Origin of the sequence: Janthinobacterium sp. SUN100, assembly GCF_030397705.1 — a bacterium.
Lineage (GTDB): Bacteria > Pseudomonadota > Gammaproteobacteria > Burkholderiales > Burkholderiaceae_D > Janthinobacterium > Janthinobacterium kumbetense.
Map to the genome: position 1 here is coordinate 1,949,324 of NZ_JAPUBU010000001.1, position 57,416 is coordinate 2,006,739.

Here is a 57,416-nt window from a genome sequence, read left to right on the forward strand (position 1 = left end):
CCGACCTCGCTACCTTTGACCAGGCATTTCAACGGGGCGCGGCCGATCCGGCCAGCGTCACTGCCGTGGGCGACGTGGGCGACAGCGCCCCCGAGCACTGGCTCGGCAACCTGGGGCCGGCTACCCAGCATGGCCAGGTGCATGCGCTGCTGAGCCTGTGGGTCAGCGAATCGACGGAAGTGCTGCAGGCGACCTCGGCCACACTACGCCGCGCCTTTGCCGCCGGCTGGCGCGAACTGTATGCGCACGACGGCGTGGCCCTGCCAGACAACCGCGTGCATTTCGGCTACCGCGACAGCATCGCCCAGCCGGACGTCGATGGCGCCCCGCAGCGCAAGCGCGAGCACGACCCTGATCCGCTCAACAGCGTGAAGACGGGGGAATTCCTGCTCGGCTATCCGAATGAAAACGGCGGCACCTACCAGGTGCAGCCGCCGCAACTGTCCACCAATGGCAGCTATGCCGCCTTCCGCATCCTGGAGCAGGACGTGCCGCTGTTCGACAGCATCCTGAGCCAGGGCGCGGCCAGTTCCGGGCTCACGACCGAAATGGTGGCCGCCAAGATGTGCGGGCGCTGGCGCAACGGCAATCCGCTCGTGCTCAGGCCGGACGAGGCCGGCCCCGTGCTGCCGGACGCCAGCCTGAACCGCTTTCACTATGTCGATGCGCAGCCGGACCTCGATGACACGCTGGGCCTGAAATGCCCGATCGGCGCGCATATCCGGCGCAACAATCCGCGCGACGAAGCCGTCGTGGGCGCTCCCTCCCGCCACCACCGCATCGTGCGGCGCGCCATGCCCTATGGCAGCGAATATGATCCGGCAGCCCCCATCGCGGAGCAGCGCGGCCTGGTCGGCTATTTCATCAATGCCAGCCTGCGCAATCAGTTCGAATTCCTGATGAAGCAATGGAACAATGACGATGTCTTCGTCAAATCGGCCGTCGGCCCGGCCGGCCCCGAGGCGGGCGATGCCACGTTCAACATCAGCGGCCAGGACGTGTTCCTGGGCATCAACGACCCGGCCGTCAGTTCCTTCACCTTGCCCGGCGTGGGCGCGAAGGGAAGCGGCAATACCGAACTGCAGCATTTCTCGCGCAGCGTCATCACGCGTGGCGGCGTGTATTGCTTCTTCCCCAGCATCACGGGATTGCGCTACCTGGCGAACCTCGGCTAGGCGGGCGCGCCACGGCGGCAAGCGGGAACGGCGCGTACCGCTTGCATTGATCCTGTCATTGCACTATCGTTGGCACACGCGCGTGTTGCCAACCTTTCACAATGACAGGAGTTCCCACCGTGTCGCTGATCCTCTACGGCCATCCCTTTTCCTCGTACACGCAGAAGGTACTCATCGCGCTGTACGAGAACGCCATCCCGTTCGCCTTCCGCTGCCTGGCGCCGGACATGCCCCAGCACCTTCAGGAGTGGCTGGAACGCTGGCCACTGCGCAAGTTTCCGCTGCTGGTGGACGGCGAGCGCAACGTCGCCGAGACCAGCATCATCATCGAATACCTGCAACTGGCCCATCCGGGTCCGCTGCGCCTGCTGCCGGACGACCCGATGCAGGCGCTGGACGTGCGTTTTCTCGACCGCTACTTCGACCTGCACGTCATGACACCCGTACAGCATGCCGTCGGCGCCGCCCTGACTGGCGACCCGGCAAAGACCCATGAAGGCCGCGCGTTTGCCGGCGAAAAGCTGGACCTGGCCTACGCCTGGCTGGAACAGCACCTGGCCGGCAAGACGTGGGTCGCCGGCGACCGCTTCAGCCTGGCCGACTGCGCCGCCGCCCCCGCGCTGTTCTATGCGGACTGGACGCAGCCGATTCCCGCAACGCTGCCCCTGCTGCGCGCCTACCGCGCGCGCCTGCTGGCACGTCCATCGTTCGCCCGCGCGGTGGAGGAGGCACGCCCGTACCGCCACCTCTTCCCCCTGGGCGCGCCGCAGCGCGATTGACCCCGTTCAGGCAAACACGGGACGGAAAAAACTGCGCTCGTAGCTGACGATGCAGCGCGTCTCTTCCGCATAGCGGAAGGCGGCCTGGCATTCGGCGTCCTGCATGGAGTCGCTACGGTATTGCTCGTACAGGGCCAGGCTGGGGAACGAAAACATGGCCAGCGCCACGTTGCTGGCGCCTTCGGATGGCAAAAAGTAGCCGTGGTGCTGGCCGCCGAAGCGTTCGACGAGCGGTATCCACAGCTTGCCGTAGGCTTCGAATTCCCGCAATTTATACGGGTCGATGATGTAACGCAGGTAACAGGTAATCATGCGGTTTCCTTGTGAAGATTCAGATCCGTCAGCATGCCGGACTCCCAGGAGCCGATGGCGCCCAGTGGCGTGCCAGGCAAGAAGTCCAGCGCGCAGGGATAGGCAATGGCGTGTTCGGCAAGCACGCCGAGACCCGGCCAGGCGTAGAACAGCAGCTTGCCCTTGCCGATGCGGCCCAGCGCACCGCCGTCGGGCAGCCAGCGCAAGGCATCGCCCGTGCCGCCGCCCGCCTCCACGGGCACCGTGGCCAGCCGGCGGCTATCGTTCAGCGCATGCACGGACAGAAATTCTTGGCCGTCAGCGTAATGCAGCACGGCCAGGAGCGTGCCATCGGGCGACGGCGCGCACGACGCCAGCTTCGGCAGCGACAGCACCACGCAGCCGGGGTCCGCCTGCAGCGGCCAGTCCCACACGCTGCAATAGTCGGGCGGCTGCACTTGCCCCTCTTCCACCGATTTGACGCCATGCAGGAGCAGCAAACGCCGGCCGCCATCGATAGCCCACATGCCGCGCAGCATCTCGCCCGGGTGCGCCTGCGTGAAGAGCCCCTCGCCCGTTTGCGCGTCGCGCACCCGCAGGCGGCCATCCCAGCCGCCGTCGGCAAGATACTGCCCGCAAGGCGACCACGCGGGACCGCAGCCTTCGCCCTCCTTCTTGTTCTGTAAGTTCAGCAGCAACTGGCCGGCGAGGGCATCCACCACAACCATCTGGCCCGCCGTGCTCTTGATGGCCAGCCGGCTGCCGTCGGGCGAAAAGGCCATGTCCGACATGTGCGCGATGAATTTGCCGCGCCACAGCTTCTGGCGCGCCTCCACGTCCCACAGGACCAGGTCGCGTCCCAGCACGGCCAGTCGCGTGCCATCCGGCGAAAAGCGCACGCCGTAGCTGCAGCCCAGCTTCAAGGGCTTAGGCCTTGCCGTCATGGGCGCACCAGCCGGTACACGACGCTATCGAGGTCGTAATGGCGCTCCATGCCCACGTACTGCATGCCCAGGCGCGTCATGACCTTGATCGAGGCGGCATTGTCCGGGTGGGCCACGGCCACCACTTCGGGCGCGCCGACGACGTCGAAGGCATGCGCGACGATGGCATTGGCCGCCTCGCTGGCGTAGCCCTTGCCCCAGCCGGCCCGCGCCAGGCGCCAGCCGATTTCGTGCGGCTGCGCCTTGTCGCCGCCGATATGCTGCAGGCAGGCCAGCCCTACCAGCACCTCGTCTTCGGTGCGGATCAAGGCCCACCACGAATAGCCCCACTCGACCCAGCGCCCCATGATGCGGGCAACGGCGGCACGTGTATGTTCCTCCGTCTCCGGCTGGCCCGCATTGAGGTACGTCATCACTTCGGTATCCGAGTTCATGGCGTGCATGGCGTCGTAATGCTTCTCGGTGACGGGTTCGAGGCGCAGGCGCGCCGTGTGCAAGATGGTCATGGCATTTCCTTGGACGAAAAAAAAGACGATACACGATCGTCTTTTTTTAGCAAGAGTGCACGCAAAATTACTTGCCTGCTTCGCCCTTCTTGATCCACGCCGCCAGCTGGTGCGGGCGCAGGCCGTCGTAGTCTTCGAACGGCTGGTGGATCCACGGATTGTGCGGCAATTCGTCCAGGAAGTAGTCGGGACGCACGACGGAGCAGCCTTTCAGCCAGATCACGGCCGATTTGACTTCGGTCACGTCAGGGAAGTTTTCCTTCAGGTGACGCGTGACTTTGTCCAGGGTGACGCCGGAATCGGCCAGGTCGTCGACCAGCAGGATGCGGCCGGCCAGCGGGCCCTTGGTCATGGTCATGTACTTGGCGATATCGAGGTCGCCGCGCACCGTGCCAGCGTCTTCGCGGTAGGAGCTGGTCGACAGGATGGCCAGCGGCAAATCAAAAATGCGCGAGAACACGTCGCCGGGACGCACGCCGCCGCGCGCCAGGCACAGTACCTGGTCAAATTTCCAGCCCGATTCGTAGACCTTGAGCGCCAGGCGCTCGATCAGACGGTGGTATTCTTCCCAGTTGACCCAGAGATGTTGATCGTTCGATTGTGGGGTAGTCATGATAGTGGAATCTTATTATTAGCGTGATTAAAAAAATCCGCCTTGCGGCGGATTGTGTCCAGCAGCTTACTCGAATGGGTGGCGCAGCACGATCGTTTCTTCACGATCCGGACCGGTCGAAACCATGTCCACCGGCACGCCGACCAGTTCTTCGATGCGCTTGATGTAAGCGCGGGCCGTTGCCGGCAGGGCCGCCAGCGATTTCGCGCCGACCGTGCTTTCCGTCCAGCCTGGCATCTCTTCGTACACCGGTACGCAACGGGCGGCTTCTTCGGCGCCCGATGGGAAGATGTCCGTGGCCACGCCGTCAATGGTGTAGCCGGTGCACAGTTTCAAGGTTTCGATACCGTCCAGCACGTCCAGCTTGGTCAAGCACATGCCCGTCACGCCGTTGATCTGCACGGAGCGGCGCAGCAAGGCGGCGTCGAACCAGCCGCAGCGGCGGGCGCGGCCCGTCACGGTGCCGAATTCATGGCCGACTTGCGCCAGGTGATGGCCGACGCCTGCATCCGTTGGCAGTTCCGAAGGGAACGGGCCGGAACCGACGCGCGTCGTGTAAGCCTTGGTGATGCCCATGATGTAGTGCAGCATGCCAGGACCGACGCCCGAACCGGCGGCGGCATTGCCGGCCACGCAGTTCGACGAGGTGACGAACGGATAGGTGCCGTGGTCGACGTCGAGCAGGGAACCTTGCGCGCCTTCGAACAGCAGGTTCGCGCCGGCCTTGTGCGCCTTGTACAGCGCGCTCGACACGTCGGTGACCATCGGACGCAGACGCGGCACATAGGCCAGCGCGTCGTCGAGAGTCTTCTGATAATCGATGCGCGGAGCCTTCAGGTAGTGCTCCAGCACGAAGTTGTGATAATCGAGGTTTTCCGCCAGTTTTTCGGCGAAACGGGCTTCGTTCAGCAAGTCGGCGACGCGGATGGCGCGGCGCGCCACCTTGTCTTCGTAGGCCGGGCCGATGCCCTTGCCCGTGGTGCCGATCTTGGCCGCGCCGCGCGCCGCTTCACGGGCCAGGTCGAGTGCCGAGTGGTAAGGCAGGATCACCGGTGCGGCGTCCGACACTTTCAGGCGCGAGGCGACTTCGACGCCGACGGCTTCGAGCTTGTCGATTTCGCGCAGCACGTCCGGCACGGAAACGACCACGCCGTTACCGATGTAGCAGGCGACGCCTGGGCGCATGATGCCCGACGGGATCAGCTGCAGCGCGGTTTTCACGCCGCCGATGACCAGCGTGTGGCCTGCATTGTGGCCGCCCTGGAAGCGCACCACACCCTGGGCGTGATCGGTCAACCAATCGACGATCTTGCCTTTACCTTCATCGCCCCATTGGGTGCCGATGACAACAACGTTCTTTGCCATAATTTTCTTTGACATCACTCAACCTAAGTTTTTAAGAATCCAGCTACTACCATTATCGGCAAGTACCAGCACGCGATCGCACTCGAACTCGTCTTGTTCATTACTGTGACCCGGCATACTCTGGATCACGACCTCGCCCGCCTTGCGCAACTCGGCGATTTTTTCCTTCAATTCTGGCGCGCTGCCCCACGGCGCGCGGATCGAATGCTTCCGTTCCGCGGTCGGCAACAGGCGCGCCAGTTCGCGCAAATCGAGCGAGAAGCCGGTCGCGGGACGAGCCCGGCCGAACGCTTCGCCGACGTGGTCATAACGGCCGCCGCGCGCAACCGCGTTCGGCAAGCCAGGTACATACAGCGCAAACATCGCGCCGCTTTCATATTGGTAGCCGCGCAGGTCGGCCAGGTCGATCGCCACTTCGGCGCGGCCCAGCGCAGAGCCTGCCAGCGCGGCCAGTTCGGCCAGCGCCTTGAGCACGCCCGGCAGCGGCGGCAGCACTTCGCGCGCACGCGCCAGCACGTCGATATCGCCATACAGGTTCGGCAAGGCCAGCAGCGCATCGCGCGTCACGGCGTCGTAGCCGGCCGTCAGGGCGCGCAAACCCGGCGCATCTTTCGCGCGCAGCAGGGTGTACAGCGCAGCCTCGTCGCGCACGGCAGCGGCGTCTTGCGCAATGATAGCGCGCAACAGGCCGACGTGCGACAAATCCAGGCGGACCGCGTCGAAACCGGCCAGTGCCAGCGAAGCGAGCGCCAGTTCCTGGATCTCGGCATCCGCTTCCAGGCCGGCGTGGCCATAGATCTCGGCGCCGATCTGCAGCGGTTCGCGGGTGGCGTGCAGGCCCGACGGACGGGTATGCAGCACGCTGCCGGCGTAGCACAGGCGGGTGACGGTGGCACGGTTGAGCAGGTGGGCGTCGATGCGCGCCACCTGCGTCGTCATGTCGGCGCGCAGGCCGAGCATGCGGCCCGACAACTGGTCGACCAGTTTGAACGTGCGCAGGTCGGTATCCTTGCCAGCGCCAGTCATCAGCGATTCCAGATACTCGAGCAGCGGCGGCATGACCAGTTCATATCCGTACAGACGGAAATTATCCAGCATGAGGCGGCGCAGCTCTTCGATCTTGCGCGCTTCCGACGGCAGAACATCGGCAATATTTTCGGGCAAAAGCCAATTCGGCATGAGGGAGCGAGATACGGAAGAAAGTTGAAAAAATGCATCATGCGAGGCAGCGGCGGGCGCGCCAGGCAAGAGGCCGAACCTGATATTTTACGCGAAAACACGGGCCTTTAGGGATAAGTTGTCCGAAACGCTGCCGCACAGCCCTAAAAACACCGCATTTTACGCCTTCCCGCAACAGCGTGGCGGGCACAAAAAAACGGGGCCGGCATTCACGCCGGCCCCGCTGCTGCCGCACCCGACCTTGCGGCCGGGAGCAGTCTGGATGCTGCCTTACTTCTTGGCCGGACCCGCTGCACCGCCACCCTTGAAGTACTTGAAGAATTCCGAACTCGGATCGACCACCATCACGTCGCCCTTGTCCTTGAACGTGGCGCGGTAGGCTTCCAGGCTACGGTAGAACTTGTAGAACTCCGGATTCTTGCCAAACGCTTCCGCATAGATCTGCGATGCCTTGGCATCGCCCTCGCCGCGGATCTTCTCGGCTTCGCGATACGCTTCGGCCAGGATCACCGTGCGCTGCTTGTCGGCGTCGGCGCGGATTTTCTCGGAGTCGGCCGAACCGGTCGAACGCAGCTCATTGGCCACGCGCACGCGCTCGGACTTCATGCGCTCGTACACGGAGTTGTTGATCTGCTCGACGTAGTCGACGCGTTTCAGGCGCACGTCGACGATTTCCACGCCGATGGCCTTCGCTTCCGCCGAAACCTTCGCCAGGATCGCTTCCATCACCTTGCCGCGCTGGCCCGAGATCACTTCGCGCACGGTGCGCTTGGTGATTTCATCATTCAGCGCCGCCTTGACGATTTGCGACATGCGGTTGCGGGCCGGCTTTTCATCGCCGCCAAAGCTGCGGAAATACAGGCGTGGATCGGCGATGCGCCATTTCACATACGCGTCGACGAGGATGTTCTTCTTCTCGGCCGTGATGAAGCGTTCCGGCTCCGGCGTATCCAGGGTCAGGATGCGCTTGTCCAGGTACAGCACGTTCTGGAACGGCGGCGGCAGCTTGAAATACAGGCCCGGCGTGCTGATGACTTCCTTGACTTCGCCGAGGGCGAAGACGACCGCATACTTACGCTGGTCGACCACGAACACGGTCGAGGACAAGAGCATGATCGCGATAAAGCCCGCGATCAGGGCGGCTACGATACGGTTCATTAGCGGCTCTCCCGTTCACGCGAAGAGCGGCTGTCGCGGCGCGTATTGACTTCTACTGTCGGCATGGCTTCCTGTGGCAAAACGGTGTTGGCTGCGGGTGTCGCGGCAGCACGGGCGGCGGCAGCGGCAGCGTCGGTGGCAGCCGTCTGGGCGATCAGCTTGTCGAGCGGCAGGTACAGCAGATTGCTGCCCGTCTTCGCGTCGACCATGACCTTGCTGGCACTGCTGAACACTTGCTGCATCGTCTCGAGGTACATGCGGTCGCGCGTGACGACCGGCGCCTTCTGGTACTCGACCAGCACCTGCTTGAAGCGCGAAGCATTACCGGCGGCGTTCTCGGTCACCATCGCGCTGTACGCGGCGGCTTCCTCCATCAGGCGGAATGCGGCGCCGCGCGCTTTTGGAATGACGTCGTTGGCGTAAGCCTGGCCTTCATTCTTCTGGCGTTCGCGGTCCTGGCCTGCCTTGACGGCATCGTCGAAGGCGGCTTGCACCTGCTCCGGCGGCTGCACGGCCTGCATCGTCACATTGGTGATGACGGCGCCGACCTTGTAGCGGTCGAGGATCTGCTGCATCAACTGCTGCGTATCGTACGCCACTTTTTCGCGGCCTTCATACAGCACGAAGTCCATCTTGCTGCGGCCGACCACTTCGCGGATCGCCGTTTCGGCGACCTGGCGCAAGGTGTCTTCCTGGTCGCGCGTGTTGAACAGCCACGCGACGGGGTCTTTCAAGGTGTATTGCACCGCGAACTGGATGTCGATGATGTTTTCATCGTCCGTCAGCATCAGCGATTCGCTGGCCTGCTTGTTGCGCAGCGACTGGCGATAACCCACTTCCACCGTGCGCACCTGCGACACGTTGACGGTTTCATCGGTCTGGAACGGGTACGGCCAGCGCCAGTTGAAACCGGCCGGCGTGGTGTGGCTGTACTTGCCGAACGTGAGCACGACACCGTTCTGGCCCTCTTGCACGATGAAGGCGCCGCTGGCGAGCCAGATGAAGACGGCGATCACGCCGACCACGCCGGCGGTGATGCCGGCACCCTTCATGTCGGGACGCGGACCACCGCCGCCACCGTTGTTATTGCCGCCGTTGTCGGGACGGTTCTTCTGTCCGAAAAAGGCGTTCAGGCGCTGATTGAAATCGCGCCACAACTGATCGAGGTCCGGCGGACCTTCGCCGGGCTTTTTGCCTTCTTGGGCTTTCTTGCCGTCGTCCTTGCGATTGCCCCAGCGGGGATCGTTCAGGGACAACTTCAAGCCTGTTTTTTTGAGTAGGGAGACAAGCATAACTATCGTGTTCCGACTTGGGAGTGGGTGGAAATCCTATCGTCCTCGCCAGGCTCTTCGTCCTGGTCCGGGGCGGCGCCATCGTGCTGGTCGTACTGACCGTCAAACTGATCTTCCTGCAGTGCTTCATCGTTCTGATACAGGTGGGCCGAACCGGGCGCCTTCCTGGCCATCTCGACAATCGCATCGCGCAGCAGGTCGAGCCCGCTGCCCTTCTGCGCACTGACGAACACGCGACTGATCGTAGCATATTCATCGCGCTCCACCGAAGGCTCGAGCCCGGCCGCATCGATCTTGTTCCACACGAGGATTTGCGGAATGTGATCGGCGCCGATCTCTTTCAAGACCAGGTTGACCTGCTCGATCTGCTCCATGCGCACCGGCGACGCGGCGTCGACGACGTGCAGCAGCAAATCGGCATGGATGGTTTCTTCGAGCGTGGCGCGGAAGGCCGCCACCAGCTGATGCGGCAATTCGCGCACGAAGCCGACCGTGTCGGAGATCACCACATTGCCCACTTCCTGGCCCAGGTAAACCCGGCGCGAGGTGGTGTCGAGGGTGGCGAACAACTGGTCGGCGACGTACACGCCGGCCTTGGTCACGGCATTGAACAGCGTCGACTTGCCGGCATTGGTATAGCCGACCAGGGACACGGAAAATGTGTGATTGCGGCCGCGCGCGCGGCGCTGCGTTTCGCGCTGCTTGTGCAGCTTTTCCAGGCGCGCGCGCAAGGCCTTGACGCGGTCGCCGATCAGCCGGCGGTCAGTCTCGAGCTGCGTCTCGCCGGGACCGCGCAAGCCGATACCGCCCTTTTGCCGCTCAAGGTGGGTCCAGCCGCGGATCAGGCGCGTGGCCAGATGCTGCAACTGGGCCAGTTCGACTTGCAGCTTGCCCTCGTGGCTCTTGGCGCGCTGCGCGAAGATGTCGAGGATCAGGCTGGTACGGTCGAGCACGCGCACATTCAGGCGCTTTTCCAGATTGCGCTGCTGTGCTGGCGAGAGGGCGTGGTTGAAGATGACGATTTCCAGGCCATCATTGACGACGACGTCGCCAATTTCATCGGCCTTGCCGCTGCCGACGAAATACGCGGAATCCGGACTGGAACGCTTGGCCGTGATGGTGGAAATCGGGTCGGCGCCAGCCGAACGCGACAACAGCATGAGTTCCTCCATGCTGGCGGCGAAGTCGCTGTGACCGAAGTCAACCCCGACTAGTGCCGCGCGCATGATGGCAACTGATGAGTTGTGGCGGACGCCGACGCCGATGCAAACGCATCAGCGCCGCTGGCGCGGACGGGGGCGATGGAGGGTGAAAGGCGCTGGGCCGTCAAGCTCAACGCTTTACTCCGCTTCAGATTCAATATTGAGATTGACGGCACGGGCCGGCACCACTGTCGAGATGGCATGCTTGTACACCATCTGTGTCACCGTATTGCGCAGCAATACGACATATTGATCGAACGATTCGATATGGCCCTGCAATTTAATGCCATTGACCAGGTAGATCGAGACAGGAACATGCTCTTTGCGTAATGCATTGAGGAATGGGTCTTGTAACAGTTGCCCTTTGTTGCTCATAACAGCTCCGTTGTTTATGTTGTTGTGTAAGAATTGGAGGCGACTCGCTTGATTTCAAGTGCTCTCACACCTTTCAAAGAAAGAAAGATGCGTCATAGCTACTGTAACCTGTTTTCGCGATCGCTGTCGCGCATGGCGCATTAACACTTTATTATTTCCGTGCAAAAGCCATTGAATTGGCTGTCGGCGCCGCATTATCTCTGCGGCGCCTTAATATGCACTTAATTTTACTTGCTTGGCGTGCGTGCGAACGGGTTTTTACCCGTGCGCAATTCGATACGCAGCGGCGTGCCGACCAGCGCAAACGTATCGCGGAAATGTTTTTCCAGATAGCGTTTGTATGGGTCGCCGACGGCGTCGAGCGCATTGCCGTGAATGACGATCACAGGCGGGTTCATGCCGCCCTGGTGGGCATAACGCAGCTTCGGACGAATCGAGCCCTTGCGGCGCGGTTCCTGCTTCTCCACGGCCTCGATCAGGGCGCGCGTCAGCTTCGGCGTCGACAGGTCGCACATGGCGGCTGCATACGCGGCGTTAAGCGATTTCATCAGCGGACCGATGTTGGTGCCCTTCAGCGCGGAAATGAAATGCATTTGCGCGAACGACAGGAAATCGAGCTTGCGGTCGATATCGATCTTGATTTCGTCGCGCTGGTGCGATTGCAAGCCATCCCATTTATTCACGGCCACGACCAGCGCGCGGCCCGATTCCAGGATAAAGCCGGCGATATGCGCATCCTGTTCGGAAATATCTTGCTGCGCGTCAAGCATCAGCACGACCACGTTGGCTTCGGAAATCGACTGCAGGGTTTTCACCACCGAGAATTTCTCGATCGCTTCAAACACCTTGCCGCGGCGGCGGATACCGGCCGTGTCGATCAAGGTGTATTGCTGGCCGTCGCGCTCGAACGGAATTTCGATCGAGTCGCGCGTCGTGCCCGGCATGTCGAAGGCGATCACGCGCTCTTCGCCCAGCAGGGTGTTGATCAAGGTCGACTTGCCCACGTTCGGACGGCCGACGAGGGCGATCTTGATGCCGCGGTCGGTCTTTTCCAGCTCTTCAGGCTCATCCGGACGCTGCGCGAACGCCAGGTCCAGCATCACTTCGACGAGGTCGTTGACGCCGTCGCCGTGCGCCGACGAGATCGCATACGGATCGCCCATGCCCAATTCATAGAATTCGGACACGACGGCCGTGTAGCGCATGCCTTCGCTTTTGTTGACCACCAGCAAGACCGGGCGGCCGCTCTTGCGCAGGAAGTCGACGATGGTCTTGTCATGCGGGGTCAGGCCTTGACGGCCGTCCACGATGAATACCACCACGTCGGCCTCGGCCACGGCCTGCTTGGTCTGCAGTGCCATCTGGTGCATGATGCCTTCCTTGGCGACGGGTTCGAAACCACCCGTATCGATGACCAGGAAGGGACGTTCGCCGACACGGCCTTCGCCATAGTGACGATCGCGCGTCAACCCAGGCAAATCCGCCACCAGCGCATCGCGCGAGCGGGTCAGACGATTGAATAAAGTCGATTTCCCAACATTGGGTCGACCTACTAGTGCAATTACCGGCTTCATTGTATTACTCGACCGCGAGAGCGGTCACTGTCCCTGATTGGGTTTGAAAAATCAAATTCGAACCGGCAACAACGGGAGCCGAAACAATCGGGCTACCGTCGGTGCTGACACGACCTATTAATGCGCCATCTTCCCGTGACAGGAAGTGGATATAACCTTGATAGTCGCCGACGGCAACGCTGCGGCCGTAGGAGGCCGGCGTCGACAGGCGGCGGCGCGCCAGCGCCTCATTCTTCCAGGCGCTCTGGCCGCCTTCGCGGCTGAACGCCACCACGGCACCCTGGTCATCGGCAACAAACACGAAACGCTGGTCGACGGCCACGCCCACATCGGACGAGATCGGCTTGGTCCAGCGCGGCACGCCCGTGGCGGCATCGAAGCAGCCTGCCTTGCCCTGGTACGTGACGACGCACACTTCGCCTTCGAACGCCACCGGCGTGCCGGCGATGTCGGAGACGCGCTCCAGTTCGGTAGCGCCGCGCGGTTCGCTGACGACGATCTCCCAGCGTACCACACCGGTAGCCGCCGTCAGTGCCAGCAGCTTGCCGCCCGGCTGGGCCACGTAGATATTCGCGCCGCCCAGCACCATGCCCGGCGCATTGCGCAAGGTCAAGGCCGGCGTGGCGCGCTGTACCGTCCACTTGCGCTCGCCCGTCTTGGCGTCGAAGCCGACGATGCGGTTGTCCACGCTGCGCACCACGACCACGCCCTGCCCCACGACGGGCGCCGTCAATACTTCGCTGGACGCCTGTGCCTTCCACAGTTGCTTGCCATCAGCGTCGAACGCCAGTACGGCGCCCTTGGCGGCGCCCACGGCCACCAGCGCGCCATCGCTGCCGGCGCTGGAGGTAATGTCGCTGCCAGCCTTGATGCGCCACGTTTCACGGCCGCTGGCCGCATCCAGGCGCGCCAGCGCGCCATCGGCATTGACCACGTACAGGCTGTTGCCGGCCAGCGCAGGCGTAAACGCGTACACGCCGGCCTTGCCAATCGAATACTTCCAGGCGTCGCGCACGGCGATGCTCGATTTTAACTCGACCAGCTTGGCCGGTTCGACTTTCGGATCTTTCGAGGCGAACGGGTTCCAGGACGAGCAACCGGCCATCAGGGCCAACAGACTTGCAGCTACCAGCTTTTCAGTGACACGCATAAGTGTTATCCAACCTTTTTCTTGTACTTGTAAGGGCAAGGCCGGCGACGCACAACGCCGCGCGGCCACGCCATCAGTGTTCCTGTCAGGCGGCAGCCTTGTCAGCCTTGGCCTTGTCTTCCGGTACCGTACCGCCGATCGCTTCCAGTTTGACCTGGATCAATTGACGGCCTGGATTGTTCTTGTCCGTCGCTGCCAGCGCGGCCAGGTAAGCCGTGCGTGCCTCAGCCAGCTTGTTTTGCGCCACCAGGACGTCGCCCTTGCGGTCGGCCACGGCGCCGGCAAATTGCGCCACGGAAGCCGTCGCCAGCACTTTCAGCGCTTCATCGTAGGCTTTTTCATCCAGCAAGACGCCGGCCAGGCGCAGCTTGGCAATGGATTTGTACTCTTCCGTGCCATGCTCGGCCACCCATTGCAGCTGGGTCTTGGCCGTTTTCAGGTCATTCGCATCGAACGCCACCTTGGCAGCGGACAGGGCGCTCATCTGTGCATACGCCGTGCCGCTGAAACGCGATTGCATGTCGCCGGCCGCGCGCATCACCTTGGCCGTGTCCTTGGCGGCGATGGCGTTTTGCAGTTCGTCGTACAGCTGGCCCGCTTGCGCAGCCTGCGTGCGCTGGTAGTACTGCCAGCCGGCCCAGCCGCTGTAGCCTGCCAGCGCCACGATCAGGACCCAGGAGGTCAGATTGCCATTGCGCTGCCACCAGGCCTTGAGGGTTGCCAGTTGTTCTTGTTCTTCGTGATCGTATGCCATGGGTCGTCAGTTTTAATGAGTAGTTGATCGAGGGTAGAACGGTATTGCGTCAAATCAATGGTGGTGATGCACGTGGCCGCCAGGACCGTGGTCATGGCCGCAATCGTGGTCGCCGATGATCTGGTCCACCACGTAGTCGACGACATCGTCGAACGGCACCGTGTTCTGCTGCGCGCCGGCATCGGCTTCGCGCATAGCTTTCACCGTCGCGACGTTATTGGCGATTTCATCGTCGCCCATGATCACGGCAAACGCCGCGCCGCTGGCATCGGCCTTTTTCATTTGCGTCTTGAAGCTGCCGCCGCCGTTGCTCGCTGCGCAATGTAGCACAACGTCCAGGCCCGCATCGCGAATCCGCTCGGCCAGCACGAAGGCTTGCAAGCCTGCCTGCTCGCCCTGGTGCACCAGGTAGACGTCGCACTGGGCCGGGGCTTCCGGCTCGGCTGCATCCTTCATCAGCAGCACCAGGCGTTCCACGCCCATGCCGAAACCGACGGCGGGCGTCGATTTGCCGCCGAACATTTCCACCATGCCATCATAGCGGCCACCGGCGCAGACCGTGCCTTGCGCGCCCAGCTTGTCGCTGACCCACTCGAACACGGTGCGGTTGTAGTAGTCGAGGCCGCGCACCAGGCGTGGATTGATGGTGAACGGAATGTTGTTGTGGTTCAAGATCTTCTGCACGCCGTGGAAGTGGGCCAGCGATTCCTCGCCCAGGTAGTCCAGCAGCTTCGGCGCACCGTTGACCAGGTCCTGCATGGCAGGGTTCTTGGTGTCGAGGATGCGCAACGGATTGCTGTGCAGGCGGCGCTTGGCTTCTTCGTCGAGCAGCTCGCTGTGGCTTTCCAGGTAGGCGATCAGGTCGGCGCGGTGGCGCAGGCGCTCGGCCGCGTCGCCGATCGAATTCAGTTCCAGGCGGATGCCTTCCAGGCCCAGGTCATCCCACAGGCGGCGCGACAGCATGATGATTTCCGCGTCGATATCCGGGCCCGTAAAACCGATGGCTTCCACGCCGAACTGGTGGAACTGGCGGTAGCGGCCTTTTTGCGGGCGCTCGTGGCGGAACATCTGGCCCTTGTACCACAGGCGTTTCGGGCCTTCGTAGACCAGGTTGTGCTCGACCACGGCGCGCACCACGCCGGCCGTGCCTTCAGGGCGCAGGGTCAGGTTGTCGCCGTTCATCGAATCGGTGAACGAATACATTTCCTTTTCAACAATATCGGTCACGGCGCCGATGGCGCGCGCGAACAATTTCGTTTCTTCCACGATCGGCGTGCGAATTTGCTGGAAGCCATAACTTTGCAGCACGGATTGCGCCGTGTTTTCAAACAATTCCCACAGCGGGGCGTCGGCGGGCAGGATATCGTTCATGCCTTTGACTGCGGTGATCTTATCGGCTTTTTTATTTTCTGACATGGTATCTACTTTATTAGCTACGATTGCTGTTCAATTTTGGGCTTATTGAGGAGTATAGGCTTGCAAGCCTATACCGCTACGCTGGCGAGCGACATGTCGCTCGAAACCCCAGCTACGCCATAGTGACTCTTTACATAATTCAAGACGATGTCCTGGAATTCCTCGACGATGCGTTCGCCGCGCAGGGTGACGACTTTTTCGCCGTCGACAAACACGGGCGCGGCCGGCGACTCGCCCGTGCCGGGCAGGCTGATGCCGATGTTCGCATGCTTCGATTCGCCGGGACCGTTGACGATGCAGCCCATGACGGCCACGTTCATCGCTTCCACGCCCGGATACGACTTTTTCCACTCCGGCATCTGCTCGCGCAGATACGTCTGGATGTTGTCGGCCAGCTCCTGGAAGGTGGTCGACGTCGTGCGACCGCAACCGGGACAGGCGATCACCATGGGCGCGAACTTGCGCAAGCCCATGGTTTGCAGGATTTCTTGGCCGACGATGACTTCACGCGTGCGGTCGCCGCCCGGTTCCGGGGTGAGCGAAATGCGGATGGTGTCGCCGATGCCCTCTTGCAACAGCACGGCCAGGGCCGCCGTCGAGGCGACGATGCCCTTGCTGCCCATGCCCGCTTCCGTCAAGCCCAGGTGCAGCGGATAGTCGCAGCGCTGCGCCAGCTCGCGGTACACGGCGATCAGATCCTGCACGCCAGAAACCTTGCACGACAGGATGATCTTGTCGCGCGCCAGGCCCAGCTCTTCGGCGCGCACGGCGTTTTCAATGGCCGACGTCACCAGCGCTTCATACATGACGGCTTGCGCCGGCCACGGTTCGGCGCGGCCCGCGTTTTCATCCATGATGCGCGCCAGCAAGGCCTGGTCCAGGCTGCCCCAGTTCACGCCGATGCGCACCGGCTTGTCATAACGGCAAGCCGCTTCGATCATTTGCGCGAATTGCGTGTCGCGCTTGGCGCCCTTGCCCACGTTGCCCGGATTGATGCGGTACTTCGACAGCGCGCGCGCGCAATCGGGGTAATCGTTGAGCAGGGTATGGCCGTTATAGTGAAAATCCCCCACCAGCGGCACGTCGATATCCATCTTGTCGAGCTGCTCGCGGATGTAGGGCACGGCCGCGGCCGCTTCCGGACGGTCCACCGTCAGGCGCACCAGTTCCGAACCGGCACGCGCCAGTTCCTTGATCTGGATCGCCGTGCCGATGGCGTCGGCCGTATCCGTGTTCGTCATCGACTGCACCACCACGGGGGCGTCGCCGCCCACCCAGATCTGGCGCTGGCCGTGCGCGATCAGCACCTTGCGGCTGTCGCGCCGGCCGGATGGACCGGAGCCGATCGCTGTTTTCGAGGTAGCCATAATATTATCTTCTGAGTTTGCGTGAACGATTACTGCAATTATTTGATGCTGACACGGGAAATCGTGCCGCCGGCAACGGTCGGCAAGTCCAGCTTGGCGCCTCGCAAAGTTGCCTGCACGACACCCGGCTTGCCCACCACCAGGGTGGCCGGACCGGTGATATCGAACGTTTCCGTACTGCCCGCCTTGACCATGCGCGAAATCAGCGGCGAGGTGCCGGGACGGCGAATTTCCACCCAGGAATCTTGCTCCACCTTCAGCACCAGCGCATTCGCGCCCACGGCGGCGGTACCGGCAGCCGCCGGCGGCGTGACAGCGGCCGTGGCCGCTGGCGTCACGGCTGGCGTCGTTGCCGGCGCAGCTGCTGGCGGCACGGCGGCGGCCGGCGCCGAAGCGATGGCGGAGGCGGGAGCGCCCGTCTGCGTATCGTTGCCTGGCGGCGGCGGCACGGAAATCAGGGGCACGGACGGCGACTGCACGGGCGTCAAATCCTGGCCCGGCTTGATCAGGGTCGTTTCGACGGGGCCCACTTCCGCATGCGCCGCTTCTTTCTCGACATGCGCGGACAGCAGACTGGCCGGCACATAGCCGAGCTTATAGGCGCCAAAGGCGGCCGCCACGACGACAGCCACGGCGCCGGCGATCCAGAGGGGAGTCTGGTTCGACGAGCGCTGCGTCATCGACGGGAAGCGCGATTCGGAAAACGTGGCGGAAATCTCGCGCCGCACGGGCGCGGCCGGATCTTGCGCCGGCGCCGGATGGACTTCGATCATGGCCACCAGCGGCGCCGCGTCGATGCGCACCACCTTGGCGTAGGCGCGCACGAAACCGCGCACCACGGCCACGTTCGGCAAAGCCGCCATGTCGCCCTCTTCCAGCGCGATCACCTGGCGCGGCGCCAGCTTGAGCTGGTCGGCCACCTGTTCCACCGGCCAGCCCAGCGCTTCGCGCTGCGCCTTCAACTGTGCGCCTGCCAACGCAAGATTGCCCTGGGGCTGCTGCTGAGGCGTTTCTGCCCACTCTGAATTCATTGGTATCCCTGTCTCACTCATCAAACGCCCCATTTTGATAAGCAGCATATTCGGGGGAGCCGGAATGGTGGTTGCGCAAATGCGCCCCCAGGCCAGCTTCCGCACCCGCATCCCCGAGCTTATGCTGCACCTTGATCCCGAGCCACAGCACATCGGCCGTCTGGCTCTCCATTGTTGCTATCCTGCCGAGCCGCTGCAAATAATAAGCCGCTTGCCGGTAGTCTTGCTGTTGGTAATACACGCGCACCAGGCCGGCGTTCGTCACTGCCACGTCTGGTGCGATGCGCACGGCGCGCATCAAATATGCGCCCGCACGCGGGTAATCGTTCAGGGCCAGGCTGCAAGCGCCCCCATTGTTGAGCGCTTTTTCCGGCGACACATACGCCGCATCGGCCAAGGCCGCATCGAAATACGCCAGCGATTGCGCGGCGCGTCCCGTCTGGCACAAAAACAGGCCGTAATTATTGCTCAACTCAGGATTGTGGGGCGCAAGGCGCAAAGCGTAAAGGAAATCTTTCTCGGCAGGCACAGTTTGCCGCTGGGCCGCGAGGATCAGGGCGCGCACGCCATAGGCTTGCGCATCGTCCGGCGCCAGTTGCACGGCTTGCGTCGCTTCCGCCAGGGCCACGTCGAGCTGGCCTTGCGCATAATACGCGCTGGCCAGCTGCAAGCGCAGCGCGGCACGCTCCTGCGTACTCGCCAGCGCCTCCTGACGCAAGGCGGCGCCCGCATCGACGGGAGCGGAAGCACAGCCGACCAGCAGCACGGCCAGGCAAACAGCGGCCACAGCGAGCGAGCGTTGGTAAGCCATGCCTTCCCTCATCAGGAGCGGATTTCCACGATCTTGCCGAAATTGGCGCCAAATTTCTGTTGATACTCAGTCATCTTTTCCATGCGCTCCTGCACCCGCGTGCGGTCCTTGACTTCGCCGGCCAGCTGGCCGCAGGCCGCATCGATATCGTCGCCGCGCGTCTTGCGCACGGTGGTGATGATGCCGCCATCCATCAGCACCTGGGCAAAGGACTTGATGCGCGGGTTTTTCGAGCGGAACAGGCCCGACTCAGGGAAGGGATTGAACGGGATCAGGTTGAACTTGCAGTTCACGCCGAACTCGCGGTCTTGCACCAGCGCCAGCAGTTCGCGCGCGTGCTCGTCGCTGTCGTTGACGCCGTCCAGCATACAGTATTCGAAGGTGATGAAATCGCGCGGGGCGAATTCCAGGTAGCGCTTGCAGGCCGCCATCAATTCCTTCAGCGGGTATTTCTTGTTCAGTGGAATCAAACCGTCGCGCAAGGCATCGTTCGAGGCGTGCAGCGAGACGGCCAGGGCCACCGGCACTTCCTGCGACAGCTTGTCCATCATCGGCACCACGCCCGACGTCGACAGGGTCACGCGGCGGCGCGACAGGCCGTAGGCGTTGTCGTCGAGCATCAATTTCAGGGCCGTGACGGTCGGTTCAAAGTTCAGCAGGGGCTCGCCCATGCCCATCATCACCACGTTGGTGATCTGGCGCTCGCCTTTCGGGCCCGGTTCGATGCCCTTGGTGCGGCGCAATTCGAATTCGGCCATCCACAGCTGGCCGATGATCTCGCCCACGGACAGGTTGCGGTTGAAGCCTTGCTTGCCCGTCGAGCAGAAACGGCAATTCACGGCGCAGCCGGCCTGGGTCGAGATGCACAGGGTGCCGCGGTTTTCTTCCGGAATGAACACGGTTTCCACGGCATTGCCATTGCCTACGTCAACCAGCCACTTGCGCGTACCGTCCGTCGACGTATGGTCGCTGATGATGGCCGGGGCGCGCACTTCGGCGCGCGTGGCCAGCTTGTCGCGCAGCGACTTGGCCAGGTCCGTCATGGCGTCGAAATCGGAAGCGCCGAACTGGTGTATCCAACGTTGCAATTGTTTCGCACGAAACGGTTTCTCTCCCAACTCGGCGCAGTAGGCGATGAGTTGCGCGGGATCAAGGTCCAGCAAGTTGGTGAGGTTCGTCGTATTCATGATCATGCCTATTCTAAAAATCCGTCCCCGCGCGCATCCGGAGCGAAAACTCCACAGCGCAGCGGGAACAGGGGGTGATAAGTTATTTCACAGATAACGCCAGGAAATAACGTTATCTAAGGCAATTAAGCCTTCAGTTCTGGGAAGAAGTAAGCGATTTCCACTTTAGCAGCTTCGACAGCGTCGGAACCGTGTACGGCGTTAGCGTCGATCGAATCGGCGAAATCGGCGCGGATCGTGCCTTTTTCTGCTTTCTTCGGATCGGTCGCGCCCATCAGGTCACGGTGGGCCAGAACGGCGTTTTCGCCTTCCAGGGCTTGGATCATGACTGGACCGGAAACCATGAAGTCGACCAGATCCTTGAAGAAGCCGCGTTCTTTGTGCGCTGCGTAGAAGCCTTCAGCTTGTTCGCGCGACAGTTGGGTCATGCGTGCTGCAACGATTTTCAGGCCAGCGTTTTCAAAACGGGAGTAGATTTGACCGATTACGTTTTTTGCAACTGCGTCTGGTTTGATGATCGACAGGGTGCGTTCGATTGCCATGTGTGAAAACTCCAATAAAAAGTAAGGTTTAAAACGGTAAATTGATAACTCAATCAACCTTTGATTTTACCATACTCCACCCCATATCACCCAGACAGGCAGGGGGCATCTTGCCGCCCTGCCCCCGTTTAATGAAATCTTAAGCTGCTTTTTTGGCAAATTCCGGCCCTCATGCTATCCTTGGGCAAAGCAGTAATTTGAATTGACAACACGGAGGCACTATGAATCAGAACATGCAACGCACCTTTGACCTCTCGGGGGGCATGCAGCAAGTCCGCCATCAGGTCTTGCGCAACACTTACTGGCTGCTGGCGCTGTCCATGATCCCGACCGTGCTGGGCGCCTTCATCGGCGTGCAGATGCATTTGCCGATGCTGACCGGCGGCATGGGTTTCATCATCTTCATGGCCGTCGCATTCGGCTTCATGTACGCGATTGAAAAGACCAAGAACTCGGGCCTGGGCGTCGCCGTCCTGCTGGGCTTTACCTTCTTCATGGGCCTGATGCTCACGCCTATCCTGACGCGTACCCTGGGCTATTCGAACGGCGGCATGCTGATCATGACGGCATTCGGCGGCACGGCCACCATCCTGGCCGTGATGGCGACCATCGCCACGGTCTCGAAGCGCGACTTCTCGGCCATGGGCAAATGGCTGTTCGCCGGCGTGATCGTGCTGATCCTGGCATCGGTGGCGAACATCTTCCTGGGCCTGTCGGCACTGTCGATCGTGATCTCCATGGTCGCCATCGCCATCTTCTCGGCTTACATCCTGTATGACGTGCAGCAAATCATCAACGGCGGCGAGACCAACTACATCTCGGCCACCCTGCGCATCTACCTGGACGTGTACAACATCTTCACCAGCCTGCTCTCCTTGCTCGGCTTCGCTGGCGGCAGCCGCGACTAAGACTAAGCATTGCGCTTGAACAAAAAGCCGACCTTCGGGTCGGCTTTTTTACGTCTGTCGCATCTACTTGCCCTTTTCCGCCACCTCCAGCAGGCAGGCGCGGGCGCGGTCCAGGGTCGGGTTGTCGCGCTGGGCCGCATACACGGCGTAGGCGGAATGCGAGAATTCGGGCGCGTCGCGCACGCGGTGCAAGAGCCCCGCATCGAGGTAGGGCTGGGCCGAGCCGATACGGAAGTAACTGGCGCCGCCCACGTCCAGCAGGTAGACGAGGGCCAGCGGCCCCAGCGAGATCGAGATGGGCGGGCTGCTCAGTTCCGGATACGCGGCCTGGTGATTGGCGGCGAAACTGGGGCCCCAGTCCACGTACACATACGTATCGGCCTGCATCTGGCCGTCATCGCGCGTGGTCACCATCACCAGCTTTTCCTCGGCCAGCAATTCGCTGGCCAGGCCCGGACGCTGGGGCGGGTTGTACAGCACGGCCAGGTCGAGCGAGCCGTCGTGCACGGCGTCGAGCAGGCGCGCGGGACTGTCGACTTCCGCGCGCAAGGCGATCTCGGGGCAGTCGCGGCTCATGCGTATCAGCCAGTCGCCGAGCAGCGGCTGCCACAAGCTCAGCTCGCAGCCGATGCTGACGGCGTCGTCGCGCCCCGGCGGCAAGGCCACCTGGTGGCGCGCCCGCTCCCACACCTGCACCATGGTGGCCGCGTGGCGCATGAAGCGCTCGCCGGCCGGCGTCAGGCGCGCGCCCGCCTTGTTGCGCACGAACAATTGGCGCCCCAGCTGCTGCTCCAGGGTGCGGATGCGGGCGCTGACGGCCGTTTGCGTCACGTGCATGCGTTCGGCAGCCATGATGAAGCTGCCGCAGGAAGCCACTTCCAGGAAGGTACGCGCTTGATTGATATCCATCAATCCATCATATCAGTTGCCGCACATCTCAACTGACACGCTCATAGCCGCCCAATACGCCCTGTTTCGACAAGACCCATTGCCACAGCTGCAAATCGCGCGCGCGGAAGGCGCCAGCGCAGGACAGCAGATAGTATGACCACATGCGGTGGAAGCGCTCGCCCAGCTGGGCGGAAAACTGCGGCCACGCCTGCTCGAAATTCGCATGCCAGGCCATCAGGGTCTTGTCGTAGTCGGCGCCGAAGTTGTGCAAGTCTTCGGCCACAAATAAATCGTCCATGGCGTCGCCGATCTGGCCCAGCGACGGCAAGTCGCCGTTCGGGAAGATGTATTTGTCGATCCACGGGTCGCACGTGGAATGGCGCTTGTTCTTGCCTATCGTGTGCAGCAGGAACAGGCCATCGTCTTCCAGGCAGCGGTGCGCCACTTCCATGAAGGTGCGGTGGTTCTTGTGGCCCACGTGTTCGAACATGCCGATGCTGACGATGCGGTCGAATTTTTCATTGGTGTCGCGGTAATCCTGCAGGCGGAAGTCCAGGCGCTCGCCGCCCGGCATGCTGCGTGCATACGCGGCCTGCTCTTTCGAAATCGTCACGCCCACGCACTGCACCTGGTATTTTTCCGCCGCATAGCGCATGAAACTGCCCCAGCCGCAGCCGATGTCGAGCACGCGCATGCCCGGTTCCAGCCCGAGCTTGCGGCAGATCAAATCGAGCTTCGCTTCCTGCGCCTCGGCCAGGTTGCCGGCATCCTTCCAGTAGCCGCAGGTATAGGTCATGCGCGGATCGAGCATGGCCGCATAGAAGGCATTGCCCAGGTCATAGTGCTCCTTGCCCACCATCCAGGCGCGGCGCTCCGTCTGCAAGTTGAACAGGCGCGCGTACAGCGCGTGAAAGGCCAGGCGCATGGGGCGCACATCGTCGGCCACCCTGGCGCGCAGCAAATGGCAAAAGAATTCATCGAGCTGCTGCGCATCCCAGTCGCCGTCCATGTACGCTTCGCCCAGGCCCAGGTTGCCGCTGGCGAAGGCCCGTTCGGGCACGCCCGGTTTGCGCAGCTGCATGTCCCAGGCGGCGCGGCCATTCAGGTGGATGTCGGCCTTCGCCAGCAATTCGGCCGCTTCGCGCGTCAGCCGCGTGTCCATGGTGATTTTCGGTGTTTGCTGCAACTGCATTGCTGCTTGTGTCGTGTGCTGCGTGTTCATGCCCTGCCGCCTCCAGATGGTTGTCGGTGCTGGCGCGCGCCGGCAAACCCCATCAGCGGCCCGGCGCCGCGCCAGCCATAAAATTATCCGCCCGCCATCGCCATCTGGATAATGAAACATCATGGTCATTCATATCAAAATAATTGCTGCAAAATGATTTGAATCAATTATTTTATGGAAATATTTTATACAAGTATGGCCCCGTAACATGCAAAAAGCCGCCTATAAGGCGGCTGTTCGCGGCAGGTTCGCGCCATGCGGCGCCACGATCAAAAGTCGTGATTCGATGGATACTTGCTGTAAAAATCGTTATCCCATTTGAAATTGGTAAACGCCACCGTCATCGATACGTCGAGCGCTTCGACGAAATGCCAGCAGCCGACGGGCAGGAACAGGATCTCGCCCGGCGCCAGCACGCATTCGCGCACTTGCACGTCGGCCATCAGCGGGTAGCGCCGCAGGTCGATGTCGCGCCCGTCGACGGGCGTAAAGCAGTGGCGCTGGTTGTACACGCGCGCCACCTCGCAGGCGGCCATGATGCGCAGGCGCTTGCGGCCCTTGACCTGGGCCATGAAGTTGTTCGTCAGGTCGTGGTGGAATGGCGTCACCGTGCCGGCCGGGCCAAACCACAGGAAACCCGTGGGAGCGCCCCCCTGTGCCAGGTATTCGGGCAGCTGGCCGATATCATCCCACAGCTCGCGCAAGGCTTGGCGGTTCTGCGAATTGTTATTCGCCGTCATGTAGAAATCGTTGGTCGCGCCGCTGGCCTCGACCAGGCTGGCGTACTCGCCGAACGCCATCTTGCGCTTGTGCGCCACGCTGTTCATTTCATACTGGGCATCCGCTTCGCGGCCGAACTGCACTTCCACTTCGCGCTGCGCGTAATGCTCGCGGAAATACGCGGGACTCCATTTCGCTATGGCGGGCCAGTCATCCATCATGCCCGTGATGATGACGGGCTGGTTGGTGGAATAGTACTCGTCCAGGAATTCCTGCGCGGACAGCTTGTCGCGGCGGGGAATCTCGGGTGTACGCAGGTGGTTCAGCTTGCGCTGGATGTCGATCACCCAGTCGCGCTTGGCCAGGCGGTTCGACAGGCGCACGGCGCCGGCCAGGTAGGGACTCTGCAGCGCCAGCTCGATTTCGCGGCGCGCCAGGGGCTCCGCGATGCCGGCCTGCTGCAGCACCGGCATCAGCGCCGACGGATGGCTGCCCAGCATGAGGTTTTCCGCGATCCAGCTGCGCCACTCGCGGCTCAGCTCCTGCTCCTGCTGCTCCTGTTGCTGCTTCTGCTTGACTCCGAATGTCGATACCGCCGCCATCGCCCGCCTCCCGTGTTTTTATATGAATACACGGCCGGACAGCATGGCTATCCGGCCGCGTCTTACGCTACATCAACATTACCGCACTTTCCACACCTCGGTTGCCAGCACGCCATTCGCGTCGCCATCGAGTTCCCACGAGAACGCGCCGCGCAAGCCCTGGTCCTTGACGTATTTCACCTTGGTGCCGATGACGGTCGGATCGTCATAGCTCCACCACTGGCCGCCCGCACCCGTGTACAGGTACAGCTGCTTGGTCACGGGATGGTAGTAGCGCGTGCCGGCCTTGGCGACGAGGATTTTATAGTCCTCGATGCCCGACTCGTAGGTGCCCGGCGCCGTGCCCGTGGCCGCCTGGTACAGGCCATCGCCATTCGGTCCCGGCGCCACGCCCGTCCAGCCGCGGCCATAGAACGGTATGCCCAGCAGCAGCTTGTCGCGCGGCACGCCGGCGGCAATCATGTACTGCACCGCCTTGTCGCCCACGTATTCACGCGCCATGCCTGTCGACGGATCGGCAGGGTCGGCAAACAGCTGGGCGTTGAAGTTGGTGCTGTTTTCCCATCCGCCGTGGAAGTCGTAGGTCATCAGGTTGATCCAATCCATGTACTGCGAGTACAGGGCCGGTTCCGTGTTGTCGATCTTGTCCTTGCCGGCACCGACCGCGGCCGTCAACAGGTAGCGCTTGCCGTTGGCGGAGCCGAGCGCATCAAGCTGGGCACGGAATTCCGCCATCAGCAAGGTGAAATTGCGCTTGTCGTTGGGGCTGACCGTGTTGTACGGCTGGCCGCCGCCGACCGGATATTCCCAGTCGATGTCGATGCCGTCAAAGATATTCGCCGCCGCGCCCACGCCGCCGCGACCGCCCTGCACCGGCAGGTTGCCCTTGATGTAGATATCGATGCACGAGCGCACCATCTGCTTGCGCAGCGCATCCGTGGCCGAACCGACGGAGAAGTTCTTCGACCAGCTCCAGCCGCCCAGCGAGATGAACAGTTTCAAGTTCGGGTGCGCCGCTTTGAGCTTTTTCAACTGCAGGAAGTTGCCCGACAACGGTGCGTCCCAAGGAATCGCCTGGCCATCGACGGTGCGTTTCGGCGTGCGGATGTAGTCGGCCTCGGCATCGCCGCCCGTACCCGCATCCGGCGAATTCGGATTCGTCGCACCCGGCTCCGTCTTGGTGATCATGGCGCATTCATAGCCGCCGTTTTTCGGATAGATATTGCCGAAAGCGTAGTTGATGAAGGTCAACTTGTCGGCCACGCCGCTGGTATGCACGTTCGCCACTTCATAGTCGCGGCCATACACGCCCCATTGGGCGAAATAGGAACCGACTTCGCGGCCCGTTGGCGTCGGCGTTGGCGTCGGGGTCGGGGTCGGCGTCGGCGTCGGCGTCGGAGTAGGTGTCGGCGTAGGCGTTGGTGTCGGGGTAGGCGTGGTGCTGCAGATCTCCAGGCTGGTCCATGGCTTGCCCGTGCCGGCGGCGCCGCTGCTGGTCGACGGGTTGTCGCCCTGCGTCCAGTAATTGGCGCGGTAATTCGTGCCCGCATAGCTGACGGTGGCGCCCGCGCTGTAGGCCGTGCCGGCCACCCACGCCAGCGCGCACGTGCCGCCGGTCGGCGTTGGCGTCGGGGTGGGCGTTGGATTCGGCGTAGGCGCCGGTGTCGGCGTGGGTGTGGGCGTCGGGGTCGGCGTTGGCGTAGGAGTTGGCGTGGTGCCGCCATCGCACGTGCCGCCTGCGCTCCACAGGCTAGGCGTGGCGACGGGGTTCCAACCCGAGCCGACGTGATCGGTCTGCGTCACCAGGGCCGTGTAGTTGGCGCCCAGGTAGGTGACCACCGTGCCCGCGTTATACGTGCCGCCCTCTTGCCACGGCACGCACGCGACCACCGTGCTGGCCGCCAGCAATTGCGAACCGGCCGGCGCGCCGGCGTCACCACCGCCGCCGCAGGCCGCCAGCACGCCACCGCTGGCCAGACATACCATCATGTTCCTGATCGTTTTCTTGAGTATCAAATTTTCCACGTTGTCTCCTGTTCAGGTTTGCGGAAATACCACTCTGCTTCAATGAAAAAGCTACCCTGTGATTTTGTTTTTTGCAGTTGCAAGAACAGCATGCTGCTGAAAAAATAGGCGGTCAAGTGGTTTTGAAGTGGCCTCAAAGTGGGCAATACCACTTTACAAAGAAAGCATAACGGCGGAGACAGACGGCGCGTTGTCCTACTGGACAAGCAAAAAAAAGGCAGAGGAAGGATGAAAAAAGACGCTGGATCGGGAAAAGACAGACCAGTTTTATAACACGCTGTAAGTGGTATTGCCGTGGAGTCAGGAGAAAAGGCAGCATTTGTGCAAGCGCCCTGAATAGCCTCGGCGCGCCTGAAAAATGTTCAGAGCAAGGCGCCTTGCCGAAGACAGTACGAATAGTACGGCTAGGCAAGGCAACGCAGCTATGGACGTTTTATCAGGTGTGCCCTCAGATCAAATCAAAGACCGCCATCGATTCCACGTGCGAAGTATGCGGGAACATGTTCACCACGCCCGCCTTGCTCAGCACATAACCCGCTTCCAGCGCCAGGATGCCAGCGTCGCGCGCCAGGGTCGACGGGCTGCACGACACGTAGACGATGCGTTTGGGCAGCAGGTCCGGACGCACTTGCGACAGGCCGACCAGCGCCTGGCACAGGGCCATGGCGCCATCGCGCGGCGGGTCGACGAGGATGCGGTCGAACTTGCCCAGCGCGATCAGGTCGTCCGTCGTCACTTCGAACAGGTTGCGCGTGGAGAACGAGGTTTTTTCCGCCAGGCCATTGGCCAGCGCGTTTTCCAGCGCCCGCTCCGTCAGGGTGGTGCTGCCTTCGATGCCCACCACTTCGCTGCCTTGCGTGGCCAGCGGCAAGGTGAAATTGCCCAGGCCGCAGAACAGGTCGGCCACGCGGTCCGTCGGCTGCACTTCCAGCAAACGCAGGGCTTTCGATACCAGCACGCGGTTGATGTGGTGGTTCACCTGGGTAAAATCGACGGGCTTGAACGGCATCTTGACGCCGAATTCCGGCAGCAGGTAGTGCAATTGCTTGTCCAGCGGATAGAACGGCACGGCCGTTTCCGGGCCTTTCACCTGCAGCCACCATTGCACGCCGTATTCGTCGGCAAAGGCCTTCAATTTCGTTTCGTCATCCGCCGTCAACGGCGCCATGATGCGCAAGACCATGGCGGTGACGTCTTCGCCCACGGCCAGCTCGATCTGCGGCATCTGGTCGAAGATGGACAGCGAAGCAATCAATCCGCGCAGCGGCAGCAGCATGGCGGAGATGTGCGGCGGCAAGATTTCACAGCTATCCATGTCGGCCACGAACGCCGATTTCTTTTCATGGAAGCCCACCAGCACGGCGTCTTTCTTCTTGACGTGGCGCACGGACAGGCGCGCGCGGTAGCGGTAACCCCACGTCGGGCCATACATCGGGCGCATGATGCTTTGCGGACGCACCTTGCCGATATGCCACAAGTTGTCTTCCAGCACGCGCTGCTTGATCGCCACCTGCGCCGACGGCTCCAGGTGCTGCATCGAGCAGCCGCCGCAATTGTCGAAATGCTTGCACTTGGGCGTCACGCGCATGGACGATTCGCGGTGCAGCGCCGTCATGCGGGCCATTTCCCAGTTCTTCTTTTTCTTGAACGTCACAAAGCTGACGCGCTCGCCCGGCAACGCGCCTTCGACAAACACGACCTTGCCCGGCGAGCCGTCTTCGTTCTCAATATGGCCAACGCCACGGGCGTCCATGTCGAGCGATTTGATTTCGATGATATTTTCTTGCATAGCGATCAATAGGTAAGAGTGGGCCAGGACGCAGGGCCGCGCTGGAACTTGAAAGAATGGGGGAAAGGTCAGGCGCCGCGAGCGGGGCGTATGATAGCAGATCGCGACAGGCAAAAGCCGCTCAAGCCCTCACCGGGCAACAAGCCTGAGAAAATGCGCGGGGCAAGGCGCGTGGCCGAAGACAGTACGCCAGTACGGCGAGGCCATGCAACGCCGCCATGGGCGTTTTATCAGACTTGCTACAGTAAGGAGTCGCGCACGACGCCGCGTGCGGCCATAGCCCGTTTGAGCTTGATCAAGGCTTCTTGCTGGATCTGGCGCACTCTTTCCCGCGTCACGCCCATTTCCTCGGCCAGGGTTTCCAGGGTGGCAGGGTCGTCATTGTCGAGGCCGAAACGGCGCATGATGACGACGCGCTGCTTGTCGGGCAGCTTGGTCAGCCAGTCGCGCACCAGCACCGTCATTTCATGGTGTTCCGCGCGCGCGTCGGGGCTGTCTTCGCTGGCGCCGGGCAACATGTCCATCAGCGACGATTGCGGGTCGTTGTCGAGCGGCGCGTCGAGCGACGTGGCGTGCTCGGACAGGGCCAGGATATCCTGCACCTCTTCCACGGGACGGCCCACCAGGTGGGCGATGTCTTCCGCGGTGGCATCCTTGCCATCGTGGTGCTGGGCTTCCAGGTGGTACTTGCCGCGCAGAATTTGATTCAGTTCGCGCACCATGTGCACGGGCAGGCGCACCGTGCGCGCCTGGTTCATGATGGCGCGCTCGATGCTCTGGCGTATCCACCAGGTGGCGTAGGTAGAGAAACGGAAACCGCGCTCGGGCTCGAACTTGTCGATGGCCCGCATCAGGCCGATGTTGCCTTCCTCTATCATGTCGAGCAAGACCACGCCGCGGTTGATGTAATGCTTGGCGATCGACACGACCAGGCGCAGGTTGTGCTCGATCATGGTTTGCCGGGCTTCGAAATTGCCCTGCTTGGCGAGGGTGGCGTAATGCACCTCTTGCGCCGCCGTCAGCAGGGGCCGCGTGCCGATCTGGTTCAGATAGTGCTGGGTGGTATCGGTCGACAGCTCGGCCGCCAGCACTTTTTTCAATTCATCGACACTTTCGACCAGCACGCTGACGCTGGCCACCTCGCCGCCCTCGCCCGCGTCGACGGCGTCGATACCGTCAAGTTCGCCGGCATCGTCCGTCACGACTTCGTCTGCCCCGTCTTCCGGCAGTTCCGGGTCATCGTCCAGCTGGTCGTGCGGCGCGTGTGTCATTGCTTTACCTAACGGTTAGGCAGGAATTTCGAAGGGTCGACAGGCTTGCCCTGCTGGCGAATTTCAAAGTGCAGCTTCACGCGGTCGGCATCGGAATCGCCCATTTCGGCGATGGCCTGGCCTTTGTTGACGTTCTGCCCTTCCTTCACCAGGATGCTGCGGTTATGCGCATACGCCGACAATAAACTATTACTGTGCTTCACGATGACAAGATTACCATAACCACGGATTCCGCTCCCGGCATACATGACTTTTCCCGCGCCGGCGGCCACTACTTGCTGGCCCGCCTTGCCGGCGATATCGACGCCCTTGTTCTTGCCTTCGTCGAAAGTGCCGATGACCTTGCCTTCGGAAGGCCACATCCAGCTGATCTTGTCGTCGCCAGGCGCCGATGCCGCCGGGGCTGCCGCGGCGGCGGCCGGTGCGGCGGCGACGGCTGCCGCCGGGGCTGGCGCAGGCTTGGCGTCGCCCGTGCCGCCATCGGCGCGCAATTCGGCCAGGGTGGCGTCGGAATACGCGCGCTTCTCGCCGCGCGGGCCCGTTTTCTTCGGTACGACAGGCGCGGCCGGCTTGACTTCCGTCGCTGGCGGCATGACGATGGCCGACGTTTGCGCGCCGCCCGTGTCGCCATTCGGCGGCAACACGCGCAGCACCTGGTCGACCTTGATGTCGTTCGGGTTGCTCAAGTCATTCCAGGCCACCAGGTCGCGGTAATTCTGCCCGTGCTCGAGGGCGATGCGCAGCAGGGTGTCGCCACGCTTGACCGTGTAATAGGCCGGGTCGCGGTCGCGCGGATCGCTGGCGGCGGCGCTGCTGCTCGAGGGGTGGCGCTCGACGACGGGCGCCTGGACGCCCGTCGTGCCGCAACCGCTCAACAGCGCGGCCAAGGTGATGCCACATAGAAGTATGTTACTTTTCTTAATCATTCGCATGTATTTATATGTCCTGCTTGCTAGCTGATCCGGGGATCATATGGTGCCCGGGCGCAAAGGTACGAAATGGCAATCTTCCAGGGTTTGGCTAGTCCATTCCATTTTCCCCACCCGGGTAATGAGTTGTAAGTGTTGCAATTTAGCCCCCACCGGCGCAACCAGACGCCCGCCGGGCGCCAGCTGTTCCAGCAGGGCTTGCGGGACTTCCAGGCCGGCTGCGGCAAGGATGATCCCGTCGAAGGGCGCCGCCTGCGGCAGGCCAAGCATACCATCTCCGTACTGCAAGCGCAGATTCGACACGCGCAGCGGACGCAAATTCGCCTTCGCCAGCTCGTGCAGGGGCCGGATGCGCTCGATCGAATACACCTCTTTCGCCACCAGCGATAGCACCGCCGCCTGGTAACCGCAGCCCGTGCCGATTTCCAGCACGCGCTGCAACGCCCCGCCCTGGCGCATCACTTCGATCATGCGCGCCACGATGTACGGCTGCGAGATGGTCTGGTGGTGGCCGATGGGCAGCGAGGCGTCGATATACGCCTGCGACGCCAGCGCCTCGTCCATGAACATGTGGCGCGGCACGGCTTGCATGGCGTCCAGCACCACCTGGTCCTTGACGCCCTGTTTCGCGATGCGCGCCACCATGGCACGGCGCACGGCCTCCGAAACGAGCGGGTTTTGCCGCGGCGGCGACACCGCCGCCGGCTGCGCCCGCTCATTGGCGATGGCCTGGGCCCGCGACGGGGCGATGGCCGCGTGCGCGCCATACGGCTGCGCCACGCCCCGCGCCGCGTTTTGCGCCGCATTCTGCGTGGCCGTCTGCGGCGTGGCGATCCTGGACTGGGCCAGCGACTGTCCCCCGCCCTGCCTGGCGGGCTTGCCGGCCAGCGAATCGAGGGACAGGGGGAAGGTGCGCGGCTTATCGGTCATGGTTGTCGGTCATCGTGAGCGGTCATGCCAGGCCTTTTGCCAGTGCATCGAGTTGGGTGGTATGGGTCAGGTCGATCTGCAGCGGCGTGATCGATACTTGCCCATGTTCAACGGCATGGAAGTCCGTGCCCGGACCGCCTTCCTTGGCGGCGCCGGCGGGGCCGATCCAGAAGATTTCACGGCCGCGGGGGTCGAGCGCGCGGATCACGGGCTCGGCCGAATGGCGCTTGCCCAGGCGCGTGGCCACCACGCCTTGCATTTGCTCGTAAGGAATAGCCGGGATGTTCACGTTCAGCAGATACGGTTTCTGCAGGGCGTCAAACTGGCGCTCGACGATTTCCCTCGCCACGCGGGCGGCCGCGTCCAGGTTGGCCCAGCCGAACTGCGACTGGGAAAAGGCGATGGCAGGAATGCCGAACAGAAAACCTTCCGTGGCGGCGGCCACGGTGCCCGAATACAGGGTGTCGTCGCCCATGTTGGGGCCGTTGTTGATGCCCGAGACCACTAGGTCGGGGCGCTCGATCAGCATGCCCGTCAGCGCCACGTGCACGCAGTCGGTGGGCGTGCCGTTGACAAAATAAAAGCCGTTGGCGGCCTTGTGCACGGACAGGGGCCGGTCCAGGGACAGCGAATTGGACGCGCCCGAACGGTTGCTGTCGGGCGCCACCACGACGATGTCGGCAATGGGGGCGAGCGCGTCGGCCAGGGCCGCCAGGCCAGGCGCCAGGTAGCCGTCGTCGTTACTGATAAGAATTCTCATAACGAGATTTTACCTGAAGCAATGCCAACACTGCGCGTACCGCACGCCGATAGACTGCATTATTTGTGCCGCCGCGCGGACATGGCGCGCCGCATCAGCGCTGCTCGATGCGCGCCTCGGACAAGGCCCCTTCCAGCGCCTGCACTTCATCCTCCTGCAAGGCCAGCAAGGCATTCAAATCGCCTTGCAATTTATACATCCTTTTCAGCTGCGCCATGCCGCGCCTGCGCAGCTTGCCCGGCACGCGCGGACGCAGCAGGCAAGACTTCAAATGTTCGGCCAGTTCGCCCGCCTGCGCATACTGTTCGCGCTCGATCATGCCTTGCAGCATAGAGATCATGCTGGCCAGGGTCTCCGGCTCGGCCCCTTCGTGCCCGTTGGCGCGGCCGGCCAGGATGGTTTCCTGCAAATGCCGCGCGCCGTCCAGCACGCTGTCCGCATGTCCCGTGACGGGCGCGTTCAAGAGCCGGTCACTGCCGCTGAGCACGGCGTCTTCCAGCAGGCGCGCCGCCGCGCTGTCGCCCTGCTGCTGCAAGGTGCCGGCCAGTTGCGTCTTGCTGTGCAAGGTATCGAGGTGGTCTTCGCCCAGCAGGCGCGCATGCACTTCCAGCACCTGCTCCTGCACGCTGCGCGCCGCATCGAGTTCACCGCGCCGCAGCAGCGCCTCGGCCAGCTTGCGCTGGCTCATCAGGGTTTCCGGATGATCGAGCCCGTGCGTGCGCTCGCGCGCCGCCACCTGGTCTTCGTGCAACTGGCGCGCGCCGGCCCAGTCGCCCTGCCCGGCGACGATGTCGGCCAGCAAATCGCGCGTGGCCAGGGTGGCCGCGTGGTCGCTGCCCAGGCGCCGCTCCTGCGCCTGCAGCACGGCAGCGAACAGGCGCCGCGCCCCTTCCAGGTCGCCTTCACGCCCCAGCGCCTGCGCCAGGGCCAGCTTGCTGCGCAAGGTATCGCCATGCTCGGCGCCAAACAGGCGCTCGCGCGCCGCCACCACCGTGGCCAGCACTTGCTGCGCCTGCGCCAGCCGGCCCATGCGCAGCAAGGTGGCGGCGCGGCCATCCATCGCTTCCAGGGTCAGCGGATGCTCGCCGCCCAGCTGGCGCGCATAGCTTGCCAGCACCGTGTCCTGCAGCAGCAGCGCCGCCGCCAGTTCGCCCTGCAGCAACAGGGTTTTCGCCAGGCAAGCCCGGGCGGCCAGGGTGTCGGGATGTTCGCTGCCCAGCACGCGTTCGCGCACGTCGAGCACGTCCTCTTCCAGGAAGCGGGCTTCCTCGAGCTTGCCCAGCTGGCGCAGCAGGCGCGCCATGCCGCTCTTGCACGCCAGGCTGTCGGGATGCTCCTCGCCCAGCAGGCGCACGCGGATCTCGACGCTTTGGCGGAAGGCATCGAGCGCCTGCCCGCTACGCCCATCCTTGCGGTACAGCTCGCCCAGGCGCGCCAGGTCGCGCGCCAGCGGCAGGGCCACGGCGCGGCCCGGTTCGGCCTGCAATGCCTGGCGCGCTTCGCTGATGGCGCCCAGCAAGGCGATTTCACGGCTCGATTGCCATGGAAAGTAACCGCCCGTCAGCCAGTGCAAAAAGGCTTCGAAGGTGCGCGTGAGGGAAAAGCGGTCGCCGCCCTGGTCTATGCGCACGGCCAATTGCTCGCCGTAGGCAAAGGTTTTCGTCTGCTGCAGCTGGACTTCGTCGAAATAACTGTCGAGGGCGATCTGCGGCAAGCCGTACGAGGTGCGCAGCAGGCGCTCGAACATAGGCTGGAAGCCGGCGATGCCCTTGTGCGCATCGCCGCGGCGCCACTCGGCGCGCTGCGCCCCGTCGCCCATTTCTATGCGCGAGGGCAAGGGGTACACGAGCAGCGGGCGCTGTTCGTCTTCATGGCTGCGGCGGTATTCGATGGCCCGCGTGACAAGCGCGTCGACGCCTTCCAGGCTTTGCCGGTTCGGCGTGAAGACCACCACCAGCTTTTTCGGCAGCAAGGTGGTGCAGATGCCGGCGCTGTCCGTGCGGCCCGTGCGCGAATCGACCAGCACGTAACGGAAATGCTGGGCCAGGGTATCGGCGAAGCAGCGGAACAGGGCCGGGCAACTGTCGAACAGCTGATCCCAGCGCATCTGCGCCAGGCGCTCACTGTAGCTGGCGTCGAAGCGCCCCGCGCGCATCAGGTACAGCGGACTGCCCTGGTCGACGCGCACCACGTATTGCTGCCAGTCGATGGCGTCGAGCACGCGCTGGGCCAGCGCCGCGTCCTCGCGCCCCCCATCTTCCCGGCCCCTGGCCTGCCCGCCGGCGCGCGCGCCCGCCGTTTCCAGGCTGATGCGCTCGAGCTGCTGGCGGCACGCCTCGAAGAACTCGAGCACGCCCGGTCGCTCCTCGTGCTGTTCGAAATAATGGTGCAGGCCCGGCGCTTCCATGTCCCAGTCCAGCATCAGCACGGGCACGCTGGCATTTTCGCGGCGCGCCAGCAGCACGGCAATGTTCGACAGGGCCATGGTGCGGCCGGTACCGCCCTTGTAGGAGTAGAAGGTGACGACTTCGCCAGGGGCGCTCAAAGGCGGCAGGGAGAGGCGTTGGCATTCCATGACAGGACCTTTTACGTGATTAACGTGGAAAGTGGGGAGGCGGAATGGCGCGCCATTCCGGCGGAATAGCGGGCAACACGAAACGGCTGCAATCGTGGCCGGGCGGTGTTGACCGCTTGAGCAAGTGGTAATGCGTGGCGATGCGCTGCACGATGCGTTCGATGTCGGGCAGGTATTGCGGATTCGATTTCAGGTCGCCGCTGGCCAGGGTATAGCCGGAAAAATCCACGTACAGCCCCGATTCCGTGATTTGCGGCGGCAAGCCGTCCGGATGGCGCGTCATGATGATGGGAATGATCAGGTGGCTGGGCAAGTCGTACCAGGCGCGCCGCTCCTGCTCGATCAGTTGCATGGCGGCAAATTCGCGCCGCGTGTAGCCGTGCGCTTCATATTTGGGCGTGTACAGCACGATCATGCACACGCTCTGGCACATGGCGCGCGCCACGCGCAAGTCGATATCGTCGCCGCCCCCCAGTTGCTCGCTGTCGATGAACAGGACTTCCTCGCGGTCCAGGTGCGGTTCCAGATAGCAAGCCAACGCCTCGATGAGGTCATTCTTGAACTTGTTCATGAACGCATATTGGCCGTGCGCGTAGCTCAAGAAACAGCCGTAGCGGATCTCCATGGCATCCCCCTGTTCCCCGTGCGGCCCTGCCATCGCCGCGCCTTGACCCTGCAAGGCATGAGCTCACTGTAGACCGCTCGGCAACAAGCCTGTTTGCGCTGGCGCAAAGATGTGTCTGGCGTCCTGGACATGTGGAAAAATGCCAGAAACTGGCGCGATCGCGCCGATTCCTGGCATGCCAGGCGCGCAAGCGGGCGCCGCGCGAACAACGCCATGTGATTGATAACAAAGGGAAATAAGGCGGCGCGCGGATGGCGCCGGCAGGCAGGACTTAAGCGAGGACTTAAGCGCCCTTGGCGGGCAGGTTGCGGAAGAACTCCACCACTTCGGCCGTGTCGCGCGTGCGCTTGAACGGCGGCAGGCTTTGCCAGATGCGCTTGCCGTACGGCTTGGAAATGAGGCGCGGATCGCAGATCATCAGCACGCCCCGGTCGCCCTCGTCACGGATCAGGCGGCCCGCGCCCTGCTTCAGGTTGATGATGGCTTCCGGCAGCGAGTGGTGCATGAAGCCGTTCTTGCCCTGCTTTTCCATCACTTCGATGCGCGCCGCCAGCACCGGATCGTCGGGCGGCGCGAACGGCAGCTTGTCGATGATCACGAGCGACAGCGCATCGCCGCGCACGTCGACGCCTTCCCAGAAACTCTGGCTGCCGATCAGCACGCCATTGCCGGCCGCGCGGAACTGGTCCAGCAATTCCGTGCGGCCCTTTTCTCCCTGCACGAACAGGGGGAAGTTCAGACCGCGCTGCTTGAATTCGTCGGCCAGGCGCTCGGCTGCGCGCTTGACGGCGCGCAAGGTGGTGCACAGGAAGAAAGTGCGCCCGCCCGCCGCCTCGATGATGGGCAAGGCGCAGTCGATGACGGCGTCCGTGTAGCCCAGCGAATTCGGTTGCGGCAGGTTTTGCGGCACGAACAGCAAGCCTTGCTCGCCATAATCGAACGGGCTCGGCCACGTGTGCGACGGTTCGCCCGTCAAGCCCATCTGTTCGGAAAAATGCTTGAAGTCGTTCTTCACGGCCAGGGTGGCGGACGTGAAAATCCAGCTGCGCGGCGTGCCTTCGCGCTGGTTATTGAAGATGGGCGCGATCGACAATGGCGTTTTATGCAATTGCAGGGAGCTGGAAAACGCTTCCACCCAGAACACGGCTTCCTCGCCGGCCGCCACTTTCGCCTTCGGATCGAACTTCCAGCCGCTCAGCTGCTGCGCCAGTTCGACGCCGCGCACGCGGCACTGCTCCAGCGTTTCCGCCCGTTCCGCCTGGGTTTCCAGCACGGCGACCATGCCGTCGAGCTCATCCTTGAGGGTGTCGAGCGCGGGGAAAAAGTCGCTCGAGGGGGCGATCTGCGGCAAGGACAGGCGCACGATATCCTGCGGGAAGGTCAGGCGCAGGTCGCGCGCCGCCTTTTCCACCACCGTGACGGTCTTGGCCCAGTCGATGCCGCGCGCATGCGCGAGGCCCTCGGCCAGCACGTCGCGGCACAGTTCCAGGATTTGCGACGTCGACACCGTATTGCCAAAGAACAAAGTGGCCGTGTCGGGCAGCTGGTGCGCCTCATCGAAGATGATGGTGTTGGCCGATGGCAGCAATTCCGCCACGCCCGTATCCTTCAGGGCCACGTCAGCAAAGAACAAGTGGTGGTTGACCACCACCACGTCGGCCTGCTGGGCTTCCTTGCGGGCCTTCATGACGAAGCAATCCTGGTAATACTGGCACTCGGCGCCCATGCAGGTGTCGCGCGTGGACGTCACCAGGTTCCAGATCATGGCGTTTTCCGGCACCTTGGTCAGCTCGGCCTTGTCGCCCGAGCTGGTCATCTTGATGAAGCGCGAAATTTCGCGCAGGTGGCCCACGTCGTCGCGCGACGTCATGCGCCCGTTCTGCAGGGTGCGTTCCAGGTGATAGTGGCAGACATAGTTCGAGCGCCCCTTCAGCAAGGCGACGGAAACGGGCGCCTGCAGCGCGGCGCGCACGGTGGGGATATCGCGCAGGAATAGCTGATCCTGCAAGTTTTTGGTACCGGTGGACACAATGGTCTTGCCGCCCCACATCAGGGCCGGCACCAGGTAGGCGAAGGTCTTGCCGGTGCCCGTGCCCGCCTCGGCGATCAGGGTCGTCTGGCTGTCGATGGCGCTGGCGATGGCTTTCGCCATTTCCGTTTGCGAACGGCGCGGCTTGTAGCTGCCCACAGCCGGACCGAGCGGGCCGCCGGCGCCAAACAGGCGCTCGATGTCGGCATCGTGCTTGCCAGGCGGCGCCTGGAGCTCGGCGGGCAGACTGGCTGGCAGATCGGCAGGCTGGCCATCTGGGCTTGCGGGCAATAAATTGTGATCGGTCAAAATATACTTAGGTGAAGGCTGGACTGGACGCTACTGGCGCCCCTCAGGCGGGAACGTCGGGCACCAACTGCATTTTCAGCAAGGTGATGTGATCCTTCAATTGCAATTTGCGTTTTTTCAGGCGGCGCAGTTGCAGCTCGTCATGGTGGCCATCGAGTATCAGCAACTCGATGACGGCATCGAGGTCGCGGTGTTCCACGTTGAGTTCAATCAGGCGCCGCTCTATTTGCTGTGCATCGCTCATGTGTTGCGTTCCAGGCAGTGTTGGTAACGGTGTTGGGAAACCGGCGCGCGCAGCGTACGCAGGCAGCCAGTGGGCGTAGTTTAACCTGCCGCGCGGCTTAGGGCACGCCCTTTCCGGCCTGCCCCCTGCGCGGCGGTGTTATTTGGCCGGCGGCACAGGTACAGCAACGGCCGGCGTGCTGGCAGCGGCCGCCGCCTTCGCAACTTTGGCCTGCGCTTCGGCCTGGCGCTCGGCCAGGCGTTGCGCCACCCGTTTCTGGCGCGCCACAGCGTCAGCCTGCTTGCGGGCATAGGCTGCTTCGCGGGCGGCGCGGCGCGGCGCATCGGCAGCGTCGGCGGCAGCCTGTTTCGCCACCTTCGCCGCGTGCTCAGCCTCGCGTTCGGCCACGCTCTTGCCTTCCGGCTTGGGCGGCGCCGGCTCGGGCGCGACCACTTTCACGGGCTTAGGCAAGGCCGCGGCACGCTGTTCGGCGTCCAGGCGCGCACTTTCCTGCGTCCGGGCCAGGTCGATATCGCGCAGGCGCACAGACTCGGCGCGCTTGAAGTAATTCGCTTCCGCTTCGACGGCGCGCAGGCGCACGAGGATCAGGCGGCGCTTTTCCTTGGCCTTGTCCAGGCAATTATTCACGAAAAACTTGTCGTAGCACTCCAGTTCGCGCGCGGCAAACTCGTCTTCCGCCGCCGCGCGCTCGCTGGCGACCAGCTTCAGCTTGGCGTCCGCCTCGTCCACCGACAAGGTGGCGGGCACCTGCGGCGCGCCGACCTCATCCAACGCCGCGGCACCCTGGTGCGCGCAGGCGGACAACGCCAGGACCAGGCCCAGCGCCGCACCCAGCTTGTATAGTGTATTTGCCATCATGTTCCTTATCCCTGCCTCAAACGATCGCGTCGGCCGCGCCGCGCTGTTCTTTTTCCATGTATTCGCGCGATTGCATCTCGATGATACGCGAAACGGTGCGGTGAAACTCGTTGGCCAGCATGCCGTTCGTGTACAGCCCATCAGGCGCCACTTCGGCCGACATGATCAGCTTGACCTTCTGGTCATAAAACACGTCGATCAGCCAGGTAAAGCGGCGCGCTTCGGACGACTGTGCCGCCGACATGGCCGGTATGCCGGACAATATCACCGTATGGAAGCGGCTGGCGATTTCCAGGTAATCATTTTGCGAGCGGGGACCGCCGCACAGGGTGGCGAAATCGAACCAGATGATGCCGCCGGCGCGGCGCAGGCAATGGATTTCGCGGCTTTCGATGCGGATGCGCGCGTCTTCGTCTGCCGTCTCGGCGATGCGCGTGTAAGCGTCGCGCAAAGCCTTGTCGGTCTCCGCGCCCAGCGGCGTGTAGTAACTTTCCACCTGCTCCAGCGCGCGGCCGCGGTAATCGACACCCGCGTCGACGTTCATCACGTCGAGCTTGTCCTTGAGCAGCGCGATGGTCGGCAGCATGCGGTCGCGGTGCAGGCCGTCCGGATACAGCAGGTCCGGGTCGTAATTCGAGGTCATGATGAAGGACACGCCGTTGGCGAACAGGGCCGACAGCAGGTTGTACAGGATCATCGCGTCGGCGATGTCGGAGACGTGGAATTCATCGAAACAGATCAAACGGTATTTCTTGGCGATGCGCTTGGCCACCTCGTCGAGCGGGTCGGCCACGCCTTTCAATTCATCGAGCTGCTGGTGCACGCCGCGCATGAATTCGTGGAAGTGCAGGCGCGTCTTGCGCACCAGGGGCACGACCGAGTAGAAACTGTCCATCAGGAACGATTTGCCGCGCCCCACCCCACCCCACATGTACACGCCTTTCGGCACGGCAGGACGGTTCAGCAGGCGCTTGAAGGTGCTCGAACGCTGGCCCTTGTAGGCCACCCACTCGTCATAGCACAGCTGCAGGCGGTCGACCGCGCGCCGCTGGGCGGCATCGGCCTTGAAATCACGCTTCTGCAGCGCGTGCTGGTAAAACTCTTCTACGTTCATGGGATTCGCTTTAACGCACAGGGGCGCCGGCGGAAAAAATCCGCGAGCGCCCCCGTAGGACTAACTACAATTAAAAGTTCAACGTGCGCTTGTCAACCGCCAGTGCCGCTTCCTTGGTCGCTTCCGACAGGGATGGGTGAGCGTGGCAAATGCGCGCGATGTCTTCGGCCGAAGCCTTGAATTCCATCGCCACGACGGCTTCGGAAATCAATTCGGACGCCATCGGGCCGACGATGTGCACACCGAGGATTTCATCGGTGGTCGCATCGGCCAGGAATTTCACCATGCCCGAAGTGTCGCCCAGCGCACGCGCACGGCCGTTGGCCATGAACGGGAAGGTACCGGCCTTGTAGGCGATGCCTTCGGCCTTCAGGGTTTGCTCGGTCTTGCCGACCCACGCGATTTCCGGCGAGGTGTAGATCACCCAAGGAATCGTGTTGAAGTTGGTGTGACCGTGCTGGCCGGCGATACGCTCGGCCACGGCAACGCCTTCTTCTTCCGCCTTGTGCGCCAGCATCGGGCCGCGCACGACGTCGCCCACTGCCCACACGTTCGGCAGGTTGGTCTTGCAGTCGCCGTCGACGGCGATGAAGCCGCGCTCGTCCAGCTGCAGGCCGACCTTGTCGGCACCCAGGCCATTCGTGTTCGGCGTACGGCCGATCGAGATGATCAGTTTGTCGAACACGGCTTTTTGCGCTTCGCCCTTGGCGTCCACGAATTCCACGGTGACGTCTTTCTTGCCTGGCGTGATCGCGCCGATCTTGCAACCGAGGTTAATCTTCAAGCCTTGCTTGGTGAACAGCTTCGACGCTTCCTTGGCGATCTGCTCGTCCACGGCGCCCAGGAAGACCGGCAGGCCTTCCAGCACGGTGACGTCGGAACCCAGGCGGCGCCAGACGCTGCCCATTTCCAGGCCGATCACGCCGGCACCGATGACGCCCAGCTTGGCTGGTACGGCGTCGATGGCCAGTGCGCCCGTGTTCGACAAGATCAGTTTCTCGTCGAAGGGTGCTCCCGGCAGTTCGCGCGCGTTCGAACCCGTGGCGATGACCACGTGCTTGGCCGTCAGGGTTTCGTTGGCTTCGCCCGTCACACTGATGTCATACGTGCCAGCGGCGGCGGCAGCGAAAGCGGCGCGGCCATGGAAGAAGGCGATCTTGTTCTTCTTGAACAGGTACAGGATGCCGTCGTTGTTTTGCTTGACGACGGTGTCTTTGCGCTTGAGCATCTGGCCCAGGTTCAGCTTCAGGCCGGCGACGTCGATGCCGTGCTCGGCGAAGCTGTGGCCCGCGTGTTCGAAATGCTCGGACGATTGCAGCAGCGCTTTCGACGGGATGCAGCCGACGTTGGTGCAGGTACCGCCAGGCGCGGCGCCGCCCTTGGCGTTCGACCACTCGTCGACGCAAGCGACGGAAAAGCCCAGCTGCGCTGCGCGGATGGCGGCGATGTAGCCGCCAGGGCCCGCACCGATGACAACTACGTCAAATTGTTTAGTACTCATGTTTTGTTATTCCAATCTCTTCGTCTGGTACGAAAATCCACAATAGAAGGTAAATCACCACGCCGAAGCCGAAGGTCAATGTAAACAGGACGAAGACGAGGCGCCAGATCCACGCTTCCATGCCGGAAGCGCGACCAAGGCCGCCGCAGACGCCGCCGAGCCAGCGGTCGTTGCGCGACCGGCGCAGGCGGTTGAATTCCTGCACCAGGTCGTTCGCGGGGCCGGAAGCGGCGCCGGAAGCGTTGTCCGGCTTGTCCAGGTTGATATTGCTCAGGAGCTTGGCTTTCGCTTGCGCGAATTCCGCGTCGCTCAGGGCACCTGCCAGGTGCAACTCGTGCAGACGCTTGATTTCTTCAGAGACGTTCATGGGAATCCTCTTTCATTGAGATCAGCCAGCTGCGTCTTCTGGCAAGGGGTATCAGCTACATTGCCCCGGCGGCTACGCCGGGGGACTACAGTGCTTACAGGTCCAGCAGCAGGCGTGCAGGATCTTCCAGCGCTTCTTTCATCGCCACCAGGCCCAGGACGGCTTCGCGGCCGTCGATGATGCGGTGGTCGTAGGACATGGCCAGGTAGTTCATCGGACGTACCACGATCTGGCCGTTTTCGACAACCGCGCGGTCCTTGGTCGCATGCACGCCCAGGATGGCCGATTGCGGCGGGTTGATGATCGGGGTCGACAGCATGGAGCCGAAGGTGCCGCCGTTCGAGATCGAGAACGTGCCGCCCGTCAGGTCGTCCAGGGTCAGCTTGCCTTCCTTGGCTTTCGCGCCGAATTCACCGATTTTTTTCTCGATGTCGGCGATCGACAGCTGGTCCGCGTTGCGGATGATAGGCACGACCAGGCCGCGTGGCGAACCGACGGCGATACCGATGTCGAAGTAGCCGTGGTAGACGATGTCGTTGCCGTCAACGGAAGCATTGATGATCGGGTATTTTTTCAGGGCGGCGACGGCGGCCTTGACGAAGAAGGACATGAAGCCCAGCTTGACGCCGTGCTCTTTCTCGAACTTGTCCTTGTACTTGTTGCGCAGGTCGATGACCGGCTGCATGTTCACTTCATTGAACGTGGTCAGGATGGCGTTCGTCGATTGCGATTGCAGCAGGCGCTCGGCGATACGTGCGCGCAGGCGGCTCATCGGCACGCGCTCTTCTGGGCGGTCGCCCAGGCTGGCGGCCGACGGCGTGGCAACTTGCTGCAGCGCTGGCTTGGCAGCGGCTGGCGCCAGCGGCGCAACAGCTGGCTTGGCGGAAGCGGCCAGGGCGTCGCCCTTGGTCACGCGGCCGTCTTTGCCCGAACCGGCGACGTCGCCAGCGGACAGGCCTTTTTCGGACAGGATCTTGGCGGCGGCAGGCATGGCGACATCGCCTTTGGTCGCAGCGGCTGGCGCGGACGCGGTAGCGGCGTCTTGCGCGGCGGCAGCCAGGGCTGGTGCAGGCACGGCCGACACTTCCATCGGGCTGACCTTGGCCGAGCCGTCGGTGTCGATGATGGCGATGACTTCGCCGGCGACAACGGTAGCGCCGTCAGCCTTGATAATTTGAACGATCACGCCAGCGGCTGGCGCCGGCAGTTCCAGCACCACTTTATCGGTTTCGATATCGATCATGTTTTCGTCGCGCGCAACTGCTTCGCCGACTTTCTTGTGCCATGCCAGCAGGGTCGCTTCTGCAACCGATTCCGACAACTGGGGAACTTTGACTTCGATTTGTGCCATGTAAAACTCCGTTTATTTTGTTATTGCGGCGCCGCCCCTGCGTAGCAAGGGCGGCGCTCCGTCACGATGTATGCGAACAGGCGCCATGCATACGCACGGCCCCGTCATCCTGCCACTTACTTGGTCAGGATAAAACCCTTCAGCTTCGAGAATGCCGTTTCCAGCAGATCTTTTTGCTGGGCGTAGTGCTTGTCATAGTAACCGACAGCAGGCGACGCCGAAGCAGGACGGCCGGCGTAAGCCAGACGTTGACCCGATTCCAGGCCTTCGAAGATGTTGTGCTGGATCTGGAACCAGGCGCCCTGGTTTTGCGGCTCGTCCTGCGCCCAGACGACTTCGACCAGGTTCGGGAACTTCTTCAGTTCAGCAGCGAACGACTTGTGCGGGAACGGATACAGCTGTTCCAGGCGCACGATGGCCGTGTCGGTCTGGCCGCGGGTCTTGCGTGCGTTGACCAGGTCGTAGTAGACCTTGCCCGAGCAGGCGACCACGCGCTTGACTTTCTTGGCGTCGATTTTGTCGTCGACTTCGCCGATGACGGTCTGGAAACCGCCCTTGGCCAGGTCGGTCAGCGGCGAACCGGCATCCTTGTTGCGCAACAGCGACTTCGGCGTCAGGATGACCAGCGGCTTGCGGAACTGGCGCACCATCTGGCGGCGCAGCAAATGGAAGATCTGCGAAGCCGTCGTCGGCTGCACCACTTGCATGTTGTTGTCTGCGCACAGCTGCAGGAAACGTTCCGGACGCGCGGACGAGTGCTCAGGACCCTGGCCTTCGTAACCGTGCGGCAGCATCATGACCAGGCCGGAAGCGCGGCCCCACTTCACTTCGCCGGAGCTGATGAATTGGTCGATGACCACTTGCGCGCCGTTGGCGAAGTCGCCGAACTGGGCTTCCCAGATCGTCAGGGTGTTCGGTTCAGCGGTCGAGTAGCCGTATTCGAAGGCCAGTACGGCTTCTTCGGACAGCACCGAGTCGATGACGGTGAACGGCGCCTGATTGTCCGACACGTTTTGCAGCGGAATGTAGGTACCTGCATCCCAACGCTCGCGGTTTTGGTCATGCAAGACGGCGTGGCGGTGCACGAAAGTGCCCCGGCCGGCGTCCTGGCCCGTCAGGCGGATGGCGTAGCCGGACGATACCAGCGAAGCGTAGGCCAGGTGTTCGCCCATGCCCCAGTCCAGGTTCATTTCGCCACGGCCCATGGTGCCGCGGTCGCCCAGTACTTTTTCAACCAGCGAGTGGACCTTGAAGTCTTCCGGCACGGTGGTGATGCGGGTGGCCAGGCGTTTCAGTTCCGTCATCGGCACGGCGGTGTCGGCCGAATCGGTCCATTTCTTGTTCAGGAACGGCAGCCAGTCGACGGCGTACTTGTTCTTGAAGTTCGAGATGACCGGATCGACGGTATGCTTGCCGGCGTCCATGGCGTCGCGGAAAGCGGCCACCATCTTGTCGCCGCCATCGGCAGGAATCACGCCTTGCGCTACCAGCTTGTCCGCGTACAGCTTGCGGGTGCCTGGATGCTGGCCGATCTTCTTGTACATCAGTGGCTGCGTCAGTGCCGGCGTATCTTGCTCGTTGTGGCCAAGCTTGCGGTAGCAGATGATGTCGAGGACGATGTCCTTCTTGAATTCCATGCGGTAGTCGAGCGCGATCTGCGTCGCCAGCACCACGGCTTCCGGATCATCGGCATTGATGTGCAGGACCGGTGCTTCGATCATCTTGACGACGTCCGAGCAGTACAGGGTCGAGCGGGCATCGCGCGGATCCGAGGTGGTGAAACCGATCTGGTTGTTGATCACGATATGCACCGTGCCGCCGGTATGGTAGCCACGGGTTTGCGCCAGATTCAGCGTTTCCATGACCACGCCCTGGCCGGCGAAAGCGGCATCGCCGTGCACCAGGATAGGCAGCACTTGCGCGCCCTGCGCGTCGCCGCGGCGGTCCATGCGCGCCTTGACGGAACCTTCGACCACAGGGTTGACGATTTCCAGGTGCGACGGGTTGAACGCCAGCGACAGGTGAACCGGGCCGCCTGCGGTGGAGATGTCCGACGAGAAGCCTTGATGGTATTTCACGTCGCCGGCAGGCAGGTCGTCGCCATGCTTGCCTTCGAATTCTTCGAACAGTTCCTGCGGCGCCTTGCCCAGGGTGTTCACCAGCACGTTCAGGCGGCCGCGGTGGGCCATGCCGATCACGATTTCCTGCACGCCTTTTTCGCCGGCGCGCTGGATGGTTTCATCCATCGAGGCGATGAAGGTTTCGCCGCCTTCCAGGGAGAAGCGCTTCTGGCCCACGTAGCGGGTGTGCAGATAGCGTTCCAGGCCTTCAGCCGCGGTCAGGCGGTCGAGGATGTGGATTTTTTTCTCTGGGGTGAAATTCGGGGTGGAGCGGATCGCTTCCAGTTTCTCTTGCAGCCAGCGCTTTTCGGCCGGGTCGGAGATGTACATGAATTCGGCGCCGATCGAGCGCGTGTAGGTATCGCGCAGATAGTTCAGCAGATCGCGCAGGGTGGCGGTCTCGGGGCCAAAATAGGTATTGCTGATGTTGAACACGGTGTCCATGTCCGCATCGGTGAAACCGTAGAAGCTCGGCTCGAGCTCAGGGATCATCGGACGTTCCTGGCGTTGCAGCGGATCCAGGTTGGCCCAGTGCGAACCGAGGTAGCGGTAAGCGGCGATCAGCTGCGTGGCGGCGACGCGCTTGCGGCCCATTTCAGCATCGAAGGAAGCGGTCACTGTGCGGATCGGACCAGCTTTTGCGCGCTCGGCGAACGAGGCGACGACGGAGGCATGCGCCACGTCAGGCTTGTTGGTGCCATCGACGGCAGGCACGTGCTGCATCGCGTCGAAGTAGGAACGCCAGTTATCGGGTACCGAGCCTGGGTTGTTCAGATACGCCTCGTACAGGTCTTCCACGTACGGAGCATTCCCACCGAACAGGTAGGAGTTGGTCGTTAATTGCTGCATATATTGCTCACCTTTCTTCGCGCTTCGCGAGGAATTAGCGGGTTAATCTAACCTTCCGCGACACGGCCTGACCGGTTAGCGGATTGCACATCAAGTTGTGGGGAAGGGCTTTTTTATTGCACCAGCATTCTGCATACCGTCATTTAGAATAGCACGCGGTATTGTAACGCAACAACCGCTAGTTGAATTTTATTTGGCAAGCAAATGTAAGCTGTGTTGTTGATTTTCCCGGGCTTGCAAGCCTGTCACTGTTGTGCTTACAGCACATCGGCAGCCCCGCCGGCGTGCCGCTTGCGCCCAACTGGTCTGCCCGGCAACGGCGCCGCCGCGATGGCCGCCAGCCAATCGGGATCGCCGGCAAACCACTCCACCAGGAAGTCGAGCATGGTGCGCAGCAAGGGCGACATGTGCTGTCTCGAGGTGTAGATGCCGTAGATGCCCATGTCCTGCGGCTGATACGCGGGCAGGAGCTCCACCAGCTGCCCGCTGGCGATCAGCGGCGCGGCCGAATAGCGCGGCTGCATGGCGATGCCCGCCCCCGCCACCGTGGCCACCAGCAGGACCAGCGACTCATTCGCCGACAGGCGGCCGCTGACGGGGACAGTGAGCGCTTCCCCGTCGTGCGTGAACTGCCACAGGCTCTTGCCGAAATACGTGTACGTCAGGCAGTTATGCAAGGCCAGGTCTTCCGCCCGGCGCGGCGTGCCGTGCGCCGCCAGGTACGATGGTGCGGCGCACACCACCGAAGCGCAGCTGGCCAGCTGGCGCGTAATCAGGTTCGGCTCGAGCGCGTTCGTGATGCGGATCGCCAGGTCGATGCGCTGCTCCACCAGATTGACGGCGCGGTTCTCCATCTGCAGGTCGACGGCGGCGCGCGGGTAGCGCCGCAGGTAAGCGGTCACTGCGCCGGCCAGCGCCGTCTGCGCCAGCGATTGCGAGCAGGTGATGCGCAGCAAGCCGTGCGGCGTGTCGAGGCCCTCGGGCGAGGTGACGGCCATGGCGCCGGCCACTTCCAGCATCTGCCGGCAGCGCGCCAGGGTGGCCTCGCCCGCATCCGTCAGGCTCAAACGGCGCGTGGTGCGATGCAGCAAGCGCGCCCCCGCCCACTGCTCCATCTCGGCCAGGTAGCGCGTCACCATGGCGCGCGACATGTCGAGCGCGTCGCTGGCGGCCACCATGCTGCCACGCTCGGCGATGGCGACAAATACTTGTGCGGCGGTGATGCGGTCCATGCGGGTACTCCCTTGATTCATCCGATTCATGCAACTAAGTATTGCAATCTACCCTATTTCCCGTGTCTGGTCGAAAGGATAATATGCAAGAGAGTATCTAATATTGAAAGAATAATATGCTTGCACGCGCCGCCCTCCCCTTTCACCCCTCCCGCACGCTGGAGACCTTCCAACTGGATGTGCTGGGCCGCGCACCGTCCACCTCGCTGCTGCTGAGCGGCGTGGCGGACGCCATCCTCGTCAATACCCAGTTCCTGCGCGACGATGCGGCGCAGTTAGCGCACACCATCGCCGCCAGCGGCAAGCGCCTGACCACCATCTATATCAGCGCGGCCGAACCGCAAGCCTATTTCGGCCTGGGCGTGCTGCAGCAAGCTTTTCCGCAAGCCCATATCCTCGCCAGCGGCGCCACGGTCGAGGCGATACGCCGCCAGGCCGGCGCCAGGGTCGCCCACTGGGGCGGCATCCTCAAGCACAATGCGCCACACCGCATCGTCCTGCCGCAACCCTATGACGGCGACAGCCTGCAGCTGGAGGGCCGGCAGGTCGCCCTGCGCCAGCTGGAAGCGGCCTTGAACTGAGGCTGGACCAGCGCTCTTACAAGGCGGCCAGGAAGCGTTCATACTCTTGCGCGCTGCGCGCCAGCCGCCCGGCATAACCCGTTTCCTTCGGCCCGTCTTCCGCACCATAGAAGGCAAAGAAGCGGCGGTTGTCGGCGCCGATATACGCCAGGGTGACATCGAACGGCGCCAGCAGCTGCGCCAGGGTGACGTTCCACTTGCCTTCCGGCGTGAAGTCTTCCTGGCGGATGCCTGCCGTGACGGCCAGCGCCACCTTGCGGCCCTTGAAGGCGTCGCCGCCCGTGCCGTAGGCCCAGCCATACGCCAGCACGTCATCGAGCCACCGCTTCAGCAAGGGCGGACAGTTAAACCAGTACACGGGGAACTGCAAGACCACATTGGCGTGCGCCTCCACCAGCGCCTGCTCCCGCGCCACATCGATATTTCCATCCGGATAAGCCCAGTGCACGTCGTGGAGGGTGTAGCGCTCGGGATGCTGCGCCAGCTCCTGCAGCCAGCGCTTGTTGGCGACCGAGGTGTCGATCGAGGGATGGAAGACGATAACGAGGGTTTTCTTCATGCTGCTTTCCTGAATATGGGATGAATGCACCGGACCCGCATGCACAGAAAAGCAGGCAAACCGGTACCCTGCCCCAAGGCGCGCAGCACATGGCCGCGCGCCTGCAGGGGCAAAAACAGCATAACCATAGCGAGTACTTTTCACAACTACGCACATTGACTACCTATACAGCATAAAAGGTAAGTTACTTGACTCCAGAAATCCCCTTTACCAGGCGTACTTGGATCAGGCAGGCTGGTGCCGTTCACCCCACTCGCACAAAGTATGCAGCACGGGGATCAGCGAGGCGCCCTTGCTTGAGAGGGAATATTCCACCTTGGGCGGTACATGCGGATATTCCTTGCGCACGATCAGCGCATCGGCTTCGAGTTCCTTCAGGACGACGCTGAGGGTCTTGAAGGCGATGCCGCCGAGATGCCGCTTGAGTTCGTTATGCCGCAGCACCGTGTTTTCCGCCAGCGCGTACAGGATCAGCATCTTGTACTTGCCGCCGATCAGCGACAAGGTATAGCCAAATGCCGTATCGCCCAAGGCCACGCCGCTGGGGGCGCATGTTTCGTCATTCATCGCGTTATGTTTTCTGTTGAAGCCAGGCCTGAGCATACCAGCCCGGCTTGCGGCCGGCGGTGCGGACAGGCATAAAAAAAGCGAGCCGCGAGGCTCGCTTTTGTGCGCCGGGCCACAAGGCCCGGCAGGAACAATACGCGGCAACTTAAGCGCGCTTGTCCAGTGGCAATACTTCGCGCGTGGTCGAACCGACGAACAGCTGGCGCGGACGGCCGATTTTCTGTTCCGGGTCGGCGATCATTTCGTTCCACTGGGCGATCCAGCCGATCGTACGGGCCATGGCGAAGATACCGGTGAACAGCGATACCGGGATGCCCAGTGCGGATTGCACGATGCCCGAGTAGAAGTCGACGTTCGGGTACAGTTTGCGCGAAACGAAGTATTCGTCGTTCAGTGCAATCTTTTCCAGTTCCATCGCCAGCTTGAACAGTGGGTCGTCTTGCAGACCCAGTTCTTGCAGCACTTCGTAGCAGGTTTCACGCATCAGTTTGGCGCGTGGATCGAAGTTCTTGTACACGCGGTGGCCAAAGCCCATCAGCTTGACGCCGGAGTTCTTGTCCTTGACTTGCGCGATGAAGGCAGGGATGTTCTCGACGGTGCCGATTTCTTTCAGCATGTTCAGCGCCGCTTCGTTGGCGCCGCCGTGGGCAGGGCCCCACAGGCAGGCGATACCGGCAGCGATACAGGCGAACGGGTTGGCGCCCGACGAACCGGCCAGACGGACGGTCGAAGTCGATGCATTTTGCTCGTGGTCCGCGTGCAGGATCAAGATGCGGTCCAGAGCGCGCACCAGCACGTCGTTGACCTTGTACTCTTCGCACGGGTTGGCGAACATCATGTGCATGAAGTTGGCGCTGTACGACAGGTCGTTGCGTGGGTATACGAACGGCTGGCCGACCGAGTACTTGTAGGTCATGGCGACCAGGGTCGGCATCTTGGCGATCAGGCGGATGGCCGACACTTCGCGGTGACGCGGGTCGTTGATGTCCAGCGAGTCATGGTAGAACGATGCCAGCGCGCCGACGGTGCCCACCAGGACCGACATCGGATGCGCGTCGCGGCGGAAGCCACGGAAGAAGAATTGCATCTGTTCGTGCACCATCGTGTGCTTGGTGACGGTGTCGACGAACTTGGCTTTTTGCGCCGCGTTCGGCAGTTCGCCGTTCAGCAGCAGGTAGCACGATTCCATGAAGTCGGCGTTGACGGCCAACTGTTCGATCGGGTAACCACGGTACAGCAGCTCGCCCTTGTCGCCGTCGATGTAGGTGATCGACGAGTTGCAGGCGGCCGTCGACATAAAGCCTGGGTCGTAGGTGAACTTGCCGCTACCGGCGTACAGTTTGCGGATGTCGATGACGTCCGGGCCAACCGTGCCTTTGTAGATTGGAAATTCAAGCGATGGGCTGCCATCGGAGAACGACAGGGTAGCTTTTGTGTCAGAGATATTCATGGGCTCTTCCTTCTCGGGAGTGAGTCGAAATTAAAATCAAAAATTCTGGCTGCAATTCGCACCGCAATTCGGCAGTGCTACAGCGCGCCACTCGCACCGTTTGCAATATATCGCCCAGGCGTCTAGGCAATGCGCAGTCGTTGCAGCAGTGCGCGCACATGCGGCAGATCGACTTCGCCTTCCGGCTCTTTACGGGCCAGTACCAGATCCATTAACGCATTGTCCGATAAATCCAGCAAACGCGTCAGCGCGTCAACTTCTTCATCGGTCAATTCGGTTTCATACGCATCGAGAAAACGGGTCAGGATAATGTCGTTTTCCAGCAGGCCACGGCGTGAACGCCAGCGCAGGCGGGCGCGGTTGGCCGGGTCGGCCTGATGCGAGGACAAAATTGATTCTGTCATTTGGTTTACCACTTTACGTGTGCCTTGCGGCACGGTGCTGCTTTGCAGGCGCCGCCTGCAGGCAAGAGAGGATACCCTCTTCCCGCAAACGGCGCCCGGCGGACGCGATCAGGAGGATCAGATCGCGCGGCGGACCATCAATTCCTTGATCTTGCCGATCGCCTTGTTCGGGTTCAACCCTTTCGGGCAGACGTCGACGCAGTTCATGATCGAATGGCAGCGGAACAGGCGGTACGGGTCTTCCAGGTTGTCCAGACGCGCGCCGGTGGCTTCGTCGCGCGAATCGGCGATGAAGCGGTAGGCTTGCAGCAGGCCGGCCGGGCCGACGAATTTGTCCGGATTCCACCAGAACGACGGGCACGACGTGGAGCAGCATGCGCACAGGATGCACTCGTACAGGCCATCGAGTTCTTCGCGCTGTTCCGGCGACTGCAGGCGCTCTTTTTCAGGCGGGATCGAATCGTTGATCAGGAAAGGCTTGATCGAATCGTACTGCTTGAAAAATTGCGTCATGTCGACGATCAGGTCGCGGATGACTGGCAGACCTGGCAACGGACGCAGCACGATAGGCTCCGACAGTTCGTTCAGGTTGGTCGTGCATGCCAGGCCGTTCTTGCCGTTGATGTTCATCGCGTCCGAACCGCACACGCCTTCGCGGCACGAGCGGCGCAGGGCCAGCGAGTCATCGACGTCCGCCTTGATGCGCTGCAGCGCGTCGAGCAGCATCTTGTCGGTGTCTTTCAGTTCGACCGTCAGGTCTTGCATGTACGGCTTGGCATCCTGGTCAGGATCGTAGCGGTAGATTTTGAATTTGAGAGTGCGTGCCATGGTATAGCCTTAGAAAGTACGTGGTTTCGGTTTGAAGGTATCAACCGTCAGCGGCTTGGTCACGACTGGCTTGTATTCCAGTCGGTTGCCTTCCGAATACCACAGAGTGTGCTTCATCCAGTTGTCGTCGTCACGTTGCGGATGGTCGTCCTGGGCGTGGGCGCCGCGCGATTCCTTGCGGGCAGCTGCCGAAACGATGGTCGCTTTCGCCGTTTCGATCAGGTTGTCCAGCTCCAGCGCTTCCACGCGGGCCGTGTTGAAGACCATCGATTTATCCTTGAAGGAGACGTGCTTGCGGCGCTCGTCGAGCTTCATGATTTCTTCGACGCCCTTGTTCAGCATCTCGTCGGTACGGAACACGCCACAGTACTTCTGCATCGTTGCGCGGATGTCGTTCGCCACGCCCTGCACGGTTTCCGTGCCGGTCGAGTTTTCCAGGCGCGCCAGGCGGCCCATGGCAAAATCGGCTGCATCGGCTGGCAAAGGCTTGTTTTCCTTGGCTTTCAGACCGCTGTTGACGATGTGGTTGCCGGCCGCGCGGCCGAAGACCACCAGGTCGAGCAGCGAGTTCGTGCCCAGGCGGTTGGCGCCGTGCACCGAGACGCAGGCGCATTCGCCGATCGCGTACAGGCCGTTGACAACCTTGGCCGAATTATCCGGGCCGGTCGGGGTGACGACCTGGCCGTGGATGTTCGTCGGGATGCCGCCCATCTGGTAGTGAATCGTCGGCACGACAGGAATCGGTTCCTTGGTGGCGTCGACGTTGGCGAACTTGTGGCCGATTTCCAGGATCGACGGCAGGCGCTTGGCGATGGTGTCGGCGCCGATATGGCGCAGGTCCAGCATCACGTGGTCCTTGTTCGGACCGCAGCCGCGGCCTTCCTTGATTTCCTGGTCCATCGAACGCGAGACGAAGTCGCGCGGCGCCAGATCCTTCAGGGTCGGCGCATAGCGCTCCATGAAGCGTTCGCCTTCGCTATTGATCAGGATGCCGCCTTCGCCGCGCACGCCTTCGGTGATCAATACGCCCGCGCCGGCCACACCGGTCGGGTGGAACTGCCAGAATTCCATGTCTTGCAGCGGCAGGCCGGCGCGTGCCGCCATGCCCATGCCGTCACCCGTGTTAATGAAGGCGTTGGTCGACGCGGCGAAGATGCGGCCTGCGCCGCCCGTTGCCATGACCGTCGTTTTTGCTTCCAGGATCATGCATTCGCCGGTTTCCATTTCCAGCGCGACAACACCGATCACGTCGCCTTCGGCGTCACGGATCAGGTCGAGCGCCATCCATTCGACGAAGAAGTGCGTACGGGCGCGCACGTTGCGCTGGTACAGGGTGTGCAACAGGGCGTGACCGGTACGGTCGGCTGCCGCGCAAGCGCGCTGCACCGGCTTTTCGCCGAAGTGGGCCGTGTGGCCGCCGAATGGACGCTGGTAGATGGTGCCGTCAGGGTTGCGGTCGAATGGCATGCCGAAGTGTTCCAGCTCGTACACGACTTTCGGTGCTTCGCGGCACATGAATTCGATGGCATCCTGGTCGCCCAGATAGTCGCCACCCTTGACGGTGTCGAACATGTGCCAGAACCAGTTGTCTTCGGCCATGTTGCCGAGCGACGCGCCGATACCGCCCTGCGCCGCAACGGTGTGCGAGCGGGTCGGGAAAACTTTCGACAGAACTGCGACGTTCAGACCAGCTTCAGCCAGCTGCAACGACGCGCGCATGCCGGAACCGCCGGCGCCAACGATTACCGCATCAAAGCGGCGGGTAGGGATTGCAGATTTATATGCTGCCACGATTACACACTCCAGAGTATCTGTACCGTCCAGCCGGCACAAGCGATCAACCACAGCATGGTGGCAATTTGCAGGGTCAGACGGAGGCCAGCGCTTTTCACGTAGTCCATCCAGATGTCGCGTACGCCGACCCATGCGTGGTAGAACAGGGCGACGAAGGTCACCAGGCTGAACAATTTAAACCACTGCTGTGCGAACAGACCAGCCCAGCCTTCATAGCTGAAGTTGCTGCCGGTCAGGAAAGAAATAAGCAGGATGGCAACATAGGCCACCATGACGATGGCGGTAACGCGTTGCGCCAGCCAGTCGCGCAAGCCGTAATGGGCACCGACGACGAGGCGTTTCGGTCCGATATTATTGTCTGCCATGTTTAAAATACTCCAAACAGTTTCAAAGCGACCAAAGCCGTCAGCACCAGGCTCACGACCAGCACGGAGGACGCGGTCTTGCGTGCCGAATCTTTTTCGATTGCAACGTGCACGTCCATGAACAGGTGGCGGATGCCGGCGCAGAAGTGGTGCAGGAAGGCCCAGACCAGACCCAGGGTGATCAGCTTGACGAACCAGTGCGAGGCGATGCCCTGGAAGTAGGCATACGACATTTCGGAACGCAGGCTCAGTTCCAGCATGTACAGGATGCACGGCAGCAAGGCGAAAATGATGAAACCGCTGATGCGATGCAGGATCGAGACGATGGCGCCGACAGCCATGCGGTAGTTCGACAATTCGGTAACATGAATGTTACGGAATTGCGGCCGTTCTTTTTTTGGTACTTCTCTTACGGCTTCAGACATAACAAAAACCTCCCCTTTGAATTTCAACTAAATATTGAAGCCGCGATTTTCGCCGATTTTCGCAACCCATACCAATATCTATTGTTACATATAACCAAAATGGTTTTTTACTACAAAATACCGCGCTACTTTCCGTAGTTCACGTAATTTAATTACAGAATCGCCGGCAAAACACGGCCCGCCGGGGCGGGCCATGCTGTCGCTGCGCTTTCCGTTGTCTCCGTTGCCCGCCTTGCGGCAGGCATCTTGCAAGCGATGCACTTCAGCCTTGCTGCTTGTTCGGACGCCCGCGGGCGCCCCGCCGCTTCAGCTGAGTTCATTCTGATAATGATGACGACTGGTCAGGTACAAGCCCCGGCGCAGTTCGACCGGCTTGTCGCCGTAGGTAAACGACACGCGCTCGGAACTGAGCAAGGGCGTGCCGAGGTCGATATTTAACAATTGCGCGGCGCCCGCGTCGGCGCACACGGCGCGGATCTGTTCGGACGCGCGGATCATGCGCGTGCCGAATTCCGTCTCGAACAGGCCGTACATGGGACCCTTGTATTCCACCAGGCGCTCGGCCGTCAGGCCCTTGAAGATCAGGCCGGGCAGCCACAATTCCTCGACGATGGTCGGCACGCCGTCGAAATACTGCACGCGCTTGATGAAGATGACGGCGTCGCCGGACTTCAGGTCCATCAGGCGCGCCACGTCGGCCGGCGCGCGCACGCGCTTGACCTCAATAAACTTGCTTTCGGGATAGTGCGGCACGCCTTCGTCCGGCACCAGGCGCAGGAAGCGGAAATGCGCGCGCGCCTCATGGTGGGTGGAAACAAAAGTGCCCTTGCCCTGGCGGCGCATGACGAGATTCTCGGCGGCCAGCTCATCGATGGCCTTGCGCACCGTGCCCTGGCTGACCTTGAAACGGCCCGCCAGCTCGACTTCGCTGGGAATCAGTTCGCCCGGCTTCCATTCGCCCGATTGCAGGCTTTGCGTGATGAGCGCCTTGATCTGCTGGTACAGGGGACTGAAGGTGGGCGAGGCATTCGCGGCAGGCGCTGGCACGGCCGTGGCGGCAGTGGTATTGACGCTGGCAACAGGGGCGGCGGCGATGCTGGCCGCTGCGGCAACAGGCGTGGCCGGGGTGCCCGCGGTCGGACTGACCGCCCCGCTTGCAGCAGTGGCATTGTTGGTCAGATTGGACGAGGCGGAATTCATAGTCCGACATTTCAACACAAATCACTGCCCGCGTCCAGTAAAACACACGCAGTTATCTGTCTTATATAAGACATAAGATATGATTGACAGATAGAGATCGGAGGCCTAAACTGCCCTCGATAAAACTTGTGAGCCAGCGTTTTATGTTGTCGGCCAGCCACTCTGGCCTCGTGCAGCACAAGCGTGACGGCAGCGTACACCAGCAATTCGGTGGCGCGGGCCGGTTTTGGTATCATTATAGTTTTTCCGGATAAGCGTAAGCCCAGCTTCAAGCCCGTTTTCTTTCCCATTTTTGGAGATTCATCATGGCTAAAACCCCAATGCGTGTTGCAGTGACCGGCGCCGCCGGCCAGATCGGCTACGCCCTGTTGTTCCGCATCGCCAATGGCGACATGCTCGGCAAAGACCAGCCTGTCATCTTGCAACTGCTTGAAATCCCGGACGAAAAAGCCCAGAAGGCGCTCAAGGGCGTGATGATGGAAATCGACGACTGCGCGTTCCCGCTGCTGACGGAAATGACCGCCCACTCCGATCCGCTGACCGCCTTCAAGGATGTCGACGTGGCCGTACTGGTTGGCGCGCGTCCACGCGGCCCGGGCATGGAACGCAAGGACCTGCTGGAAGCGAACGCCCAGATCTTCACCGTGCAAGGCAAGGCGCTCGACGCCGTCGCTTCGCGCAACGTCAAAGTGCTGGTGGTCGGCAACCCTGCCAACACCAACGCCTACATCGCCATGAAATCGGCGCCGTCGCTGCCGGCGAAAAACTTCACCGCCATGCTGCGCCTGGACCACAACCGCGCGCTGTCGCAAGTCGCTGCCAAGACCGGCACCGCCGTGAAAGACATCGAGAAGCTGACCGTGTGGGGCAACCACTCGCCAACGATGTACGCCGACTACCGTTTCGCCACCGTGAACGGCAAGGCTGTGAAAGACCTGATCAACGACCAGGAATGGAACGCCAACACCTTCCTGCCAACCGTCGGCAAGCGCGGCGCGGCCATCATCGAAGCGCGCGGCCTGTCGTCGGCAGCGTCGGCAGCGAACGCCGCCATCGACCACATCCATGACTGGATGCTGGGCACCGCAGGCAAGTGGACCACCATGGGCGTTCCTTCGGATGGCTCGTATGGCATTCCTGAAGGCACCGTGTTCGGCTTCCCGGTCACCACCGACAACGGTGAGTACACCATCGTTCAAGGTCTTGAAATCGATGCATTCTCGCAAGAGCGCATCAACCTGACCCTGAAAGAGCTGACCGAAGAGCGCGAAGGCGTGAAACACCTGCTGGCCTAAGTCCAGTATTGGCGGC

The 57,416-nt window shown here is 62.3% G+C and carries 53 protein-coding genes (1 of these 53 cut by a window edge); 5 read left to right on the top strand and 48 right to left on the bottom strand.

What is annotated here, in order from left to right; translation table 11 throughout:
• Both O0881_RS08625 and O0881_RS08630 read left to right on the top strand, forming a co-directional pair.
• Positions 1 to 1,175, top strand: partial view of a hypothetical protein gene (locus O0881_RS08625; protein ID WP_289910923.1) — the 3' portion only. 253 nt of this gene lie to the left of the window's left edge; 1,175 of the gene's 1,428 nt are visible here — the last part of the coding sequence; its start codon lies off the left edge, out of view; its stop codon occupies positions 1,173 to 1,175.
• A gap of 119 nt (positions 1,176 to 1,294) precedes the next feature.
• The gene (locus O0881_RS08630; protein ID WP_289910924.1) at positions 1,295 to 1,954 is read left to right on the top strand and encodes a glutathione S-transferase family protein; all 660 of its coding nucleotides are present in this window, start codon (positions 1,295 to 1,297) and stop codon (positions 1,952 to 1,954) included.
• A gap of 6 nt (positions 1,955 to 1,960) precedes the next feature.
• Here the strand turns inward: O0881_RS08630 and O0881_RS08635 are convergent, their stop codons facing one another.
• The 19 genes from O0881_RS08635 to ndk form a co-directional block, all read right to left on the bottom strand.
• A complete protein-coding gene (locus tag O0881_RS08635) occupies positions 1,961 to 2,266 on the bottom strand; it encodes an NIPSNAP family protein (protein WP_034752016.1) in 306 nt (101 codons plus the stop codon).
• On the bottom strand, positions 2,263 to 3,189 hold the full coding sequence (locus O0881_RS08640; RefSeq protein WP_289910925.1) for a hypothetical protein: 927 nt from the start codon (positions 3,187 to 3,189) through the stop codon (positions 2,263 to 2,265). The genes O0881_RS08635 and O0881_RS08640 overlap by 4 nt, the downstream gene beginning before the upstream one ends.
• Positions 3,186 to 3,695, bottom strand: a complete 510-nt coding sequence (locus O0881_RS08645; RefSeq protein ID WP_099667094.1) for a GNAT family N-acetyltransferase — start codon at positions 3,693 to 3,695, stop codon at positions 3,186 to 3,188. Before O0881_RS08645 ends, O0881_RS08640 begins: the two co-directional genes overlap by 4 nt.
• Positions 3,696 to 3,762: 67 nt before the next feature.
• On the bottom strand, positions 3,763 to 4,308 hold the full coding sequence (locus O0881_RS08650; protein ID WP_034752020.1) for a phosphoribosyltransferase family protein: 546 nt from the start codon (positions 4,306 to 4,308) through the stop codon (positions 3,763 to 3,765).
• 66 nt (positions 4,309 to 4,374) lie between these two features.
• A complete protein-coding gene (locus O0881_RS08655; protein WP_086147765.1) occupies positions 4,375 to 5,688 on the bottom strand; it encodes an adenylosuccinate synthase in 1,314 nt (437 codons plus the stop codon).
• A gap of 3 nt (positions 5,689 to 5,691) precedes the next feature.
• Positions 5,692 to 6,852 carry an ATP phosphoribosyltransferase regulatory subunit gene (locus O0881_RS08660; RefSeq protein WP_099667092.1) on the bottom strand — a complete coding sequence of 387 codons (1,161 nt, stop codon included), beginning with the start codon at positions 6,850 to 6,852 and terminating at the stop codon, positions 5,692 to 5,694.
• Positions 6,853 to 7,122: 270 nt separating this feature from the next.
• Positions 7,123 to 8,010: a protease modulator HflC gene (gene hflC / locus O0881_RS08665; protein WP_099667091.1), complete on the bottom strand. Its 888-nt coding sequence runs from the start codon at positions 8,008 to 8,010 to the stop codon at positions 7,123 to 7,125.
• Positions 8,010 to 9,302: an FtsH protease activity modulator HflK gene (gene hflK, locus O0881_RS08670; RefSeq protein ID WP_070254060.1), complete on the bottom strand. Its 1,293-nt coding sequence runs from the start codon at positions 9,300 to 9,302 to the stop codon at positions 8,010 to 8,012. The genes hflC and hflK overlap by 1 nt, the downstream gene beginning before the upstream one ends.
• Before the next feature lie 2 nt (positions 9,303 to 9,304).
• Entirely contained in the window at positions 9,305 to 10,528 is a 1,224-nt protein-coding gene (gene hflX, locus O0881_RS08675; protein WP_099667090.1) for a GTPase HflX, read from the bottom strand.
• Positions 10,529 to 10,642: 114 nt separating this feature from the next.
• Positions 10,643 to 10,879, bottom strand: a complete 237-nt coding sequence (gene hfq, locus O0881_RS08680) for an RNA chaperone Hfq (protein ID WP_008450615.1) — start codon at positions 10,877 to 10,879, stop codon at positions 10,643 to 10,645.
• A gap of 227 nt (positions 10,880 to 11,106) precedes the next feature.
• On the bottom strand, positions 11,107 to 12,453 hold the full coding sequence (gene der / locus O0881_RS08685; RefSeq protein WP_070221915.1) for a ribosome biogenesis GTPase Der: 1,347 nt from the start codon (positions 12,451 to 12,453) through the stop codon (positions 11,107 to 11,109).
• 4 nt (positions 12,454 to 12,457) lie between these two features.
• Positions 12,458 to 13,603 carry an outer membrane protein assembly factor BamB gene (bamB, locus tag O0881_RS08690; RefSeq protein ID WP_099667089.1) on the bottom strand — a complete coding sequence of 382 codons (1,146 nt, stop codon included), beginning with the start codon at positions 13,601 to 13,603 and terminating at the stop codon, positions 12,458 to 12,460.
• An 85-nt stretch (positions 13,604 to 13,688) separates the two neighbouring features.
• Entirely contained in the window at positions 13,689 to 14,357 is a 669-nt protein-coding gene (locus tag O0881_RS08695; RefSeq protein WP_099667088.1) for a tetratricopeptide repeat protein, read from the bottom strand.
• A 54-nt stretch (positions 14,358 to 14,411) separates the two neighbouring features.
• Positions 14,412 to 15,773, bottom strand: a complete 1,362-nt coding sequence (hisS, locus tag O0881_RS08700) for a histidine--tRNA ligase (RefSeq protein ID WP_251350510.1) — start codon at positions 15,771 to 15,773, stop codon at positions 14,412 to 14,414.
• Between the two features lie 68 nt (positions 15,774 to 15,841).
• The gene (gene ispG, locus O0881_RS08705; RefSeq protein ID WP_251350508.1) at positions 15,842 to 17,140 is read right to left on the bottom strand and encodes a flavodoxin-dependent (E)-4-hydroxy-3-methylbut-2-enyl-diphosphate synthase; all 1,299 of its coding nucleotides are present in this window, start codon (positions 17,138 to 17,140) and stop codon (positions 15,842 to 15,844) included.
• Between the two features lie 38 nt (positions 17,141 to 17,178).
• The gene (locus O0881_RS08710; RefSeq protein WP_354670209.1) at positions 17,179 to 18,117 is read right to left on the bottom strand and encodes a helix-turn-helix domain-containing protein; all 939 of its coding nucleotides are present in this window, start codon (positions 18,115 to 18,117) and stop codon (positions 17,179 to 17,181) included.
• Between the two features lie 67 nt (positions 18,118 to 18,184).
• Entirely contained in the window at positions 18,185 to 18,982 is a 798-nt protein-coding gene (pilW, locus tag O0881_RS08715; RefSeq protein WP_289910928.1) for a type IV pilus biogenesis/stability protein PilW, read from the bottom strand.
• 11 nt (positions 18,983 to 18,993) lie between these two features.
• Positions 18,994 to 20,169, bottom strand: coding sequence for a 23S rRNA (adenine(2503)-C(2))-methyltransferase RlmN (gene rlmN, locus O0881_RS08720; RefSeq protein ID WP_289910930.1), 1,176 nt, complete (start codon positions 20,167 to 20,169; stop codon positions 18,994 to 18,996).
• A gap of 125 nt (positions 20,170 to 20,294) precedes the next feature.
• Positions 20,295 to 20,711, bottom strand: coding sequence for a nucleoside-diphosphate kinase (ndk, locus tag O0881_RS08725; RefSeq protein ID WP_034752036.1), 417 nt, complete (start codon positions 20,709 to 20,711; stop codon positions 20,295 to 20,297).
• Positions 20,712 to 20,932: 221 nt separating this feature from the next.
• Between ndk and O0881_RS08730 the strand changes: the two genes are divergently transcribed.
• Entirely contained in the window at positions 20,933 to 21,619 is a 687-nt protein-coding gene (locus tag O0881_RS08730) for a Bax inhibitor-1/YccA family protein (RefSeq protein WP_034752039.1), read from the top strand.
• Between the two features lie 63 nt (positions 21,620 to 21,682).
• Here O0881_RS08730 and O0881_RS08735 read toward each other — a convergent pair whose 3' ends face one another.
• From O0881_RS08735 to O0881_RS08830, 20 genes are all read right to left on the bottom strand, one after another.
• Entirely contained in the window at positions 21,683 to 22,528 is an 846-nt protein-coding gene (locus O0881_RS08735; RefSeq protein WP_289910932.1) for a LysR family transcriptional regulator, read from the bottom strand.
• 28 nt (positions 22,529 to 22,556) lie between these two features.
• Positions 22,557 to 23,702 carry a cyclopropane fatty acyl phospholipid synthase gene (cfa, locus tag O0881_RS08740; RefSeq protein WP_289911478.1) on the bottom strand — a complete coding sequence of 382 codons (1,146 nt, stop codon included), beginning with the start codon at positions 23,700 to 23,702 and terminating at the stop codon, positions 22,557 to 22,559.
• A 299-nt stretch (positions 23,703 to 24,001) separates the two neighbouring features.
• Positions 24,002 to 25,054: a cupin-like domain-containing protein gene (locus tag O0881_RS08745; RefSeq protein ID WP_289910934.1), complete on the bottom strand. Its 1,053-nt coding sequence runs from the start codon at positions 25,052 to 25,054 to the stop codon at positions 24,002 to 24,004.
• Positions 25,055 to 25,132: 78 nt separating this feature from the next.
• Positions 25,133 to 27,079, bottom strand: a complete 1,947-nt coding sequence (locus tag O0881_RS08750) for a glycosyl hydrolase family 18 protein (protein ID WP_289910936.1) — start codon at positions 27,077 to 27,079, stop codon at positions 25,133 to 25,135.
• A 448-nt stretch (positions 27,080 to 27,527) separates the two neighbouring features.
• Positions 27,528 to 28,868 carry a 23S rRNA (uracil(1939)-C(5))-methyltransferase RlmD gene (rlmD, locus tag O0881_RS08755; protein ID WP_099667081.1) on the bottom strand — a complete coding sequence of 447 codons (1,341 nt, stop codon included), beginning with the start codon at positions 28,866 to 28,868 and terminating at the stop codon, positions 27,528 to 27,530.
• A 239-nt stretch (positions 28,869 to 29,107) separates the two neighbouring features.
• A complete protein-coding gene (rpoS, locus tag O0881_RS08760) occupies positions 29,108 to 30,139 on the bottom strand; it encodes an RNA polymerase sigma factor RpoS (protein ID WP_077407335.1) in 1,032 nt (343 codons plus the stop codon).
• A gap of 8 nt (positions 30,140 to 30,147) precedes the next feature.
• Positions 30,148 to 31,065: a peptidoglycan DD-metalloendopeptidase family protein gene (locus tag O0881_RS08765; protein WP_289910937.1), complete on the bottom strand. Its 918-nt coding sequence runs from the start codon at positions 31,063 to 31,065 to the stop codon at positions 30,148 to 30,150.
• Positions 31,066 to 31,107: 42 nt separating this feature from the next.
• Positions 31,108 to 31,998: a protein-L-isoaspartate(D-aspartate) O-methyltransferase gene (locus O0881_RS08770; protein WP_289898510.1), complete on the bottom strand. Its 891-nt coding sequence runs from the start codon at positions 31,996 to 31,998 to the stop codon at positions 31,108 to 31,110.
• 22 nt (positions 31,999 to 32,020) lie between these two features.
• Entirely contained in the window at positions 32,021 to 32,758 is a 738-nt protein-coding gene (gene surE / locus O0881_RS08775) for a 5'/3'-nucleotidase SurE (protein WP_289910939.1), read from the bottom strand.
• A gap of 94 nt (positions 32,759 to 32,852) precedes the next feature.
• Positions 32,853 to 35,333: a tetratricopeptide repeat protein gene (locus O0881_RS08780; protein ID WP_289910941.1), complete on the bottom strand. Its 2,481-nt coding sequence runs from the start codon at positions 35,331 to 35,333 to the stop codon at positions 32,853 to 32,855.
• Positions 35,334 to 35,352: 19 nt separating this feature from the next.
• Positions 35,353 to 35,958: a toll/interleukin-1 receptor domain-containing protein gene (locus tag O0881_RS08785; protein ID WP_035820738.1), complete on the bottom strand. Its 606-nt coding sequence runs from the start codon at positions 35,956 to 35,958 to the stop codon at positions 35,353 to 35,355.
• A 283-nt stretch (positions 35,959 to 36,241) separates the two neighbouring features.
• Positions 36,242 to 38,245, bottom strand: a complete 2,004-nt coding sequence (locus O0881_RS08790; RefSeq protein ID WP_289911479.1) for an ATP-dependent DNA helicase — start codon at positions 38,243 to 38,245, stop codon at positions 36,242 to 36,244.
• A 94-nt stretch (positions 38,246 to 38,339) separates the two neighbouring features.
• Complete coding sequence (locus O0881_RS08795; RefSeq protein WP_034752051.1) at positions 38,340 to 38,540, bottom strand: DUF465 domain-containing protein; 201 nt, start codon at positions 38,538 to 38,540, stop codon at positions 38,340 to 38,342.
• A 138-nt stretch (positions 38,541 to 38,678) separates the two neighbouring features.
• A complete protein-coding gene (locus O0881_RS08800) occupies positions 38,679 to 39,398 on the bottom strand; it encodes a hypothetical protein (RefSeq protein ID WP_289910942.1) in 720 nt (239 codons plus the stop codon).
• A gap of 16 nt (positions 39,399 to 39,414) precedes the next feature.
• The gene (gene zapE / locus O0881_RS08805; RefSeq protein ID WP_289910943.1) at positions 39,415 to 40,512 is read right to left on the bottom strand and encodes a cell division protein ZapE; all 1,098 of its coding nucleotides are present in this window, start codon (positions 40,510 to 40,512) and stop codon (positions 39,415 to 39,417) included.
• 70 nt (positions 40,513 to 40,582) lie between these two features.
• On the bottom strand, positions 40,583 to 42,013 hold the full coding sequence (gene lpdA, locus O0881_RS08810; protein ID WP_034752057.1) for a dihydrolipoyl dehydrogenase: 1,431 nt from the start codon (positions 42,011 to 42,013) through the stop codon (positions 40,583 to 40,585).
• Positions 42,003 to 42,380, bottom strand: coding sequence for a PspC domain-containing protein (locus tag O0881_RS08815; RefSeq protein ID WP_077407361.1), 378 nt, complete (start codon positions 42,378 to 42,380; stop codon positions 42,003 to 42,005). The genes lpdA and O0881_RS08815 overlap by 11 nt, the downstream gene beginning before the upstream one ends.
• A 94-nt stretch (positions 42,381 to 42,474) precedes the next feature.
• Positions 42,475 to 43,731: a 2-oxoglutarate dehydrogenase complex dihydrolipoyllysine-residue succinyltransferase gene (odhB, locus tag O0881_RS08820; protein WP_230542174.1), complete on the bottom strand. Its 1,257-nt coding sequence runs from the start codon at positions 43,729 to 43,731 to the stop codon at positions 42,475 to 42,477.
• A 116-nt stretch (positions 43,732 to 43,847) separates the two neighbouring features.
• On the bottom strand, positions 43,848 to 46,700 hold the full coding sequence (locus O0881_RS08825) for a 2-oxoglutarate dehydrogenase E1 component (protein ID WP_034789088.1): 2,853 nt from the start codon (positions 46,698 to 46,700) through the stop codon (positions 43,848 to 43,850).
• 257 nt (positions 46,701 to 46,957) lie between these two features.
• The gene (locus O0881_RS08830; protein WP_289910945.1) at positions 46,958 to 47,932 is read right to left on the bottom strand and encodes a LysR family transcriptional regulator; all 975 of its coding nucleotides are present in this window, start codon (positions 47,930 to 47,932) and stop codon (positions 46,958 to 46,960) included.
• Positions 47,933 to 48,048: 116 nt separating this feature from the next.
• On the opposite strand from O0881_RS08830, the gene O0881_RS08835 reads away from it, so the two are divergent.
• Positions 48,049 to 48,513, top strand: coding sequence for a hypothetical protein (locus tag O0881_RS08835; RefSeq protein WP_289910946.1), 465 nt, complete (start codon positions 48,049 to 48,051; stop codon positions 48,511 to 48,513).
• Between the two features lie 16 nt (positions 48,514 to 48,529).
• Here the strand turns inward: O0881_RS08835 and O0881_RS08840 are convergent, their stop codons facing one another.
• The 9 genes from O0881_RS08840 to O0881_RS08880 all read right to left on the bottom strand — a co-directional run bounded on the left by O0881_RS08840 (position 48,530) and on the right by O0881_RS08880 (position 56,105).
• Positions 48,530 to 49,072 (bottom strand): NAD(P)H-dependent oxidoreductase, encoded by a 543-nt coding sequence (locus O0881_RS08840; protein ID WP_289910947.1) that lies wholly within the window; start codon positions 49,070 to 49,072, stop codon positions 48,530 to 48,532.
• Between the two features lie 225 nt (positions 49,073 to 49,297).
• Positions 49,298 to 49,639 carry a helix-turn-helix domain-containing protein gene (locus O0881_RS08845; RefSeq protein ID WP_289910948.1) on the bottom strand — a complete coding sequence of 114 codons (342 nt, stop codon included), beginning with the start codon at positions 49,637 to 49,639 and terminating at the stop codon, positions 49,298 to 49,300.
• Between the two features lie 145 nt (positions 49,640 to 49,784).
• Entirely contained in the window at positions 49,785 to 51,089 is a 1,305-nt protein-coding gene (gene gltA / locus O0881_RS08850) for a citrate synthase (protein ID WP_099667070.1), read from the bottom strand.
• 122 nt (positions 51,090 to 51,211) lie between these two features.
• Entirely contained in the window at positions 51,212 to 51,493 is a 282-nt protein-coding gene (locus tag O0881_RS08855; RefSeq protein ID WP_034752073.1) for a succinate dehydrogenase assembly factor 2, read from the bottom strand.
• Between the two features lie 117 nt (positions 51,494 to 51,610).
• Positions 51,611 to 52,321, bottom strand: a complete 711-nt coding sequence (locus O0881_RS08860; protein WP_034752075.1) for a succinate dehydrogenase iron-sulfur subunit — start codon at positions 52,319 to 52,321, stop codon at positions 51,611 to 51,613.
• 9 nt (positions 52,322 to 52,330) lie between these two features.
• Complete coding sequence (sdhA, locus tag O0881_RS08865; protein ID WP_099667069.1) at positions 52,331 to 54,112, bottom strand: succinate dehydrogenase flavoprotein subunit; 1,782 nt, start codon at positions 54,110 to 54,112, stop codon at positions 52,331 to 52,333.
• A gap of 2 nt (positions 54,113 to 54,114) precedes the next feature.
• Positions 54,115 to 54,480, bottom strand: coding sequence for a succinate dehydrogenase, hydrophobic membrane anchor protein (gene sdhD, locus O0881_RS08870; RefSeq protein ID WP_034752078.1), 366 nt, complete (start codon positions 54,478 to 54,480; stop codon positions 54,115 to 54,117).
• Between the two features lie 2 nt (positions 54,481 to 54,482).
• Positions 54,483 to 54,905, bottom strand: a complete 423-nt coding sequence (gene sdhC / locus O0881_RS08875; protein WP_034752080.1) for a succinate dehydrogenase, cytochrome b556 subunit — start codon at positions 54,903 to 54,905, stop codon at positions 54,483 to 54,485.
• 306 nt (positions 54,906 to 55,211) lie between these two features.
• Entirely contained in the window at positions 55,212 to 56,105 is an 894-nt protein-coding gene (locus tag O0881_RS08880) for a GntR family transcriptional regulator (protein WP_289910949.1), read from the bottom strand.
• Positions 56,106 to 56,410: 305 nt separating this feature from the next.
• Between O0881_RS08880 and O0881_RS08885 the strand changes: the two genes are divergently transcribed.
• A complete protein-coding gene (locus tag O0881_RS08885) occupies positions 56,411 to 57,400 on the top strand; it encodes a malate dehydrogenase (protein WP_034789110.1) in 990 nt (329 codons plus the stop codon).
• Positions 57,401 to 57,416: the final 16 nt, after the last annotated feature.

Coding starts and splice junctions, on each gene's coding strand:
- O0881_RS08795 (WP_034752051.1), bottom strand. CDS start 38,540: ATGAGCGATGCACAGCAAATAGAGCGGCGCCTGATTGAACTCAACGTG.
- O0881_RS08695 (WP_099667088.1), bottom strand. CDS start 14,357: ATGGCATACGATCACGAAGAACAAGAACAACTGGCAACCCTCAAGGCC.
- O0881_RS08880 (WP_289910949.1), bottom strand. CDS start 56,105: ATGAATTCCGCCTCGTCCAATCTGACCAACAATGCCACTGCTGCAAGC.
- hflC (WP_099667091.1), bottom strand. CDS start 8,010: ATGAACCGTATCGTAGCCGCCCTGATCGCGGGCTTTATCGCGATCATG.
- O0881_RS08745 (WP_289910934.1), bottom strand. CDS start 25,054: ATGGCGGCGGTATCGACATTCGGAGTCAAGCAGAAGCAGCAACAGGAG.
- O0881_RS08730 (WP_034752039.1), top strand. CDS start 20,933: ATGAATCAGAACATGCAACGCACCTTTGACCTCTCGGGGGGCATGCAG.
- rlmD (WP_099667081.1), bottom strand. CDS start 28,868: ATGCAAGAAAATATCATCGAAATCAAATCGCTCGACATGGACGCCCGT.
- rlmN (WP_289910930.1), bottom strand. CDS start 20,169: ATGAATACGACGAACCTCACCAACTTGCTGGACCTTGATCCCGCGCAA.
- rpoS (WP_077407335.1), bottom strand. CDS start 30,139: ATGACACACGCGCCGCACGACCAGCTGGACGATGACCCGGAACTGCCG.
- O0881_RS08640 (WP_289910925.1), bottom strand. CDS start 3,189: ATGACGGCAAGGCCTAAGCCCTTGAAGCTGGGCTGCAGCTACGGCGTG.
- cfa (WP_289911478.1), bottom strand. CDS start 23,702: ATGCAGTTGCAGCAAACACCGAAAATCACCATGGACACGCGGCTGACG.
- O0881_RS08860 (WP_034752075.1), bottom strand. CDS start 52,321: ATGGCACGCACTCTCAAATTCAAAATCTACCGCTACGATCCTGACCAG.
- O0881_RS08635 (WP_034752016.1), bottom strand. CDS start 2,266: ATGATTACCTGTTACCTGCGTTACATCATCGACCCGTATAAATTGCGG.
- O0881_RS08645 (WP_099667094.1), bottom strand. CDS start 3,695: ATGACCATCTTGCACACGGCGCGCCTGCGCCTCGAACCCGTCACCGAG.
- gltA (WP_099667070.1), bottom strand. CDS start 51,089: ATGAATATCTCTGACACAAAAGCTACCCTGTCGTTCTCCGATGGCAGC.
- O0881_RS08830 (WP_289910945.1), bottom strand. CDS start 47,932: ATGGACCGCATCACCGCCGCACAAGTATTTGTCGCCATCGCCGAGCGT.
- O0881_RS08785 (WP_035820738.1), bottom strand. CDS start 35,958: ATGGAGATCCGCTACGGCTGTTTCTTGAGCTACGCGCACGGCCAATAT.
- odhB (WP_230542174.1), bottom strand. CDS start 43,731: ATGGCACAAATCGAAGTCAAAGTTCCCCAGTTGTCGGAATCGGTTGCA.
- hisS (WP_251350510.1), bottom strand. CDS start 15,773: ATGTCAGAAAATAAAAAAGCCGATAAGATCACCGCAGTCAAAGGCATG.
- O0881_RS08765 (WP_289910937.1), bottom strand. CDS start 31,065: ATGATTAAGAAAAGTAACATACTTCTATGTGGCATCACCTTGGCCGCG.
- bamB (WP_099667089.1), bottom strand. CDS start 13,603: ATGCGTGTCACTGAAAAGCTGGTAGCTGCAAGTCTGTTGGCCCTGATG.
- hfq (WP_008450615.1), bottom strand. CDS start 10,879: ATGAGCAACAAAGGGCAACTGTTACAAGACCCATTCCTCAATGCATTA.
- O0881_RS08735 (WP_289910932.1), bottom strand. CDS start 22,528: ATGGATATCAATCAAGCGCGTACCTTCCTGGAAGTGGCTTCCTGCGGC.
- sdhC (WP_034752080.1), bottom strand. CDS start 54,905: ATGTCTGAAGCCGTAAGAGAAGTACCAAAAAAAGAACGGCCGCAATTC.
- surE (WP_289910939.1), bottom strand. CDS start 32,758: ATGAGAATTCTTATCAGTAACGACGACGGCTACCTGGCGCCTGGCCTG.
- sdhD (WP_034752078.1), bottom strand. CDS start 54,480: ATGGCAGACAATAATATCGGACCGAAACGCCTCGTCGTCGGTGCCCAT.
- O0881_RS08855 (WP_034752073.1), bottom strand. CDS start 51,493: ATGACAGAATCAATTTTGTCCTCGCATCAGGCCGACCCGGCCAACCGC.
- pilW (WP_289910928.1), bottom strand. CDS start 18,982: ATGGCTTACCAACGCTCGCTCGCTGTGGCCGCTGTTTGCCTGGCCGTG.
- O0881_RS08840 (WP_289910947.1), bottom strand. CDS start 49,072: ATGAAGAAAACCCTCGTTATCGTCTTCCATCCCTCGATCGACACCTCG.
- O0881_RS08835 (WP_289910946.1), top strand. CDS start 48,049: ATGCTTGCACGCGCCGCCCTCCCCTTTCACCCCTCCCGCACGCTGGAG.
- O0881_RS08800 (WP_289910942.1), bottom strand. CDS start 39,398: ATGATGGCAAATACACTATACAAGCTGGGTGCGGCGCTGGGCCTGGTC.
- O0881_RS08885 (WP_034789110.1), top strand. CDS start 56,411: ATGGCTAAAACCCCAATGCGTGTTGCAGTGACCGGCGCCGCCGGCCAG.
- O0881_RS08660 (WP_099667092.1), bottom strand. CDS start 6,852: ATGCCGAATTGGCTTTTGCCCGAAAATATTGCCGATGTTCTGCCGTCG.
- ispG (WP_251350508.1), bottom strand. CDS start 17,140: ATGGCTACCTCGAAAACAGCGATCGGCTCCGGTCCATCCGGCCGGCGC.
- hflK (WP_070254060.1), bottom strand. CDS start 9,302: ATGCTTGTCTCCCTACTCAAAAAAACAGGCTTGAAGTTGTCCCTGAAC.
- O0881_RS08825 (WP_034789088.1), bottom strand. CDS start 46,700: ATGCAGCAATTAACGACCAACTCCTACCTGTTCGGTGGGAATGCTCCG.
- O0881_RS08780 (WP_289910941.1), bottom strand. CDS start 35,333: ATGGAATGCCAACGCCTCTCCCTGCCGCCTTTGAGCGCCCCTGGCGAA.
- O0881_RS08845 (WP_289910948.1), bottom strand. CDS start 49,639: ATGAATGACGAAACATGCGCCCCCAGCGGCGTGGCCTTGGGCGATACG.
- der (WP_070221915.1), bottom strand. CDS start 12,453: ATGAAGCCGGTAATTGCACTAGTAGGTCGACCCAATGTTGGGAAATCG.
- lpdA (WP_034752057.1), bottom strand. CDS start 42,013: ATGAGTACTAAACAATTTGACGTAGTTGTCATCGGTGCGGGCCCTGGC.
- O0881_RS08815 (WP_077407361.1), bottom strand. CDS start 42,380: ATGAACGTCTCTGAAGAAATCAAGCGTCTGCACGAGTTGCACCTGGCA.
- O0881_RS08655 (WP_086147765.1), bottom strand. CDS start 5,688: ATGTCAAAGAAAATTATGGCAAAGAACGTTGTTGTCATCGGCACCCAA.
- zapE (WP_289910943.1), bottom strand. CDS start 40,512: ATGAACGTAGAAGAGTTTTACCAGCACGCGCTGCAGAAGCGTGATTTC.
- ndk (WP_034752036.1), bottom strand. CDS start 20,711: ATGGCAATCGAACGCACCCTGTCGATCATCAAACCAGACGCAGTTGCA.
- O0881_RS08650 (WP_034752020.1), bottom strand. CDS start 4,308: ATGACTACCCCACAATCGAACGATCAACATCTCTGGGTCAACTGGGAA.
- O0881_RS08770 (WP_289898510.1), bottom strand. CDS start 31,998: ATGACCGATAAGCCGCGCACCTTCCCCCTGTCCCTCGATTCGCTGGCC.
- hflX (WP_099667090.1), bottom strand. CDS start 10,528: ATGCGCGCGGCACTAGTCGGGGTTGACTTCGGTCACAGCGACTTCGCC.